Origin of the sequence: Microcella alkaliphila (genome assembly GCF_004216855.1) — a bacterium.
Lineage (GTDB): Bacteria > Actinomycetota > Actinomycetes > Actinomycetales > Microbacteriaceae > Microcella > Microcella alkaliphila.
The window spans coordinates 56829-114499 of the sequence record NZ_SGXT01000014.1 but is presented as its reverse complement, the minus strand read 5'-3'; the positions used below and the strand labels follow the sequence as shown (position 1 = coordinate 114499).

Annotated in this window: 48 protein-coding genes, 1 tRNA gene and 1 other RNA gene (2 of these 50 cut by a window edge); 32 read left to right on the top strand and 18 right to left on the bottom strand. The window is 68.1% G+C overall.

Going from position 1 to position 57671, the window contains the following annotated elements:
• A protein-coding gene (locus EV140_RS06235; RefSeq protein WP_130282155.1) for an ABC transporter ATP-binding protein crosses the window boundary here: on the top strand, nt 1–1029 show its 3' portion. The gene continues 774 nt to the left of window position 1, outside the view; the window shows 1029 of its 1803 coding nt (coding positions 775–1803); the start codon falls outside the window, past its left edge; the stop codon is at nt 1027–1029.
• 22 nt (nt 1030–1051) lie between these two features.
• On the opposite strand, the gene EV140_RS06230 is transcribed toward EV140_RS06235, so the two are convergent.
• From EV140_RS06230 to EV140_RS06205, 6 genes are all read right to left on the bottom strand, one after another.
• Nucleotides 1052–2206, bottom strand: a complete 1155-nt coding sequence (locus EV140_RS06230) for a hypothetical protein (protein WP_130282153.1) — start codon at nt 2204–2206, stop codon at nt 1052–1054.
• Nucleotides 2184–3053: a beta-galactosidase gene (locus tag EV140_RS06225; RefSeq protein WP_157985619.1), complete on the bottom strand. Its 870-nt coding sequence runs from the start codon at nt 3051–3053 to the stop codon at nt 2184–2186. The genes EV140_RS06230 and EV140_RS06225 overlap by 23 nt, the downstream gene beginning before the upstream one ends.
• 41 nt (nt 3054–3094) lie before the next feature.
• Nucleotides 3095–4609 (bottom strand): arabinosylfuranosidase ArfA, encoded by a 1515-nt coding sequence (gene arfA / locus EV140_RS06220; RefSeq protein ID WP_130282149.1) that lies wholly within the window; start codon nt 4607–4609, stop codon nt 3095–3097.
• 73 nt (nt 4610–4682) lie between these two features.
• The gene (locus EV140_RS06215; RefSeq protein WP_130282147.1) at nt 4683–5561 is read right to left on the bottom strand and encodes a sugar phosphate isomerase/epimerase family protein; all 879 of its coding nucleotides are present in this window, start codon (nt 5559–5561) and stop codon (nt 4683–4685) included.
• On the bottom strand, nt 5558–6769 hold the full coding sequence (locus tag EV140_RS06210) for a dihydrodipicolinate synthase family protein (RefSeq protein WP_130282145.1): 1212 nt from the start codon (nt 6767–6769) through the stop codon (nt 5558–5560). The genes EV140_RS06215 and EV140_RS06210 overlap by 4 nt, the downstream gene beginning before the upstream one ends.
• A gap of 9 nt (nt 6770–6778) precedes the next feature.
• Nucleotides 6779–7918 (bottom strand): Gfo/Idh/MocA family protein, encoded by a 1140-nt coding sequence (locus tag EV140_RS06205; RefSeq protein ID WP_130282481.1) that lies wholly within the window; start codon nt 7916–7918, stop codon nt 6779–6781.
• 360 nt (nt 7919–8278) lie between these two features.
• On the opposite strand from EV140_RS06205, the gene EV140_RS06200 reads away from it, so the two are divergent.
• Nucleotides 8279–12577, top strand: coding sequence for a rhamnogalacturonan lyase family protein (locus tag EV140_RS06200; RefSeq protein ID WP_130282143.1), 4299 nt, complete (start codon nt 8279–8281; stop codon nt 12575–12577).
• A gap of 99 nt (nt 12578–12676) precedes the next feature.
• Here the strand turns inward: EV140_RS06200 and EV140_RS06195 are convergent, their stop codons facing one another.
• Nucleotides 12677–13720 (bottom strand): LacI family DNA-binding transcriptional regulator, encoded by a 1044-nt coding sequence (locus EV140_RS06195; protein WP_130282141.1) that lies wholly within the window; start codon nt 13718–13720, stop codon nt 12677–12679.
• Between the two features lie 96 nt (nt 13721–13816).
• Here EV140_RS06195 and EV140_RS06190 point away from each other — a divergent pair, with 96 nt between their 5' ends.
• From EV140_RS06190 to EV140_RS06135, 12 genes are all read left to right on the top strand, one after another.
• Entirely contained in the window at nt 13817–14962 is a 1146-nt protein-coding gene (locus EV140_RS06190) for a Gfo/Idh/MocA family protein (protein ID WP_241971326.1), read from the top strand.
• Entirely contained in the window at nt 14959–15903 is a 945-nt protein-coding gene (locus EV140_RS06185) for a DUF6807 domain-containing protein (protein WP_130282139.1), read from the top strand. The genes EV140_RS06190 and EV140_RS06185 overlap by 4 nt, the downstream gene beginning before the upstream one ends.
• Nucleotides 15900–16619 carry a cupin domain-containing protein gene (locus EV140_RS06180; RefSeq protein WP_130282137.1) on the top strand — a complete coding sequence of 240 codons (720 nt, stop codon included), beginning with the start codon at nt 15900–15902 and terminating at the stop codon, nt 16617–16619. Before EV140_RS06185 ends, EV140_RS06180 begins: the two co-directional genes overlap by 4 nt.
• Nucleotides 16616–17548 (top strand): glycoside hydrolase family protein, encoded by a 933-nt coding sequence (locus EV140_RS06175; protein WP_130282135.1) that lies wholly within the window; start codon nt 16616–16618, stop codon nt 17546–17548. Before EV140_RS06180 ends, EV140_RS06175 begins: the two co-directional genes overlap by 4 nt.
• Nucleotides 17549–17857: 309 nt before the next feature.
• A complete protein-coding gene (locus EV140_RS06170) occupies nt 17858–19165 on the top strand; it encodes an ABC transporter substrate-binding protein (protein WP_130282133.1) in 1308 nt (435 codons plus the stop codon).
• Nucleotides 19166–19337: 172 nt separating this feature from the next.
• Nucleotides 19338–20228, top strand: a complete 891-nt coding sequence (locus tag EV140_RS06165; RefSeq protein WP_130282131.1) for a carbohydrate ABC transporter permease — start codon at nt 19338–19340, stop codon at nt 20226–20228.
• Complete coding sequence (locus tag EV140_RS06160; protein WP_130282129.1) at nt 20225–21151, top strand: carbohydrate ABC transporter permease; 927 nt, start codon at nt 20225–20227, stop codon at nt 21149–21151. The genes EV140_RS06165 and EV140_RS06160 overlap by 4 nt, the downstream gene beginning before the upstream one ends.
• A 9-nt stretch (nt 21152–21160) precedes the next feature.
• A complete protein-coding gene (locus EV140_RS06155; protein ID WP_130282127.1) occupies nt 21161–21820 on the top strand; it encodes a hypothetical protein in 660 nt (219 codons plus the stop codon).
• A gap of 12 nt (nt 21821–21832) precedes the next feature.
• Nucleotides 21833–23827 carry a beta-galactosidase gene (locus EV140_RS06150; protein ID WP_130282125.1) on the top strand — a complete coding sequence of 665 codons (1995 nt, stop codon included), beginning with the start codon at nt 21833–21835 and terminating at the stop codon, nt 23825–23827.
• Between the two features lie 166 nt (nt 23828–23993).
• Nucleotides 23994–25091 carry a glycerate kinase gene (locus EV140_RS06145; protein ID WP_130282123.1) on the top strand — a complete coding sequence of 366 codons (1098 nt, stop codon included), beginning with the start codon at nt 23994–23996 and terminating at the stop codon, nt 25089–25091.
• An 85-nt stretch (nt 25092–25176) separates the two neighbouring features.
• Nucleotides 25177–25812 (top strand): FMN reductase, encoded by a 636-nt coding sequence (gene msuE / locus EV140_RS06140; RefSeq protein WP_096423077.1) that lies wholly within the window; start codon nt 25177–25179, stop codon nt 25810–25812.
• 13 nt (nt 25813–25825) lie between these two features.
• Complete coding sequence (locus EV140_RS06135; RefSeq protein WP_157985617.1) at nt 25826–26191, top strand: winged helix-turn-helix domain-containing protein; 366 nt, start codon at nt 25826–25828, stop codon at nt 26189–26191.
• 16 nt (nt 26192–26207) lie between these two features.
• On the opposite strand, the gene EV140_RS06130 is transcribed toward EV140_RS06135, so the two are convergent.
• The 7 genes from EV140_RS06130 to EV140_RS06100 form a co-directional block, all read right to left on the bottom strand.
• Nucleotides 26208–27578, bottom strand: coding sequence for an NtaA/DmoA family FMN-dependent monooxygenase (locus EV140_RS06130; RefSeq protein WP_130282119.1), 1371 nt, complete (start codon nt 27576–27578; stop codon nt 26208–26210).
• Nucleotides 27579–27629: 51 nt separating this feature from the next.
• Entirely contained in the window at nt 27630–28802 is a 1173-nt protein-coding gene (locus EV140_RS06125; RefSeq protein WP_130282117.1) for an acyl-CoA dehydrogenase family protein, read from the bottom strand.
• Nucleotides 28799–29809 carry an aldo/keto reductase gene (locus EV140_RS06120; RefSeq protein WP_130282115.1) on the bottom strand — a complete coding sequence of 337 codons (1011 nt, stop codon included), beginning with the start codon at nt 29807–29809 and terminating at the stop codon, nt 28799–28801. Before EV140_RS06120 ends, EV140_RS06125 begins: the two co-directional genes overlap by 4 nt.
• Nucleotides 29806–30957, bottom strand: coding sequence for an acyl-CoA dehydrogenase family protein (locus EV140_RS06115; protein ID WP_130282113.1), 1152 nt, complete (start codon nt 30955–30957; stop codon nt 29806–29808). Before EV140_RS06115 ends, EV140_RS06120 begins: the two co-directional genes overlap by 4 nt.
• A complete protein-coding gene (locus EV140_RS06110; protein ID WP_130282111.1) occupies nt 30954–31619 on the bottom strand; it encodes a methionine ABC transporter permease in 666 nt (221 codons plus the stop codon). The genes EV140_RS06115 and EV140_RS06110 overlap by 4 nt, the downstream gene beginning before the upstream one ends.
• Complete coding sequence (locus EV140_RS06105) at nt 31612–32640, bottom strand: methionine ABC transporter ATP-binding protein (protein WP_130282109.1); 1029 nt, start codon at nt 32638–32640, stop codon at nt 31612–31614. Before EV140_RS06105 ends, EV140_RS06110 begins: the two co-directional genes overlap by 8 nt.
• Nucleotides 32641–32731: 91 nt before the next feature.
• Entirely contained in the window at nt 32732–33733 is a 1002-nt protein-coding gene (locus tag EV140_RS06100) for a MetQ/NlpA family ABC transporter substrate-binding protein (RefSeq protein WP_130282107.1), read from the bottom strand.
• Nucleotides 33734–33900: 167 nt separating this feature from the next.
• Here EV140_RS06100 and EV140_RS06095 point away from each other — a divergent pair, with 167 nt between their 5' ends.
• Both EV140_RS06095 and EV140_RS06090 read left to right on the top strand, forming a co-directional pair.
• Nucleotides 33901–35316 carry a sodium/glutamate symporter gene (locus EV140_RS06095; RefSeq protein ID WP_130282105.1) on the top strand — a complete coding sequence of 472 codons (1416 nt, stop codon included), beginning with the start codon at nt 33901–33903 and terminating at the stop codon, nt 35314–35316.
• A 9-nt stretch (nt 35317–35325) separates the two neighbouring features.
• Nucleotides 35326–36327 carry an arsenic resistance protein gene (locus EV140_RS06090; RefSeq protein ID WP_130282103.1) on the top strand — a complete coding sequence of 334 codons (1002 nt, stop codon included), beginning with the start codon at nt 35326–35328 and terminating at the stop codon, nt 36325–36327.
• A 102-nt stretch (nt 36328–36429) separates the two neighbouring features.
• Here EV140_RS06090 and EV140_RS06085 read toward each other — a convergent pair whose 3' ends face one another.
• Both EV140_RS06085 and EV140_RS06080 read right to left on the bottom strand, forming a co-directional pair.
• Nucleotides 36430–37527, bottom strand: coding sequence for an AI-2E family transporter (locus EV140_RS06085; RefSeq protein ID WP_241971325.1), 1098 nt, complete (start codon nt 37525–37527; stop codon nt 36430–36432).
• Nucleotides 37528–37568: 41 nt separating this feature from the next.
• Nucleotides 37569–37656, bottom strand: a tRNA-Ser gene (locus EV140_RS06080).
• A gap of 74 nt (nt 37657–37730) precedes the next feature.
• On the opposite strand from EV140_RS06080, the gene ffs reads away from it, so the two are divergent.
• From ffs to EV140_RS06065, 3 genes are all read left to right on the top strand, one after another.
• An RNA gene (ffs, locus tag EV140_RS06075) (signal recognition particle sRNA small type) lies at nt 37731–37827 on the top strand.
• A 66-nt stretch (nt 37828–37893) separates the two neighbouring features.
• Nucleotides 37894–40155 carry a phosphate acetyltransferase gene (gene pta / locus EV140_RS06070; RefSeq protein WP_130282101.1) on the top strand — a complete coding sequence of 754 codons (2262 nt, stop codon included), beginning with the start codon at nt 37894–37896 and terminating at the stop codon, nt 40153–40155.
• The gene (locus EV140_RS06065) at nt 40152–41279 is read left to right on the top strand and encodes an acetate/propionate family kinase (protein WP_130282099.1); all 1128 of its coding nucleotides are present in this window, start codon (nt 40152–40154) and stop codon (nt 41277–41279) included. Before pta ends, EV140_RS06065 begins: the two co-directional genes overlap by 4 nt.
• Before the next feature lie 273 nt (nt 41280–41552).
• On the opposite strand, the gene EV140_RS06060 is transcribed toward EV140_RS06065, so the two are convergent.
• A complete protein-coding gene (locus EV140_RS06060; RefSeq protein WP_130282097.1) occupies nt 41553–42200 on the bottom strand; it encodes an SDR family oxidoreductase in 648 nt (215 codons plus the stop codon).
• A gap of 101 nt (nt 42201–42301) precedes the next feature.
• Nucleotides 42302–42649, bottom strand: a complete 348-nt coding sequence (locus EV140_RS06055) for a histone-like nucleoid-structuring protein Lsr2 (RefSeq protein ID WP_130282095.1) — start codon at nt 42647–42649, stop codon at nt 42302–42304.
• Between the two features lie 164 nt (nt 42650–42813).
• Between EV140_RS06055 and galE the strand changes: the two genes are divergently transcribed.
• The 13 genes from galE to EV140_RS05990 form a co-directional block, all read left to right on the top strand.
• Nucleotides 42814–43794 (top strand): UDP-glucose 4-epimerase GalE, encoded by a 981-nt coding sequence (galE, locus tag EV140_RS06050; RefSeq protein ID WP_130282093.1) that lies wholly within the window; start codon nt 42814–42816, stop codon nt 43792–43794.
• An 85-nt stretch (nt 43795–43879) separates the two neighbouring features.
• A complete protein-coding gene (locus EV140_RS06045; RefSeq protein WP_130282091.1) occupies nt 43880–44155 on the top strand; it encodes a type II toxin-antitoxin system prevent-host-death family antitoxin in 276 nt (91 codons plus the stop codon).
• On the top strand, nt 44142–44876 hold the full coding sequence (locus EV140_RS06040) for a hypothetical protein (protein WP_130282089.1): 735 nt from the start codon (nt 44142–44144) through the stop codon (nt 44874–44876). The genes EV140_RS06045 and EV140_RS06040 overlap by 14 nt, the downstream gene beginning before the upstream one ends.
• A 66-nt stretch (nt 44877–44942) precedes the next feature.
• Nucleotides 44943–47099: a DNA polymerase III subunit gamma and tau gene (locus EV140_RS06035; RefSeq protein WP_130282087.1), complete on the top strand. Its 2157-nt coding sequence runs from the start codon at nt 44943–44945 to the stop codon at nt 47097–47099.
• A gap of 3 nt (nt 47100–47102) precedes the next feature.
• Nucleotides 47103–47702, top strand: a complete 600-nt coding sequence (recR, locus tag EV140_RS06030; RefSeq protein WP_130282085.1) for a recombination mediator RecR — start codon at nt 47103–47105, stop codon at nt 47700–47702.
• Between the two features lie 92 nt (nt 47703–47794).
• A complete protein-coding gene (locus EV140_RS06025; RefSeq protein WP_338418540.1) occupies nt 47795–49990 on the top strand; it encodes an alpha-galactosidase in 2196 nt (731 codons plus the stop codon).
• A 273-nt stretch (nt 49991–50263) separates the two neighbouring features.
• Nucleotides 50264–51058, top strand: a complete 795-nt coding sequence (locus tag EV140_RS06020; RefSeq protein ID WP_241971324.1) for a zinc-dependent alcohol dehydrogenase — start codon at nt 50264–50266, stop codon at nt 51056–51058.
• Nucleotides 51058–52065: a Gfo/Idh/MocA family protein gene (locus tag EV140_RS06015; protein WP_130282081.1), complete on the top strand. Its 1008-nt coding sequence runs from the start codon at nt 51058–51060 to the stop codon at nt 52063–52065. Before EV140_RS06020 ends, EV140_RS06015 begins: the two co-directional genes overlap by 1 nt.
• Nucleotides 52066–52259: 194 nt before the next feature.
• The gene (locus EV140_RS06010; RefSeq protein WP_130282079.1) at nt 52260–53285 is read left to right on the top strand and encodes an ROK family protein; all 1026 of its coding nucleotides are present in this window, start codon (nt 52260–52262) and stop codon (nt 53283–53285) included.
• A gap of 216 nt (nt 53286–53501) precedes the next feature.
• Nucleotides 53502–54800, top strand: a complete 1299-nt coding sequence (locus tag EV140_RS06005; protein ID WP_130282077.1) for an ABC transporter substrate-binding protein — start codon at nt 53502–53504, stop codon at nt 54798–54800.
• A complete protein-coding gene (locus EV140_RS06000; RefSeq protein WP_157985616.1) occupies nt 54797–55804 on the top strand; it encodes a carbohydrate ABC transporter permease in 1008 nt (335 codons plus the stop codon). The genes EV140_RS06005 and EV140_RS06000 overlap by 4 nt, the downstream gene beginning before the upstream one ends.
• Nucleotides 55801–56652 carry a carbohydrate ABC transporter permease gene (locus tag EV140_RS05995; protein ID WP_130282073.1) on the top strand — a complete coding sequence of 284 codons (852 nt, stop codon included), beginning with the start codon at nt 55801–55803 and terminating at the stop codon, nt 56650–56652. Before EV140_RS06000 ends, EV140_RS05995 begins: the two co-directional genes overlap by 4 nt.
• Before the next feature lie 56 nt (nt 56653–56708).
• Nucleotides 56709–57671, top strand: partial view of an ADP-ribosylglycohydrolase family protein gene (locus tag EV140_RS05990; protein WP_130282071.1) — the 5' portion only. It continues 330 nt past the right edge of the window; only the first 963 of its 1293 coding nucleotides appear in the window; it begins with the start codon at nt 56709–56711; its stop codon lies beyond the right edge, outside the window.

Below are 57671 nucleotides of genomic sequence, written 5' to 3'. Positions count from 1 at the left end.
CGCTTCGCCTCCCTGTCGTGGGTGACGCTGCAGCTTCTCGGCGTTGCGTGTCTCGTGCTCGCCGCCTACTTCGCGATCTCGGGGCTGCTGCCGATCTCGCCCGGCCAGGTGGTGCTGTTGAGCTCCTACTTCGCGCTGCTGACCACGGCGGCGACCGGCCTGCTCATGCTGCTGCCGATCATCGCCCGGGGCACCGAGTCGGTGCGCTCGATCGCCGAGGTTTTGCAGGACCCCGACATCGAGCACAACGCCGGTCGGGCCGTCGCCGCTCGCCCGAGCGGCGCGATCGCCCTCGACGCGGTCACCTTCCGCTACCCCGACGCGGATGCACCAGGCGACCCGCCGACATCGGCCCCCGCCCTCGACGGGCTCACCCTCTCGATCGCCCCGGGCGAGACGGTTGCCTTCGTCGGACCATCGGGCTCGGGTAAGTCCACCCTGCTGAACCTCGTGCTGGGTTTCGTGCGACCCACCGACGGCCGCGTGCTCATCGACGGCGTTGACGCGTCGACGCTCGACCTGCGCGCCGTGCGGCGACACGTGTCGGTCGTGCCGCAAGAGTCGGTGCTGTTCGAAGGATCGATCCGCGACAACATCACGTACGGCCTCGGCGACGTTCACGACGCGACGGTCGAACAAGCCCTGCGCGACGCGAACGCGCTCGACATCGTGACGGCGCTGCCCGAGGGCTGGCACACGCGGGTCGGCGAGCGGGGGGCGCGGCTCTCGGGAGGGCAGCGGCAGCGCCTGTCGATCGCACGGGCGCTCGTGCGCGACCCGAGCATCCTGCTGCTCGATGAGGCGACGAGCGCGCTCGACAGCGAGTCGGAGGCCGTGATCGCCGACGCGCTGTCGCGGCTCATGCGCGGCCGCACGACCCTCGTGGTCGCCCACCGCCTGTCGACGATCCGCAGCGCCGACCGCATCGTGGTGCTCGAGCGCGGCCGCATCGTCGAGCAGGGCAGCCACGACGAGCTGCTCGCCGCCGACGGCCGCTACGCGCAACTGCACCGGGTGCAGGCCGGTTGACGACCGGCTGACGGTCTACTGACTACTGCGTCTTGACCGCGACACCGAGGGTTGCGCACGTGACGGCATCCAGCGCCACGAGCGGCTCGCTGCCCGCAGCTGACCGGCGCGCGGCCGCATCGCGGGGGAGATGCACGGCCGCCTCGGCGTGCAGTGGAACCACGCGCACCTCGAGCGCCGACCCCGGCCGCCACCCGTGGTCGCGTAGCCGGACAATCCACGGCGAGCCGTCCCAGAAGCGGTCGAGCACCACGCGGCCATCGATTGCCAGCTCGGCGACGTCACCCGCCCAGTCGACGGTGAGCACGGGATCATCGTCGGGCCCGAGCGCGTCGAGCCCGCTCAGTGACCACCGGTGGGCATGCCGTTCTCGCTCGTCGGCGGAGGGCGCCGCCGCCCGACGCTCGCGTGCGCCGTACCCCGCGGGCACGGGGGTGCCGGCCGTGGTGGCGATCGCCGACACGGCGACGGAGTGCCCGGTCTCGCCGCTCAGCGGCAGGTCGACCCACGCACCCGCCCGCGTGTCGAACCGTCGCGCTGAGGGCGTGCCGCCGAGTGAGCGCACGACGATCCGGCCCGCGGCGTCGACCCAGACATCGTCGGTGCTGACGACGAGCTCGCGGCCGCGCTGGGTGGTGAGCACCCATGCCGCGGACGCATCGTCGGTGCTGAGCACGAGCATCCGAGCCGCCGCATCGCCGTCGACAAGTTCGATGACGCGCGGTGCGCTCGCATCGACCCGCCAGACACCCGGATGCCCGCCCACCGCCTCGACGCCGTCTCCGGTCACGACGGCGCTCGCAGCCACGCTGAGCAGCACGGGCACGGCGTCGTGCGCGGCGAGGACCGTGACGGGTGTGGGGCCGGGAAGTTCGGTGATGAGCGACGCCGACGCGGAGCCCAGCGTGAGCGCGCCGATCGGCCACCGCACCGGCCAGTGGGCGAGCGTGCCCGCTGGCAGGTCGACCGGCAGGGCGGGCACGGCCTCGACACAGCGGTGGCCGCCGTCGCCGACCGGCACGTCCAGCTGCACGTCGTGCAGCGTCGGCAGGGGCCGGTGCGGTTGGTGCCACGACACGACGGCAAGTGCGGCGCGTCCGTCGGTGCGGGCCGCCCAGCGCACGGTGGTCGTATCGTCGAGCCCGCGGGGCAGCTCAGCGGGCAGCCTCGAGGGCATCCGGCCGCGGGCGTCGGTGGTAGGCGGTCGCCATGCCCCCGCCGAGCTCGCACGTCGCAACGGGGTAGTGGGCGCCGGGGACGGGCACGTCCGCGGGCGGCGCGGGGCGTGCATCCCGTGCGGTGACGTCGGCACCGATGCCGGGGTCGTCCCAGACGTGGCTGAAGAAGAAGTGCTCGCGGAAAGTGTCGTGCCATGGCGCGTCGTGGTCGACCCAGAAGCCGTCGCTGTAGCCGCCGTAGAGCGGCATGACGTCGTCGATCGGCAGCCGCGCTCCCATCCACGCGGTGGCGGTCGTGATGGCGGCACTCAGGCCGAGGCGGCGGGCAAGCGCGGCGAGGGTGGCGATGTGGGCGGGGTCGTCGACGAGTTCGTTCTCGATCTGGATGCCCACCACGGGTCCGTCGGGGCCGAGAACCGCGTCGAGGTGGCCGGCCAGTGCTCGCCACCAGGCCTCGACCTGAGCGAGGTAGCGCGGGTCGTCGGTGCGAACGGGGTGCGCCGCGGTCGCGACCTCATCGGGCAGCCCGCCGTACCGTGCCTCGCCGTGGCACCACGGCCCGATGCGCAGGATCACGAACAGCCCGGCGTCGGCGGCAGCGCACACGAACGCGGCGACGTCGAGCCGGTCGTTGAAGTCGGGCTCCGCATCGAGCCGCGGCTGATGGTGATTCCAGAACACGTAGCTCGACACGACCGTGACGCCGCCCGACCGCAGCAGGCGCAGTCGTTCCTCCCACCGTTCGCGGGGCACCCGACTGTAGTGCAGCTCACCCGAAACGGGCACGGTGGGGGTGTCGTCGACGAGCACGGCCTCCCGGGTCAGCGTGACGCGGGAGTGCGTCACCCCGTGGCGAGCCTGCGGCGTCGGCGTGGCCGCCGCGCGGGTCATGCGGATGCGCGGGCGGCGATCCGCAGGAAGCTCCAGCTTTCCGCTGGCACCGTCAGCGTCGTTGCAGCGTCTCGGACGCTCACCCCGTCGAGCGGCTGCGGCTCAGCGGCGCGCGCCGACTCAGCGGTGTGGCGGGGCCCCTCGTGGTCGGCGACGATGGCGCGCGCGTCGGAGAGTGACGCGTCGACGAATCCCACGTGATCGATCGTGACCTCGACCGGCTCGGTCGAGCGGTTGGTGAGACCGACGACGAGTTCACCGGCGTCGGCATTCCAGGTGACCACGGTCGAGACCGCGTCGACCTCACCGTGCTTGGCGGTGACGAGTCTCGGCGAGTCGCTGCGAGCATCCAGGGCCACGCCGCTTGCGTGCTGCGCGAGCAGCGCGATCGGGTAGAACGTCGTCTGGCGCCAGGCCTCGCCGCCCGGCTCGGTCATGATCGGGGCGATCACATTGACGAGCTGGGCGAGGCAGGCGATCGCCACGCGGTCGGCGTTGCGCAGCAGCGTGCCGAGCAGGTCGCCGACGACGACGGCGTCGATCGTCGAATACACGTCTTCGATCAGGCGGGGCTGCTCGAGCAGCTCGAGGTTGTCCTCGCCGGCGAAGTTGTCGATGTACCAGACGTTCCATTCGTCGACGGACAGGCGGATGCGCTTGTCCGAGTGACGACGGGCGGCCACGGCGTCGGCCGTCGCGATGACCTCGTGCATGAACGCCTCGAAACTGGCGCCGCTCGCGAGGAAGCTCTGCCGGTCGCCGTCGCGCTCCTGGTAGTAGGCGTGCACCGAGATGTAGTCGACGTCGTCGAAGGTGTGCTCGAGCACGACGCGCTCCCACTCGCCGAACGTGTCCATCTCGCGCGACGAGCTGCCGCACGCGACGAACTCGATCGTGGGGTCGACGCGGCGCATCGCCTGGGCGGCTTGGCTCGCGATCTTGCCGTAGTCGTCGGCCGTCTTGTGGCCGATCTGCCACGGCCCGTCCATTTCGTTGCCGAGGCACCACAGGCGAATAGCGTGCGGTTCGTCGTAGCCGTTGCGGCGGCGCAGCTCCGACCACGTGGTGCCGCCCGAAGTGTTGCAGTACTCGACGAGCGCGGCCGCTTCGGCCGCGCCGCGGGTACCCAGGTTCACGGCCATCATCGGCTCGGTGCCGGTCTTCTTCGTCCACGCGACGAACTCGTCGGTGCCGATCTCGTTCGGCTCGATCGTGCGCCAGGCGAGGTCGATGCGGCTCGGGCGGTCGTCCCGCGGCCCGACGCCGTCCTCCCAGATGTAGTTGCTGACGAAGTTGCCGCCGGGGTAGCGCACGACGGTCGTGCCGAGTTCGCGCGTCAGTTCAGCGACGTCCCCGCGGAAGCCGTCGGCATCGGCGGTGGGGTGGCCGGGCTCGTAGATGCCGGTGTAGACGGCGCGACCGAGGTGTTCCACGAACGAGCCGAAGATGCGTCGGTCGATGTGTCCCCGCACGAAGGAGGGGTGGACGGTGATGCGGGCGGTGGAGGTCATGAAGGCTTCCCTGTCGGCGGTGACGGGGCAGGGGCGCGAGCGGCGACCGTGACGGTCGCCGAGCATCCGCCTGCTATTTTGCGGTTGTAGACAACATATAGGGCGTGACGGCGTCGGCGAAGCTCTCGCGGGTGCGTCGAGCGACCTCGGCGAACGGCCTCGCCCAGATGTCGGCGTTGAAGAGTTCGACCTCGATATCGCCGCGGTAGCCGGCCTGTTCGACCTCGCGTGTCATGCTGCCGAAGTCAATCACCCCGTCGCCCGGGTAGTGGCGGGCGAGCAGGGCGTCGGCGGGCAGCGGCGTCGCCCAGTCGCACACCTGGTAGCTGGCGATCCGACGGCCGCGCCCAGCCCGACGAATCTGCTGCAGGAGCTGCGGGTCCCAGAACACGTGGAAGCTGTCGATCACGACGCCGACGACGTCCGGATCGAACGCTTCGGCGAGGTCGAGGGCCTGCCCGAGCGTCGAGACGACGGCGCGGTCAGAGACATACATCGGGTGCAGCGCCTCGATCGCGAGCTGAACACCGGATGCACGTGCATGCGGCGCGACGGCGGCGATCGCCTCCGAGACGCGCGCCCGGGCGCCCGCCAGGTCGCGCGACCCCTCGGGCAGGCCGCCCGCGACGATCACGAGCACGGGTGCCGAGCCCTCGGCCCCCGCAGCATGCAGGGCCGCCGTCTCGTCGATCGCGCGCCGCACCTCGTCGAGGGCGTCACGCCGGGACGGCTCCTTCTCGACGGTGAAGAAGCCGCCCCGACACAGGGAGGAGAATCGCAGACCCGAATCGGCGAGCATGCGGCAGGCCACCTCGAGACCGACCTCGGCGACCGGTTCGCGCCACAGGCCGATGCTCTCGATGCCGGCCTCGCGCGTGACGCTCAGCGCGGTTTCCAAATCGGCGTGCTTGATGGTCGCCTGGTTCAGCGACAGGCGCGCGGTCGCGCTCACGCGACGACCTCGCTGAGGGTGGATGCGCGTGGTGCGATCGTGGCGCGCGACGCGTCGACGCCGTTCACCGACAGCAGGGCGTGCCAGCGTGCGGCCGCGAGCTCGGGGTCGGTGAGGGCTCCCGCGGCGTTCGCGAGTTCGACCGTGCGCGACAGGTGCGGCAGGCTGCGCGCCGCGTGGAGGCCGCCGACCATTCGGAAGGCGCTCTGGTGACCATTCAGCCACGACATGAACGCGATCCCCGTCTTGTAGTAGAAGGTGGGGGCCGCGAAGATGTGCCGGGATAGCTCTTCGGTCGGCCCGAGCACGCGGCGATACGCGGCCGTGTCGCCGGCGTCGAGCGCCTGGATGGCGGTGGAGGCCAAGGGCGCGAGGGCAGCGAAGGCGCCGAGCAGAGCATCCGAGTAGCCGTGCTCGTCGCCCTCGATGAGCGACACGTAATTGAAGTCGTCGCCGGTGAACATGCGGGCGCTGTCGGGCAGGCGGCGGCGTACCGCGATCTCGGCGTCGGCGTCGAGCAAGCTCATCTTGACGCCGGCCACCACGTCGACGTTGTCGGCGATGATCGCGAGCATTGTGCCCGCCGCCTCGGCCTGGTCGTTCGAGCCGAAATAGCCCGCCAAGTGCGGATCGAAGGCGGTGCCCAGCCAGTGCAGCACCACGGGCGTGGTGGCCGAACCGAGCACGGCGTTGTAGACGCGTCGGTAGTCGTCGGGCCCGTCGGCGACGCGCGCGAGGTGCCGACTCGCCATGAGCACCGCACCCGCCCCGGTCTGCTCGACGAACGCGAGCTGCTCGCGATACGCGTCGATCACGGCGGGCAGAGAAATCACCTCGTCGCCGATGTGGTCGGTGTTGACACCAACGACGAGGGAACCGTTCACCGAGGCTGCCTCGGTGGCACTGCGGCCGATCAGCTCGCGGGTGGCCGCAGCGTCAAGGCCCATGTTGCGCTGAGCTGTGTCCATGGCGTCGGCGACGCCGAGACCCCACGACCACACCTCGTGCCGGAAGGCGAGCGTCGCGTCCCAGTCGATGTCGGCGGGATGCCCCGGCACGGTTTCCGATGCGGTCTTCGGAACGACGTGGGCGGCCGCGTAGGCGACGCGCGAGCGGAGCGGCGCCGAGGGCCGCGCCGTGGCGACGGTCTCGCGCAACTCGGTCGTGCGCGTCGATCCGTCGGCGGCCAGAAGGGTGAGGTGGGACATCGGCGATACCTAGACGCGTGCGCCCGAGACGCTGATGATGGGCAGGTCGATGCGACGACCCGAGCGCGACGACTCGAGGCCTTTCTCGGCCAGCAGCATGCCGCGCGCACCGGCGAGGAAGTCATAGTGGTGGGGAGCGTCGTCGACGACGTGGCGGATGAAGTCTTCCCACTGCGTCTTAAAGCCGTTTTCGAACACCTCGTTCGTTGGCACGTCGAGCCAGGTCGAGGCGTAGTCGATCTCGTCGACGAGGTCGGGGTTCCATACCGGCTTCGGCGTCGCGTTTCGCGGTTGGATCTTGCAGCCGAAGAGACCGACGACCGCGGAGCCGTGCGTGCCGTCGACCTGGAATTCGACGAGCTCGTCGCGGTTGACCCGCACGGCCCAACTCGAGTTGAGTTGCGCGACGATGCCGCCCTCCAACTCGAAGATCGCGTACGCCGCGTCGTCGGCGGTGGCCGGGTACGGGCGACCCTCTTCATCGACGCGTGCCTGGATGTGCGTGACGGCGCGGGCATAGACGGACTCGACGCGACCGAAGATGTTCTCGAGTACGTAGCTCCAGTGCGGGAACATGTCGACCGTAATGCCGCCGCCGTCCTCAGCGCGGTAATTCCAGCTCGGCCGCTGCGCGGGGTGCCAGTCGCCCTCGAAAACCCAGTAGCCGAATTCACCCCGCACGCTGAGGATCTGGCCGAAGAAGCCGGAGTCGACCAGGCGCTTCAACTTCTGCAGACCGGGAAGGTACAGCTTGTCGTGCACGACGCCGTTCTTCACGCCCGCTTCGGAGGCGAGTCGGGCGAGCTCGAGCGCGTCGTCGTAGTTCTCGGCGGTCGGCTTCTCGGTGTAGATCGCCTTGCCCGCGGCGATGGCCTTCTTGATGGCAGCTGCGCGGGCCTTGGTCACGAGAAAGTCGCCGTAGATCTGCCACGTCGGGTCGGCGAGAGCGCCATCGAGATCGGTGGTGTAGTCGGGAATGTCGTGACGTTTCGCCAGCTCGGCGAGCTTGTCTTCACTGCGGCCCACCAGGAGAGGGCGCACGTGCACGCGGCGCCCATCGGCGAGTTCGACTCCGCCCTGCTCGCGGATCGCGAGGATCGAGCGCACCAGGTGCTGGCGGTACCCCATGCGCCCGCTGGCGCCGTTCATGATGATTCCGATTGTCGACTCTGACACGTGTGGCTCTTTCTGGTGCGGCCGGGAGGGTGTGAACACCGCCCGGATGGGAAAGCGTTTACCGCAGTGTAGGGCAGGTGCGCGGCGTGCGCAACACCCCGGCGTGGCGGGCTCGCCTCCGCCACGCGACTCGGCCCAGCGCAGGGGCGGGAGGGCGCGTGGGGTTGCGCAATCGCGCCGCGGGTGTAACGATCGTTCCGTAGTGGAATGCGTTTTCCCACTCTGTCACGGTTCCGGCCCGACATCGACGGCGGCTGGCGCGGCAGAGTGTCGACGGGGAACGCGGATCCCGCCACGCCGTCCTTAGTCAACGACGTCTCAAGGAGTTTTTTCGTGGATTCCCCCGTTTCCCGCCCCCCGCGTGGCACCGCCCTTCGCGCCCGATTCCGGCGAACAGCCGGTCTCGCGACCGCGGTCGTGGTCGCCGCCTCCCTCGCCATCGCGGCTCCCGCGTCGGCAACCGATCCCGAGCTTCCGACCATCCGGCTCGATGCCGGCCCCAGTAATCAAGCCGTCGCACCCGGCTTCCAGCCGCTCGATCGCACGATGGCGTACACCGCCGAGCGCGGCTATGGATTCGTGACGACCAGCGGCCTCGACGACCGCAATCGCGGTGTACAGCCGGGCGAACTCGGTGCCATGACCGGTGACTTCGTCATTTCGGGCGCGCCCTTCGAGGTTCGCATTGACCTTCCCGACGGTTCCTACGACCTGCGCACCTGGAGCGGTGACACCATCGCCTCGAGTAACACGAGCTTCGCCATCGACGGCGTCGACCTCGGTGGCGGACAGGTTTCATCCGGCCTCGTGGCCGAGGTCAACCGGGGCTCGATCGTGGCGGAGGGCGGGCACGTCATCGTGCGCATCTCGGGCAACTCGATTCGCCTGAACGGCCTCGAATTCGCCCCGACGGCTCCGCCCGTCGAGGACGACGGCGAGTTCGGCGGGCTGCTGCTCGACGCGGGCCCGGTGGGTGCCCCGGTGGCGCCCGGCTGGACGGCGCTTGATCGCTCGATGACGTACTCCGCCGAGCGCGGATTTGGCTTCGCCAACGTCTCGGGCCTGAACGACCGCCTCCGCGGCGCCGAACCCGGCGAGCTGGGCGACATGATCCGCGACTTCATCATCTCGGGTGCCGCTTTCGAGCTTCTCGTTGACGTGCCGAACGGCACCTACGACGTGCGCACTTGGAGCGGCGACACGATCGCCTCCAGTCAGACGACCTTCGCCTTCGAGGGCCAGCAGAGCAGCAACGGCAACGCGGCCTCCGGCTTCGTGACCGAAGTCGACCACGGCTCGGTGACGGTGACCGACGGTCAACTCAACGTGCTCATCGGCGGCAACTCGTCACGCTTCAACGGCATCTCGATCATTCCGACCCTGCTGGCCCCCACGGGCCTCGCGGTCACGAGCATCGACCTCAGCACTGACCCCTCGAGCGTCACGCTCGGCTGGGACGCCGCTGACGACGTGACGTACCGCGTGCTGCGCACCGGCGAGGGCGACGCCCGCGCCACGGTGCTCGGCGAGACGGCCGAGCCGAGCTTCACCGACTCGACCGCGCGCCTTGGCCGCGACTACCGCTACGCCGTCGTCGCGCTGTCGGAGGACGGCCGCCAGTCGGTTCCGTCGGAGGAACTGCTCGTCGGCCTCATCGACCCCGATACGGATGCGCCCGCCGCCCCCAGTGGGCTGGCCGTCACCGACATCGACAAGAACCTCGTCGAGCTGTCGTGGGCGCCGGTCGAGGGTGCGCGCTACTACCTCGTGCAGCGCGCGCCGCGCGCGGACGCGCCGTTCCTCACGATCGGTGAGAGTGCATCCGCCTCGTATTCCGACACCGACATCTTGACGACGCTGTCGTTCTTCTACCGCGTGATCGCGGTCAACGAGGGCGGATCGTCCGAGGCGTCCGCGGTGCTGCAGTCAGAGGCGGCAACGGTGCTTCAGCGCCAGACCGAGTACCTCGATCGCTCGCCGGCGGCCCTGCCCGTGGACGAGGGCGTCCTCGTCTCGTGGCGACTGCTCGGCACCGACGATCCTGATCTCGGCTTCCACGTCTACCGAGACGGCGTGAAGATCACGGATGCGCCGATCACCGACTCGACGAACCTGCTGGACCCAGACGGCGCGGCCGATTCCACGTACCTCGTCACGAGCATCCGCGGCGACCGCGAGGTCACGGAGACGGACGCCTTCGGGGTGTGGGACGAGACGTACTTCCCCATTCCGCTGAACAAGCCTGAGGGCGGAACGGTGCCCGGCGGGCAGCAATTCACGTACTCGGCCGGTGACGCCACCGTCGCCGACCTGACGGGTGACGGAAAGTACGAGTTCATCCTCATGTGGGCGCCGTCGAACGAGCGCGACAACTCGCAGAGCGGGTACACGGGCAACGTGCTCATCGACGCCTACACGATGGAGGGCGAGCAGCTGTGGCGCATCGACATGGGCCGCAACATCCGGGCCGGTGCGCATTACACGATGCTGCAGGCCTTCGACTACGACGGCGACGGCAAGGCCGAACTCGTGCTGAAGACCGCTGACGCGACCGTCGACGGGCAGGGTGTCGTCATCGGCAACCCCGACGCCGACTTCCGCAACAGCGGTGGGTACATCCTGAGCGGCCCCGAGTTCCTCACCCTGTTCGACGGTGAGACCGGTGGCGCGCTGCACACGATCGACTACACGCCGCCGCGCGGCAACGTCGGCTCGTGGGGTGACACCTACGGTAACCGGGTCGACCGGTTCCTTGCCGGAACCGCGTACCTCGACGGAGAGACGCCCAGCGTCATCTTCAGCCGCGGCTACTACACGCGCACGGTGCTTGCCGCCTACGACGTGGTCGACAAGCAGCTCGTCGAGCGCTGGGTGATCGACTCGGACACGACGCCGGGGGCTGCCGCGCTGTACGGCCAGGGCAACCACCAGCTGTCGATCGCCGATGTCGATGGCGACGGCCGGGACGAGATCATCTTCGGCCAGGCGACGGTCAACCACGACGGCACCCTGCTCTACAGCACGGGGCTCGGGCACGGTGATGCCCTGCACGTGGGCAACCTGATTCCCGACCGCGAGGGCCTCGAGGTCTTCGGTGCGCACGAGAGCATGGGCGAGTCGGGCAACCGCGGCGCCACGATGCGCGACGCTGCGACCGGCGAGATCATTTGGGCGATCCCGGCGACCCGCGACACGGGTCGCGCGGCCGCGGCCGACATCGACCCGCGGTTCCCCGGAGCCGAGGGCTGGGCGATCGGCGGCGACGGCTCGTTCAACACGACGGTCGGGCAGCTGCGCGCGTCGGATGGCTCGCTCATCTCGAACACCATCCCGGCGGCGAACTTCGTCGCGTGGTGGACGGGGGACACCCTGCGCGAGATCGTCGACCACGACTGGGATGCCGCGAGCCGCACCGGCGTGCCCGTCATCTCGAAGTGGAACTGGGAGACCGAACAGGTTGACGAGGTCTTCCGCGCCGAGGGCACGTTCGCGAACAACGGTACGAAGGGCACCCCGGTGATCCAGGCCGACCTGTTCGGCGACTGGCGTGAAGAGATCGTGTGGCGCGATGAAGACAGCACCGAGCTGCGCATCTACGCGACGCCGTACGTGACCGACACGCGCATCCACACCCTCATGCACGACTCGCAGTACCGTCTGGCGGTGGCCTGGCAGAACGTCAGCTACAACCAGCCGCCGCACCCGAGCTTCTTCATCGGGCACGACATGGAGCGCCCGGCGATGCCGCCGGTCGCGATTGTGGGCGGGCCGACGGCGGAGGCCGATGAGTCGGCGCCGGTCATCACGGGCGTGCAGGATGCTCTGCTCGCGGAGTCGGCGACGCTCGATCTCGACGTGGTCGCCACCGACCCGGAGTCGGGCGTGCGGACCGTCGAGGTGACCTTCGACGGCGAGCGTGTCGCTGCCGATGCGAGCATTGCGCTGGACGGCCTCGTCGGCGAGCGCGAGCTGGTGGTCACTGCGGTGAACAACCAGGGGCTCACGTCGACCGTGTCGGCGACGATCACGGTCTTCGCCGACGAGGGCGCGACGGTCGCCCCGGCGCGCGGAAACCTGTCGACGACGAGCGGCTGGGACTACGGCCTCGCTGACGGTCACTTCGCCGTGATGATGAATCTGTGGTGGGGCGAGAACGGCAGCGTGTATCGCCTCTATCAGGATGGCGAGCTCATCGATCAGCAACTGCTGACGCCGAATTCGCCGAACGCGCAGCTCGCGTCGACCCGCATCAGCGGATTGCCGAACGGGCGCTACGTGTTCACGGGCGAGCTGATCAACGCCGCGGGGGTGACGGCCACCACCTCGGTCACCGTCGTCGTTCGTGACGCTGCGCCGGGCGTGCCCGTCGTCAGTCACACGAACCACAACGGCAAGGCCTCGACGTACACGGTGACGACGAACCTGTGGTGGGGAACCAACGCGACGTCGTACCGGCTGCTCGAGAACGGCGATGTCGTCGACGAGCAGGAGCTTGTCGCGCAGACGCCGCTCGCGCAGAGCGTCTCGTTCGTCGCGGAGGATCGCGCGCCCGGCACGTACACATACGTCGCCGAGTTCGTGAACGCGGCGGGGGTCACCGAGAGCCGACCGGTCACCGTGCGCGTCCGGTAGCCATCGACTCGGGATGCGCGGGGCGCGGTCGTTTTCGAACGGTCGCGCCCCGTTCGCTGCCGCCCCCGCATCGCGGCGGCGTGCACCGCGTGTCGGCCGCTACGCGCGGCGCGGCGTGGAGGCGCGCAGGACGACGTCGCCACCGATCGTGACGGTGGCGACGCTCGTGCGCTGGTCGGCGGTCAGCGCCAGGTGGATCGCTTCTGCTCCGACGTCGGCGAGCGGTAGGCGCACCGTCGTGAGCGCGGGGGTGACGTCGCGTGCGGTGTCGATGTCATCAAAACCCGCGATGGCGATGTCGTCGGGGACGCTCACCCCTCGATCGCGCAGGCGCGAGAGGGCGCCGATCGCCATCACGTCGTTGACGGCGAAGACGCAGTCGATGTCATCGATTCCGTCGTCGAGCATGGCGTCGACGGCGGCGATTCCGCCGTCGCGGGTGAAGTCGGTGCGGTAGACGCGGTCGTCATCGAGCGCGAGCCCGAACTCGCCGAGCCCGTCGCGAAAGCCCTGCAGGCGGTCGCTCGACGTCAGCAGCGAGCTGACGCCGGTGAAGGCCGCGAACCGGCGGTATCCCTGGTCGACGAGGGCGCGGGCGAGGTCCCGAGCGCCCGCAAGGTTGTCGATCTGTACCGTGTCGAAGGGCAGCGAGCGCTGCGACACGATGACGACCGTGCCGCCGGTTTCTTCGTAGGCGGTGAGTTCTTTGACGAGGGAGGCTTCCAGTTCGGTGCCGGCGAATCGTGAGCCGGTCAGCACGAGCACCCGCGGGCGTCCGCCGCGCAGGGCGCGGACGAGCTCGAGTTCGCGCTCGGCGCTGCGCTCGGTCATCGCCATCGTGACCAGCAGTCGTGCCTCTTCGGCACCGCGAATGACGCCGGAGGCCATGGTTGAGAAGTAGGGGTCGGCGATGTCGCTGACCACGAGGGCGACGGTTGACGCGCTGCCCTTCGCGATGGCCTGCGCCGACTGGTTCGCGACGTAGCCGAGCTTGTCGGCGGCCAGCAGGACGCGCTGGCGCAGTTCCTCGTTGACCTTGCGCGTACTGCCGTTGATCGAGCGCGAGGCGGTGGCGAGCGACACCCCTGCCTCGCGCGCGACATCGTGCAGTGTCGCGGCACTGGTGCGCGTCGCCTCGGTCACGGGGTGCCCTCTCGTTCGGGAAAAGTTTTCCCGTCGGGGCAGACTTTACACAGCCGGTGGCGGGCAGGCGGGCCAGGCTTGCCTTGACGGAGCGTCTTGGATAACGTTTTCCCAGCGCGCCAGGCGAGCGCCGACACCCCCAACGACGAGAGTGAACGAATGCGATACCGCACGACGATCATCGGCACTGGCGCGATCGCCCACGCCCACGCCGACGCGGTGGCGGCCCATGCCGAGCGATTCGAGCTGGTCGCCGTGTGCGACCTCGACGCCGAGCGCGGGCGAGAATTCGCCGACCGGCACCGCGCATCCGCCGTCTTCGACGACGCCGAGCGGATGATCGCGGAGACGCGCCCCGATTTCGTGCAGATCTGCACGCCCCCCGGCTCGCACGTGCCGCTCATGATCGCGGCGCTACGGGCCGGCGCGGTGCCGATCGTCGAGAAGCCGCCGGCACTCAGCCTCGCCGAGCTCGACGAGGTCATCGCGGTCGAGCGGGAGACCGGGCTGGCCGCGATCGGCGTCTTCCAGCAGCGCTTCGGGTCGGGCGCCGACACGCTCGCGGCGATGATGGCCGAAGGTGTGCTGGGTCGGCCGCTCGTCGCCACCTGCGAAACCCTCTGGTATCGAGACGCTGACTACTTCGCCGTGCCCTGGCGCGGTACCTGGCAGAGCGAGGGCGGCGGGCCGACGATGGGGCACGGTATCCACCAGCTGTCGACCCTGCTGGGGCTGCTCGGCCCCTGGAGCGACGTGCGGGCGGTGGCCCGGCGGCAGTCGCGCCCGACCGAGACCGAAGACGTGTCGGCGGCGCTCGTCACGTTCGCGTCGGGAGCCGTCGCGACGGTGGTCAACTCGCTCATCTCTCCCCGGGAAACCAGCAGGGTGCGCATCGACTTTGAGCACGCGACCGCCGAACTCGAGCACCTCTACGGGTACACGCGTGACGCGTGGCGTTTCACCCCGGCGCCGGACTCGCCGCACCTCGCCGAGCGGTGGGCCGCCGACACCACGCACCACGAGAGCAGCCACACGGCGCAATTCGCCGACGTGCTCGACGCCCTCGACGCCGGTCGGCCCGCGCCGGTCACGATGGCCGACGCGCGCGAGCTGCTCGACCTCGCGGCGGCGACGTACAAGTCGGCCTTCACCGGAGCGACCGTCGCGGCCGGCGAGATCGGCCCCGGCGACCCGTTCTACACGTCGATGCGCGGAACCGGCGCTCCGTGGGAGACCCCGTGAGCTTTACCCTCGCCTCCACCGCCGGAGCGCTGACGATCACGCACTCGGCGGCGCCCGCGCCGCTGGCCACCTACGTGTACGCGCCCACGACACCGGCCCTCGAGTCGCCGAAGCCATACCTGCATCCGTTGCGCACCCTCGCCGGACGGGAGGTCACCCTCTTTCGCCCGCACGACCATGTCTGGCACAAAGGCATCGCATGGGCGCTGCCGAACGTCGGCGAGCTGAACTTCTGGGGCGGGCCCACCTACGTGCACGGCCGCGGCTACGTGCAGCTCGACAACAACGGTCGGGCCGAGCACGCCGGGTTCCACTCGGCGGCCGTCTCGCCGTCGCGCGACGGAATCGACATCGACGAATCGCTGCACTGGTCGGCGCCCTCCGGTGTGCCCGTCATCGACGAGCGGCGCCGTCTGCGGGCCGCCCTCGGCGACGACTGCTGGATGCTCGTCATCGACACCGAGATGACGAACGTCTCAGACGCCCCACTCGCCTTCGGCTCGCCGACGACGAAGGGGCGCGAGAACGCCGGCTACGGCGGCCTGTTCTGGCGCGGGCCGCGCTCGTTCACCGACGGTGTGGTGCGCTCGGCGGCGGGCGACGGTGGTGACGAGGTGCGCGGCAGCCGCCACCCCTGGCTCGGCTTCACGGGTCGATTCGACGAGGTCGACGCCTCCGCCACCGTTCTGATCGTCGACGACCGCGACAACCCGCGCCACCCGCCCCAGTGGTTCGCGCGGTCCGAGCAGTTCGCGTGCCTCAACCCCGCGCCCTTCTTCAGCGACGAATTCGAACTGCCCGCGGGCGGGGCGGTGCGTTTTTGGTACGCGGTCGTGATCGCGGACGGTCATGAGCATCCCGAGGGGGCGGCGCAGCTCGCCGATCAGGCGACGCGCCTTCTCGATCGGCTGCGCCGCGACGACGCGGGAGGTGCCGCGTGACGGTGCCGTTCCCGGGGGGCACCGCTGTCAGTCGCCTCCGCGTCTACGATTCGCCGGCCGCCGCCGACGGCGTGCGCGGTGGTACGCCCCACCTGCATCTCGTGTCGACCGAGGCGTACCTCGTGACGGCGGGCACGGGGCGCCTCGAGACGATCACGCGCGAGGGCTTCGCCTCCACGGCGCTCTCGCCGGGAAAGGTGGTGTGGTTCGCGCCCGGCACCGTGCATCGCGCCGTGACCGATGGTGACCTCGAGCTGTTCGTGCTCATGGCGAACGCCGGACTGCCCGAGGCCGGCGACGCCGTCATCAGCTTTCCCATTGACGTGCTGGACGACGCGGACGCGTACGACCGCGCGTCCGCGCTTCCCTCGACAGATGCCCGCGACGCCCACTCGGTGCGGGCCGCCGCCGCACGCCGCGATCGGGCCGTCGACGGATTTCTCGCGCTGCGCCGGGCGGCGGAAGCGGGTCAGGGCGAGCTCTTGGAGCGGACGTACCGCGCCGCGGCGCGGCTGTGCCAGGGGCGCACCGCGCAATGGCGTGAACTGCTCGACGAACGGGTGCTGGCCGAAGCTCACCGCGTCGAGCGCCTGCGTTCCGCCATCGCATCGGGAGTCGTCGACCAACTCGGCAATGCCGCCCCCACCGTCGGAGACACGCTCGCCTCAGAGCGGCTGGGGATGTGCGGCGTTCTGCAGAGCTACGCACAGCGATGACGCGCGCGCAGCCGCTGCCCTACCGCGATCCGGTGTTCGACGGCCCGACCGACCCGGTCGTCGTGCGCGAGCGCGATGGCGCGCTCGTCATGCTGTATACGCAGCGCCGCGCCACGGTTCCCGGGCCGGGGGTCGCGTGGGTGCACGGCTCCCACGTTGGCCGTGCCGTGTCGTTTGACGACGGCGCGACGTGGGCGTACGACGGGGTGCTCGAGGGGCTGCGTCTGGCGGGCGACGATCCCGAGATGACCTTCTGGGCCCCCGCCGTGGTGCGCATGGCGGGGCGCTGGCGCCTCTTCGTCTCCGTCATCCGGGGGATCCCCGACCGGTGGGAGGGGCACGAGCGGGTCATCCGCGACTATGCGACCGATGACCTTCGCCGCGGCAGTCTCACGGGGGGCGGCGAGCTCGTACTGTCATCACGCGCCGTGATCGACGCCGCCGTCGCGCGGTGCCCCGACGGGCTGTGGCGCCTCTGGTACAAGGACGAGGTGCATGACTCGACGACCTGGGTCGCCGAGAGCGTCGACGGTTCGTCGTGGCGGGTCGCCGGCTGCGCGATTCCGGGTCGCCCGCACGAGGGCCCCAGCGTCTTCCCTCTCGGCGGCTGGTGGTGGATGCTCGTCGACGAGTGGCGCGGAATGGGCGTCTATCGGTCGACCGATGGTGTGGCGTGGACGCGGCAGGGCGATGAGGGCGCGGTGATCCTCGCGGAGCCGGGCGCGCATCCGCTCGACCGCACGGTCGGGCGGCACGGCGAGGTGCTGGTCGAGGGTGATTCGGCGCGTCTGTTCTACTTCACTCACCCCTTCTGGGACGGCTCGGAGGTCGCGGACGCTGCGGCGCGGGATGCGCGCATCAGCGCCGTCCACGAGGCCCGACTCGAGGTGGTTGGCGACCGCCTGCTGTGCCACCGCGCGCCGCGATGAGCAGCGTCGGGTACGCTCGCAATTGAATCGTTAGAATGCTCGGCCGCCCGCGGGTTTCGCCCTCATTCGTGCCTCGCCGCGAGACCGTGGCGTGCCAGTGGAGAGGGCTTTGACCAGGGATTTCTCTAGGAGAGATAGCGATCGAGGGGGGTCGGATGGTTGCGCGTGACACCTGCCACGAGGGCGCCCGCCACGCCGGGAAACGTATTCCCACTTGACCGCCCCCAGGCCGTCGGCTACTCTCTGGGAAACGCTTTCCCAAAGCGAACCCCGCACCAGGAACACAACGACGTTTCCGAAAGGACAAAGATGTTCACCACCCGCAAGCGCTCCGTCTTCGGCGGAGCAGCGATCATTGCGAGCGCGGCGCTCGTGCTCGGCGCGTGCGCCTCGGGCGACAACGGCGCCACTCCCGGCGAGCCGGTCGACCCGACGGTCGAAGAGGTCACCCTCAACTTCGCCTTCTGGGGCAACGATGTGCGTGCCGGCTTCTACAACGAGGCTCTCGACGCGTTCATGGACGAGTACCCGAACATCACGGTCAACTCGACCTTCCTCGGCTTCCCCGAGTTCTGGGAGGCTCGCCAGATCGAGGCCGCCGGCGGTGGCCTGCCCGACGTGATGCAGTTCGACTACTCGTACATGCGGCAATACTCCGAGAACGGCCTGCTGCTCGACCTCGGCCCCTACCTCGGCGACATCATCGACACCTCGGGCATCAGTGACGAGATCCTGTCGATCGGTGTCGTCGGTGGCGTGACCACCGGCATCGCCACCTCCACCAACGCGTGGGGCATGTACACGAACCCGATCCTTGCCGAGCAGCTGGGTGTCGAGTCGTACCCGGGCGGCGGCAGCTGGGACGACTACAACGACTGGATCAACGAGGTCTCGGGCCAGCTCGACGGCCACTGGGGCGGCACCGACTGGACGGGCCGTATCCAGAACTTCGAGATTCAGCTGCGCGCAGAAGGCGGCAACCTCTTCACCGAAGACGGTCAGCCCGGCTTCGACGAGGCTCGCCTCCTCGAGTTCTGGCAGCAGGGCGAGGCCATTCGCAACGGGGGCGCAATCCCCGGCCAGCGCCTGGAAGAAATCGCCCCGGTTTCGGGCTTCGACGCGGCCCTCACGCTCACCGAGCTCACATGGGACAACTTCGGCGCCGGGTACCTCGGCAACCTCGGCGAGCCTTACACCTCGTTGGGTCTGGTCGAACCGCCCGTCCACGTCGAGGGCGCGCGCGACCTCTACCTGAAGCCCTCGATGCTGCACACCATCTCGGCGGGCACCGACCACCCCGAGGCGGCCGCGCTGCTCGTGAACTTCCTCGTCAACAGCCCTGAGGTGGGGTCGATCTTCGGCACCAACCGTGGACTGCCCGCCTCGCAGACGCAGCTTGCGGGCGCCAACCTCGGTGAGCTCGACGCACAAATCCGCGACTACGAGGCGTCGATCGCCGACCGCCTCGGCGACGCGCCCCCGGTGCCGATCGTCGGCTACGGTTCGATCGAAGAGACGTTCCGCCAGATCGGCGCAGAGCTCGGGCTCGGAACCATCACGCCTGAGCAGGCGGTCGAGCGGTTCTTCACCGAGATGAACGTCATCCTCAACAACTAAGACGACTCGTCGTCATCCACCGGTTCGACTCGATACACGCAACGGAGAGATCGTGACTTCAACGATTCCGCAGGCGACCGAAACGTCGCACGCTGCAGGTCTCGCGTCGTCCGCCGCCCGCTCGGCGAAAAGCCGGGCGGGCGGCCCCGGTGGGCCTCGCAAACGCCACCGCATGGCGGCCCGGGAAAACCGAGCCGGCTACGCCTTCCTCGCACCCTGGCTAATCGGCTTCTTCGCCCTCACCATCGGGCCGATGGCGTACTCGTTGTACCTCTCGTTCACGCGTTACAACATCTTCTCCGACCCACAGTGGATCGGATTCGACAACTACATTCGCCTCTTCACGCAAGACTCGGTCTACCTGCAGTCGGTGCAGGTCACCGCGATCTACGTCTTCGTCGGCGTCCCCATCAAGCTCATGGCCGCGCTGGGCATCGCCATGCTGCTCAACTACACAACGTGGGCGACCGGCTTCTTCCGCTCGTCGTTCTACGCTCCGTCGCTCATCGGCGCCAGTGTCTCCGTCGCGATCGTCTGGCGGGCCATGTTCATGACCGATGGCCCCGTTGACTCGGGGCTCTCGTTCCTCGGCATCAACATCGGCGGCTGGGTCGGCAACGTCGCCCTCGTGCTACCCATGATGATTCTCTTGGCGGTGTGGCAGTTCGGCGCCCCGATGGTGATCTTCCTCGCCGGCCTCAAGCAGGTGCCGCGCGAGCTCTATGAGGCTGCCGAGGTCGACGGCGCCGGCCCCTGGCGCAAGTTCCGCAGCGTCACGTTGCCGATGCTCTCGCCGGTCATCTTCTTCAACCTGCTGCTCGAGACCATCAACGCCTTCCAGGTGTTCGCCTCGGCGTTCATCATCTCGAACGGCTCGGGCGGCCCCGCCGGTCAGACGAACTTCTACACGCTGTACCTCTACCAGCGCGCGTTCCGCGACCTGCAGCTCGGGTACGCCTCCGCGATGGCGTGGGTTCTGCTCGTCGTCGTCGCCATCATCGCCTTCATCCTCTTCCGCTCGCAGAAGAAGTGGGTGCACTACGCAGGAGACGACAACCGATGACCGCCGTCATGCGCGAGCCGCTCGACACGACCTCGCTGCGCACCGCTACCGGGCCGAACTTGAACATCGAGCGCGGCAACCACCGCCTGCGCCGACGCATCGTGCGCATCATCTGGGGCGTCGTGCTCGTCGTCCTGACCGCGATCATCCTGTACCCGCTCGTCTGGTTGTTCGTGTCGACGTTCAAGCCGTCGAGCGAGTTTGGCCAGAACCCGGGCCTGATTCCGAACAATCCCACGATCGACAACTACATCAAGGTCGTTGACGGCATCGCGGGCGTGCCGCTGTGGCGGTTCTTCGCGAACTCGATCTTCATCGCGGTCATGGCTGTCATCGGCACGCTGTTCTCATCGGCGCTCGCGGCGTACGCGTTCGCCCGCATCCGCTTCAAGTTCGTCGGAGTCTTCTTCGCCGCGATGATCGGAACGCTGCTCTTGCCGTTCCACGTCATCATCATTCCGCAGTACATCATCTTCCAGCGGCTCGACCTCATCGACACCTACGTGCCTCTTCTCATCGGCAAGTTCCTCGCGACCGAGGCGTTCTTCGTCTTCCTGATCGTGCAGTTCATCCGCGGCATTCCTCGCGAAATGGATGAGGCCGCTCGCATCGACGGTGCCGGCCACGCGCGCACCTTCGTGTCGATCATCCTGCCGCTCATCAAGCCGGCCTTGATCACGAGCGCGATCTTCTCGTTCATCTGGACATGGAATGACTTCCTGGGCCCGCTGCTGTACGTGAACTCGCCCGAGAAGTATCCGCTGCCCGTCGCGCTGCGGCTCTACAACGACACCACGAGCACCTCCGACTACGGCGCCACGGTGGCCGTCTCGTTCCTCGCGCTCGTGCCGATCCTGCTGTTCTTCATCGTCTTCCAGCGCTTCCTGGTCGACGGTGTCGCAACACAGGGCCTCAAGGGGTAGCGTCCCGGCATGGTTTCCCGCGACGACGCAGCGCGCCGCCGCCGCGCAGAACGCGCCGAACGCTCGGGCAGCGGTCCGGCCCGCGAGGGCTGGCAACCGCCCGCCTGGCCGGGGGCGTCTCAGGGGTTCGCGCTGTTCGGCGAGGTCATGCTGATGGGCATTCTCGTGACGCTGCTCGCGCTGCCCGTCGTGACCTTTCCGGCGGCGCTCGCCGCGAGCATCCGCCACATGCGTCGCTTTCTTGCCGCGCGCGAATCGGGGCTGGCGTCATTCTGGCGTGACGTGTGGGCGGGGCTCGGCGGCAGCGCCCTCCTCGCGCTCGGTGCGAGCGTCATCGTCGTCGTCCTGCTGATCGACATCGACCTGGCTCGCTCGGGCTTCCTGCCCGGCGGCTTCCTCATCGAGGCGGTCGGCTGGGCCGGCTTCGCGGCCCTCGCCATCGGGATGCTCAGCGCGGCTCGCGCGTGGACCCCCGAGATCGGCTGGCGCGGCGCCCTTCGCGCGGTGCCGGCTGACGTCCGCGGAGACCCGGTCGGGGCCGTGTACCTGCTCGTGATTGCGGCCTTCGCGGCGATCGTCACGTGGCAGCTGCTGCCGCTCGTCATTCCGGCGCTGGGATGCGTCGTGTTCGCCACCGTGGCCGCCCCCGAGCGGCCGCGCCGACGCTGAAAGGCGCCCCTCGTGCACTACGGAGCCGACTACAACCCCGAGCAGTGGCCAGAAGAGATCTGGCCCGAGGACGTCGCGCGCATGCGCGAGGCGGGCGTGACGATGGTGAGCGTCGGCATCTTCTCGTGGGCGCGCATCCAGCCTGCCGAGGGTGTGTTCGATTTCGAGTGGCTCGATCGCGTCATCGGCCTGCTGCACGACGCCGGTATCCGCGTCGACCTCGCGACCGCGACAGCGTCACCCCCGCCGTGGGCGGGTCTCGCGTACCCGGGGCTGCTGGCCGCCGACGAGGACGGCGCGCCGTACTGGCACGGCAGCCGACAGCACTACGCGCCCTCCTCGCCCGACTACCGGCGACTGGCAGGCGAACTCGTCCGACGCCTCGCAGAACGTTACGCCGAGCATCCGGCGATCGAACTGTGGCACGTCAATAACGAGTACGGCTGCCACCTGCCGGTCGACTACTCCGACGCCGCGCGTGACGCGTTTCGACGCTGGCTGCGCGGGCGCTACGACGACATCGACGCGCTGAACGCTGCGTGGGGAACGATGTTCTGGGCGCAGGCCTACGCCTCGTTCGACGAGGTCATGCCGCCGAAGAAGGCGCCGTATAGCCACAACCCCGGTCAGCTGCTCGACTACCAGCGCTTCACGAGCGACATGTGGCTTGAGTGCTACCTGATGGAGCGCGACATCATTCGCGCCGCCGGCGCCACCCAGCCGATCACGACGAACTTCATGGGCCCGTTCAAGCCCGCCAACTACGCACAGTGGGCACCGCACCTCGACGTCATCAGCGACGACAGCTACCCCGACCCGAACGACCCCGACAGCTTCCGCGACGCCGCCTTCCAGCGTGATCTCGTGCGCTCGCTGAAGCCCGATGTGCCGTGGATCCTCATGGAGCAGGCCACGAACGCGGTCAACTGGCGCCCGTCAAACGCCCCGAAGCAGCCCGGTCAGATGGCCGCCCTCAGCTGGCAGTGCGTCGGCCGCGGGGCCGACGGCGTGATGTTCTTCCAGTGGCGTCAGTCTCGCGCCGGCGCCGAGAAGTTTCACGCGGCGATGCTGCCGCAGGCCGGCACCGACACGCGGGTCTGGCGAGAGGTCACCGCCCTCGGCGAGGCGTTCGCGCAGCTTCCTGCGCTGTCGGCCGGCCCCACGGATGCACGGGTCGCGCTCGTCATGGACTGGGAGAACTGGTGGGCGCTCGAGGCCCCCGACCACCCGGTCGCCCTCGAGTACCTGCCGGTGCTGCACCGGTCGCACGCGGCCCTGCACCGTCGCCACGTGCAGGTCGACGTCGTGCCGCCGTCGGGCGTGCGCGACCATCACGCGCTCGCGATCGCCCCGCTGCTGTACCTGTTGCGCGACGACGATGCGACCCACCTCGCCGGCTGGGTCGAGCGCGGAGGCCACCTGCTCACGGGCCCCTTCACCGACGTGGTCGATGAGCACGACCGCTTCCGCCCCGGCGGGTTCACCACTCAGTGGCGCGACATGCTCGGCGCTGAGGTGCTCGAGTTCAATGCCCTCGTCGATCCCGGGGCCGCCGAGGGCGAGCCGGGCGCGCGCGAGGCCCGCTTTGCCGGGGTCGACGCGCTGACTCTCGCCGGCGCCGGCCACTATTTCGCCGAAGAGCTGCGCGTGCACGACGCGACCGTCGAGGCACACTTCACCGACGGGCATGTCGCCGGAGGGCCGGCGCTCACGGCGCGGCAGCACGGTGCCGGGGTCGCGCGCTACCTCGCGACCGTGCCCGACGAGGCGGGAGTGCGCGCGGTCGTCGACCACGTCCTCGCGGAGGCGGGCGTGCATCCCGTCGTTGCGGGCCTGCCCGACTATGTCGAGGTGATGCGCCGCGGCGACCTTGTGACGGTGATCAACCAGTCGTCGATCGGGGTCGCCGTCGAGCTGCCCGGCCGCGACTTTCTCACCGACGAGCCGGTGGGTGCCGTCGAGCTGCCCGGCTTCGGCGTGCAGCTGCTGCGCCACCCCGCGCGGTGAGGCCTGCTGCGCCACCCCGCCGCGCGCTGGCCGGGCGTGAGTTGCGTGTTGTGGTTGCCTCAGTCGCCGCGACACCGCCACAACGCGCAACTCACCACTGCGCGGCGCCGCCGCACGCTCGTAGGGGCGGGTCGACGGGGGCGCGGCGGGCGGAGGTGGTGACGCGATGACCCGCATCGTCATCGCGCCCGACTCGTTCAAGGGCACGATCGACGCGGCGGACGTGGCCGCGGCGCTCGCCGCCGGCTGGCGCAGCGTGCGCGCCGACGACACCGTGGTCGCGGCGCCGATGGCGGACGGCGGTGAGGGCACCCTCGACGCGATCGCGGCCGCAACGCCCGGGGCGAGGCGCGTGCCCGTGACGGTCACCGGCCCCGACGACCGGCCCGTCGACACGCACTGGTTGCTGCTGCCCGACGGCACGGGCGTCGTCGAGCTCGCGCTTACGTCGGGCATCACCCTGCTCGACGAGCTCGCGCCGCGCACCGCCCACACGCTCGGCGTTGGCGAGGCGATCGCCGCCGCGCTCGACCACGGCGTCACGCGCATGCTGGTCGCGATCGGCGGAAGCGCGTCCACCGACGGCGGCGCCGGGATGCTCGCCGCGCTCGGCGCCCGCTTCGCACCCGTCGAAGGCGGTCACCCCCGCGGCCCCGCCGACGTTTCTCTCATCGAGGGCGTTGACCCCTCTGAGCTGCGGGCGCTGCCACCTGGCGGGGTCGTCGCGCTGACCGACGTCGACTCGCCGCTCACGGGCGAGCGCGGCGCGGCTGCGGTGTTCGGCCCGCAGAAGGGGCTCGCCCCCGTCGACGTGTCGTGGGTCGACGCGGCGCTCGCACGATTTGCCGGGCTGCTCGGCGCCGACCCGGCCACGCCGGGTGCGGGGGCCGCCGGCGGCACCGGGTTCGCCCTGGTCGCCTGGGGCGCATCCCTGCAGTCGGGTGCCGTTGCCGTCGCCGATGCGATCGGGCTCGGTGCGGCGCTCGCCGGCGCCGACCTGGTCATCACGGGCGAGGGCCGCTTCGACGGCCAGACGGCGGCGGGCAAGGTCGCCCACGAGGTGGCGCGCCGCGCCGACACGGTCGGCACGCCCCGCGCCCTCGTCGCGGGGGCGATCGCGGCCGAGCCGCGCGGCTTCGCCGCCGCGGTGTCGCTGACCGACCTGGCCGGCGCCGCGCAGGCGGCGATGGCCGACCCGGCCCGCTGGCTGCACGCGGCCGGCGCCCAGCTCGCTCAGAGTGTCACGCCGCATGACGCTCGGTAACGGCTCGTGTCACGACGTGTCGTATCTGGTCGCGGTGTGACAGGCCCGGTGGCGGTAGCGAGCGGAGTCCCCAAAAACTGGTCTCATGACTATCAGCTCACCGCACACCGTGATCGCGTCCACCGCCAACCCCGCCGCGGCCCGAGCCCCTCGCATCGTTGGCGTGAGCGGCAGCCCGACCAGCCCGTCGCGCACGACAGCGCTGGTCGACCACGTGGCGAGGGTCTTGGCCGACACCGTCGGCGGTGAGGTTGAGGTCATCGCGCTTGGTCCACTACTCGGAGAGCTCGGCGAGCACCCATACCGCGACGGACTCGGAGTAAATGCTCGGGCTGCCCTAGACACCGTTGAGGCAGCCGACATTCTCATCGTCGGCTCACCGGCCTACCGCGCTACTTTTACCGGCTTGTTCAAGCTTTTCTTTGATCACGTCGCTCAGTACGCGCTCGTGGACACGCCGGTCGTCCTCACCGCCACGGGAGGAAGCGAACGTCACGCTCTGCTCGTCGAACACCAGATGCGCCCGCTATTCGGGTTCTTTCAGGCGCTCACTCTTCCCCTGGGCATCTACGCGAGCGAGGCCGACTTCACCGACTATCGGGTCAGCTCACACGAACTCGATGAACGCATCGAGATGGCCGTCCGCCGAGCAACGCCCCTCTTGCGCTCGCAACTCGGACTCGAGGTTTCCCGCGATGTCTCTCGGCCCGCCTGGGCGTAGTACGCAACCCCGCGTGCGCGAGGGCTTCGACTCAGCGGCCACGATCACGTTGTCGGCGGTCGAGCCGCCGACGCCCGTTCGACTCGATCTCAGTCGACACGCCGTCGTGCGGGGCCACACGGTGATCCCGTTGTCGGTTCGTGAGGTCGAAGCGCTGGCTTTGCTCGCCGCGGAGCCTGGTCGGGTCGTCCGACGGTCAGAACTGACCACCACAATTTGGGGTGATGATCCGCCTTCCGGTGCCCGTGCCCTCGACATGGTGATTCGCCGCATTCGCGAGAAGCTCGGGCCCGGGGGCGATGCCATCCGTTCTGTTCGTGGCGCCGGCTTTGTTCTCGTCTCTCACCCTTCGCTCGAGGTGACGACGCGTCCGGCCTAACGGCGACACGCGAATGTCAGAGGTTCGCACCGCCTCGGTACCGCGCGGCAGTATGCGCCTCGGGAATGCGGTCCCCAGCGCCGAACAACACGTCGCGAAGGCTGCGCGGCTCAGCGGGTCGCTCGAGGATCCGCCCACGCTTTCTCAGTTCGGGCACCACGAGCTCGGCGAAATCTCGCGCCGTATCGAAGGAGTGGTACTGCCGGAGGTTGATTCCGTCGACGCCGTCCTCATCGAGCCAGCGCTCGATCTCGTCCGCGACGACGGACGGCGTTCCTGCCACAAAGAAGCGCCCTTCGCGGCCACCGCGGAGGGCGTCGAGCGCCTCGCCGACCGTGCTCTTCGGGTTCGCGTACGGGATGGTGGTCGACGGCACACCCGCGGCTGCCGCGGCACGCTCCACCGTCCACTCGCGTGGGTAGGCGGTGAGGTCGATCGGCGAACTCGCGTGCGCCAGTATGCCTCGCACACTCGTCCGTTCCTGGTAGAGCCGCCATTTGTCCGACGCCTCTTCTTCCGTCCGGCCAACGACGACGCCCGCCTGAACGAGGAATCGAACGGCGTCCTCGCCCCGTCCTTCAGTGTGCGCGGCCTCGCGAATGGCGCCAGCCGTGCGTCGGAAGTCATCGGCGGTGCGGCCGCCAGTGAAGACCACCTCGGCATGCTTTCCCGCAAACGCGACGCCGGCGGGCGATCCGGTCGCCTGATAGAGAACAGGAGTGCGCTGTCGGGACGGTGCAGCGAGGTGCGGCCCGGCGACGCTGTGGCGCGGCCCCTCGTGGTTGATGTAGCGAACCTTCGTGGGGTCGGCGAATACGCCGGTATCGCGGTCGGCGACGATCGCGTCGTCGTCCCACGAACCCTCCCAGAGCTTGTAGACGACGTCGAGGAATTCGTGGGCGATCGCGTACCGCTCGTCGTGCGGAATCTCGTCGCGAAGGCCGAAGTTGCGAGCCGCGTTAGGCAGGTATGAGGTGACGATGTTCCACCCGATTCGCCCATTCGTGAGGTGGTCGAGAGTCGACATCCGGCGGGCAAAGGGGAACGGGGGCTCGTAGGTCGTGGCGAAGGTGACCCCGAACCCGAGGTGGCGAGTCGCCGCGGCCATCACCGGTACGACGAGAAGAGGGTCGTTTGACGGCAGCTGGAGGCCCTCCTCTGCCGCCGCACTGAAGTCGCCGCCGAAAACGTCGTACGCGCCGATCACGTCGGCTAGGAACACACCGTCGAACCCGCCGTCTTCCAGAAGCTCAGCCAATTCAGTCCAATACCCAATGTCGGCGTACCGTTCGCGATTGTTGCCCGGCAGTGCCCACAGCCCGTGGGTGATGTGGCTCACCGTATTCATCTCGAAGAGGTTGAGGATGAGCTTCTTGCGTTCGGTCATGACTGCTTTCCGGTGAGGGTGTCGGGTAGGGCCTTCGTCGACGAGCCGCGGCTACGCATCGCCGCTCGTCCACCATCCGACCAGATCGGATCCGGTGAGGAGGTGAGCGCCGAGAGCGCGCGCCTTGTAGCGTGCGGGATTGTGGGAGGCGAGTGTGCGCGCGTTCCGCCAGTGTCGATCGAGGCCACGGTCACGATCGAGGGCGGATGCCCCTCCCACCTCGAACAGGCGGCTTGCAGCATCGAGAACCGCGGGGACGATCACGAGTTGCGCCTTCGTGACATGCGTCTCAGAGGCGCAGATGGCCGCGTCGCGGTCGGCCTCGCCTGAGTCACTCGACAACGATGATGCGCTCGTCTCGAGGACGCTCGCCGCGAGGGTGAGCGCCGCGTCCGCGCGGTAGGCGAGCGCCGATAGCTCGCCGATCACCTCCTGCACGAGCGGATCGTCGGCGGCGCGCGGGGCGCTCGCGTGACTGTAGGTGCGGGTGCGAGCGGTGACGTAGGCAACGGCGTCGTCAACGACGGCTCGCCCGATTCCGACCAGCGTTGCGAGAAGAACGAGTTGAACGAACGCCGGCCCGTCGGTGGGCGCCTCCCTCACCCCGCTGACCCGCTCTGGCTCGACGACCACGTCGGTGAACACAGTCGTTCCGCTGCCCGTCACGCGTTGACCGAAGCCGTTCCAGTCGTCGACACGCTCGACGCCCGATCGCGTGGTCGGCACGAGCACGCTCACCGGCTGCCCGTCACGTTCGGCCAGCACCGAAACGAGATCGGCGAAGAGTGTGCCCGTGCTGTAGAACTTGCGCCCCGACAGTCGCGGGCCAGCCGCGGTATCGCTAAGCGTCGTCTTCTCGGCATCCGGCCCGCCACGGTCGAAGGTGGCATTGCCGTGGATCGCCCCGTCGGCGACGAGACGAAGTCGCTCGGTCTTGGTCGCGCCGTCGGGCATCAGCAGGGTGCGGTCGATAAACGAAAAGTGGGAACGGAACAGCTGTGCGAGATTCGAGTCGCTGCGCGCCAGCTCGGCGAGTGTCTCGAACAGCTCACTTCTGCTCGCTCCGCGACCGCCGTACTCTCTCGGCAGGGTGAGGCGTGTGAAGCCGGCGTCGCGCAGCGCGTCGACCTCCGCGAAGGGCAGGATGCGATCCCGATCCCGGCGCGCGGCGTCTCGTCCGATCGCATCGAACACGTCGCGCAGAGCGGGTGATACGACGCTCATGGGTGACCGCCGACCCGCTCGCGGCCCTGCGAAATGGCCGAGGCATCGCGCGCGCGATCGCCCAGCGATCGCTCCGCCAGGGCGTCGAGGCTCGCGCGCACGGTGGGCGGAATCGCGACCGTGAGGCTGTCCAGATTCTCTCGCAGCCGGCGGCTTCGGCGCGTGCCCGGGATCGGCGTGACGGGAATCGCGAGCTCTCGCGCGCGCTCGCGCACCCAGGCCAGTGCGAGTTGACTCGGAGTGACCGACAGTCGCGCGGCAAGCTCGGCCACCGTTCGCGCGAGGCCCTGGTTGGTGGGTAGCGCGTCGTCATCGAAGCGCGGGAATGCTCGTCGTAGGTCATCGTCAGGAATGTCGACGTCAGCGTTCGCGAGGAGTCCGCGACCGAGCGGTGCGTAGGCGACGAAGCCGACGCCGAGCTCTCGGGCGGTGGGGATCACCTGTGCCTCGACATCTCGGCTGATCAGCGACCACTCGCTCTGTACGGCGGCGATGGGATGCACGGTGTGCGCTCGGCGCAGCTCTTCGCCCGTGACCTCACTAACCCCAAGGTGTCGCACGAGCCCCTGTCGCACTAGCTCGGCCATGGCGCCGATCGTGTCCTCAATCGGCACCGTGGGGTCAAGCCGGTGGTAGTAGTACAGGTCGATGTGATCGACGCCGAGTCGCCCGAGGCTCGCGCGCGCCGCAGTGGCGACGTACTCCGGGTCTCCGATGAATCGTCGCTCGTCGACGGAGCCGGGCGGCGCGAAACCGAACTTCGTCGCCAGCTCGACCTCGTGGTGGCGCCTGCGCACGGTGCGCCCGACGAGCAATTCGTTGTGGCCGGCTCCGTACACATCCGCCGTGTCGATGAGGCGCACGCCCGCATCGATCGCCGCGTCGAGAACGTGTTCCGATTCCTCGTCGTCTGCCGGGCCGTAGGTGCCCGACAGCGACATACATCCGAATCCGAGCGCGGAGGTGATGAGGCCATCGCCGAGGGCGACCATGGGCACTGTGCTCATCGGCCGGGTGTCTTCCAGTCGGGGCGGGTGCCCGTCAGTTCCCACTGCCCGATTGCCCGGGTTCGCTGCGCCACCGGATTGTGCGACGCGATGGTGCGCACGTTTCGCCAGTGCCGGTCGAGGGCGTGCCGCACGCTGACCGCGGAGGCCCCGCCCACTTCGAAGAGCCGCGTTGTCGCATCCAAGACAATGTCGGGAACGACGCGTTGCAGACGGTAGACGTCCCACTGCAGCTCTTGGAGCCCGTCACGGTCGTATCCCGCATCGATGATCTCGTCGAGGTCACCGACGGCCGACAGCACGAGGCGCCGCGCGGCGCTGGCGGCGCCGCTCACCTCACCCACCACGTGCTGCACGAGTGGGTCTTCCCGCGGGAGGGTCTCGCCGGCGAAGCCGAAGGTTCGGCGACGGGGCACGACGTACGCGACGAGGTCATCGTGCGCGCGTTGAGCGATCCCCGCGATCGTCGCCAGCAGTGAGAGCTGAAACACGCTGCCGAGAAGCGGCCAGAGTGCCGCGTCGTCGTCTTCCCGATTCACCTCGGCGTGGTCAACGTCGGCGTTGGCGAAGCGGGTCGTCCCGCTGCCTGTCAACAACTGACCGAAACCGTCCCAGTCGTCGACAGACTCGACGCCGTCTTGGGCTGTGGCGACGGTCACCGCGACGCGTTCATCACCGTCGAGAGCCGCAAGGTGAATCCAGTCGGCGTAGATGCTCCCCGTCGTGTAGTACTTCGTTCCCGTCAGGGTGAGGGTCGAGCCCTGTCGGGTGAGCACCGTATCGAGCCGTGCCGTGTCATGGCGCTCGGACTGGGCGTTGCCGATCACATCACCCGCGACGAGGCGCGGGTACCAGCGGGCGGCGTCGACGCCGCGATACCGAAGCTTCTCGACGAAGGCGATGTGCCCCCGCCACAGGTGCCCGAGGCTAGCGTCGGCACGAGCGATGTCGATCTGGTGCGCGATCACCTGGCGAAGGCTGGACCCCGCGCCGCCGAACTCGGTGGGTACACGGAGACTGCCGAACCCTGCATCGGCGAGCGCCCGAACTTCGTGGTGGAGAAGGCGGCGTTCGCGTTCGCGTTCGGCCTGTCCGTCGCGCAGTGCCGCGAGTGTCGCCGCCAGGTCGGTGGTCGTGGTGCTGGTCATGCGTGCATCACCCGGCGCGAGATCCAATTTCCGAGCAACTGCGCCGACTGCACGAGCACGATCAGGATGAGCACGATGACCCCGACGACGAACCAGTCGAAACGCTGATAGCCGTAGGTGATGGCGAGGTGTCCCAGACCGCCGCCTCCAACGACGCCCGCAACGGCGGTCGCATCGACGAGCGCGACGAAGATATAGGTCAGCCCGAGCACGAGTGGGCCAAGCGCCTCGGGAATGACGATGGTGAAGAGCACCCGCGCGGGGCTTGCACCCATGGCCGCCCCCGCTTCGACCGCGCCCGGATCGACCGCAACGAGATTCGACTCCGAGATGCGCGCGATCGCCACACTGGCGACGAGAACGAGCGGCACGGTCGCTGCGAGCGGCCCGATGCTTGTTCCCACGATGAGTCGGGTGAACGGGATGATCGACACCGCCACGATCAGGAACGGCACCGGTCGGATGATGTTGATGACGGCATTCAGGACGCCGAACACGACCCGATTCTCCAGCAGGTTGCCAGGCCTCGACGCGTAGAGGAGCAGGCCCAGCCCGACGCCGAGGATTCCAGCCAGCAGGAAGGACACACTGACCATCAACCCGGTCTCGGCGAGCGCCTGCCAGATGCGGGGGATAAGTGCGGTGAAGTAGGCCTCATCCATGCGGCACCTCCGTCACGGACACCGTGCGCGCGAGGTCCCGAATCGCTGCATCCACGGCACGGTCGTCGCCCGAAAGCTCGACGATCAGGCTTCCGAACAGTTTCGCCGCGATCTCACTGACTCCGCCGAACACAACAGTTGCGTCGACGCCGTGCTCGCGTGAGATGCGTGAGAGGTAGGGGTCGCTCGCGTCGGGGTTGTCAATGGCAATCTGCACGAGACGGCCGGAGTGGGTGCGGCGTATCCGGTCGAGGGTTTCGTCACTCGGCACGTGTTGAAGCACGGACGAGACGAACCGGCGCGTCGTCGGATGCTCGGGCCGGGAGAAGACGCGATACGCCGTTCCATGCTCCACAACTTCACCGCGTTCCATGACGGCGACGCGGTCGGCGATGGACCGCACGACGTCGATCTCGTGGGTGACGAGCGCGATGGTGATGCCGTATTCGGCGTTCGTTCGCTTCAAGAGCTCGAGCACCTCCGCGGTGGTGTCGGGGTCGAGAGCGCTCGTCGCTTCATCGGAGATGAGAACGTCCGGCCGATTTGCCAGTGCGCGGGCGATTCCGACCCGCTGCTTCTGGCCGCCAGACAGGCGCGACGGATAGGCGAAAGCTTTGTCCGAGAGACCGACGAACTCGAGCAGTTCCTCCACGCGGTCGACGACCTCGGGTTTGGCGACGCCGGCGAGCGCGAGCGGGTACGCGATGTTCGCGAAGACGGTGCGGGACTGTAGGAGGTTGAACTGCTGGAAGATCATTCCGATGCGCTGGCGGGCCTGGTAGAGCGCGCGGCCGCGCAGGGCAGAGATCTCGTGGCCGTTCACGAACACGCTTCCCGAGGTGGGACGTTCGAGGGCGTTGACGGTGCGCAGAAGGGTGGACTTGCCGGCTCCCGAGTAGCCCACGATTCCGAAGATGTCGCCGCGGGGAATGCTCAGCGACACATTCGTCAGTGCGGAGAACGACGTACGACGGGTCACGAAGGTTTTCGACACGTCGCGGAATTCGATTGCTGTGGTCACGGGAGGCGCCTTCACGGTGGCCGTGGCCGGGAGACCTGAGGTCTCCCGGCCACGGATGAGGATGCTCGTCATCGGTACGCGGATCCTGCCGTTACAGGTTCGCGCGGGCGAGCTCTTCGAGGTCCGCGAGCTTCGAGCGCAGGGTTTCTGTGGACACCTGGACGAGCGTCGTTGCCCCGGCACTCTCGATCTGTAGCGCCTCGGCGACCCGCGGATCGGCGTACGCGTCGCGGAGGATCTCCCAGGCCGGGTCATCCTTGTTCTCGTCACGCGTGGCGATCACGTTGATGTACGGCAAGTTCGCCTCGTCGAGCGAGTTGTCGAGGTAGAGCGCGTCGTCGCTCGTGATGTTCTGCGACGGGTCGAAGTACGCGGTTCCGACGACGACGGCCGACAGGCTCGGGTCGTCAAACTGCTGCGGGATCGTCGTCGCCTGAATGGCCACGAGCTCGAGGTTCAGCGGGTTGCTCGTGACGTCGTCGAGCGTCGGGAACTCTCCCGAGTCATCGGCGATTTCAAGAAGACCGGCGGCCTCGAGGATGAACAGGGCACGACCGCCGTTCGACGGGTCGTCGGGAATCGCGATGCGTGCCCCGGCTTCCAGCTCGTCGAGGCTGTCGAGCGTGGCCGAGAAGATTCCCCACTGTGTGATGACGGTCGAGAAGACCGGCGTGAGGTTTTCCTCGTTCTGCACGTTGAAGTTGCTGAGGTACAGAATGTGTTGGAAGGCGTTCGCGTCAACCGAGCCGGCCGCCAGCTCGGTGTTGGGCAGCACCCAGTCCGAGAGGTTCACCCACTCGACGATCAGACCCTTCTCGCGGGCGACCTGCGCGATCGCCGTCTGGAAGTCGGAGTCTTGGCTCGTGGCGATGCGCACCGAGAGGGGCTCGCTGGGCGCGTCAGCGGGCGTTGCTGCTTCGCCGGCTCCGGCGGTGTTTCCACCGAGGGCCGACGCCGCGAACACGACTCCCGCGGCGAGGAGTCCTGCCGCGGCAAGTCCGCCGGCAATGAAGCCGAATCGGCGACGGCCAGCTGAGCGCTCGTCGAGCGTCGCTCTGAGGTCGCTCTGCTGTGGTGTGTCTGGGGTGGACATGATGGTTCCTTTCGGGGTGAAGCGGTGGCTGTGTCCGTCAGTTATGGCAGGCCGGAATCGATTCCCCAAGCGGCGATGTCACGGGTGGAAACGGCGGTTCATGGGCCGTAGCGTGCGGTGACTGAACGTCACGGAGGGCAACATGAAGGTTTGATTGACTAGAGGCCATGAGCTTCGACCTGAGCGACGCGCAGTGGGCCGGCTTCTCGATCGTGGTGCTCGGCATCGTGCTGTTGCTGGCGACCGTCGTCAGACGCTACGTTCCGCTGTTCGCGTCCCTGTTCATCCCGACGTCGGTGATCGCGGGCTTCGTGATTCTGCTGATCGGGCCGCAGCTGCTCGGGGTGTGGACGGACACTGACGGAGCGATCCCGGGCGAGGTGCTGGCGATCTGGGCAACGCTGCCCGGGCTCTTGATCAACGTCGTGTTCGCGGCGGTGATGCTCGGCAAGAAGCTGCCGAAGCCCGCGCAGATCTGGAGAGCCTCGGCGCCGCACGTGATCTTCGGTAGCGCGCTGTCTTTCGGCCAGTTCGCGCTCGGGGCGCTTGCGGTCGCGCTCATCTTGACACCCTTCTTCGGCGTGACCGACCTCGCCGGATCAATCATCGAGTTGTCGTTCGCGGGCGGCCACGGCACGATCGCGGGCATGGGTCCGCTGCTCGCAGAGGCTGGCGCGAGCGAGCTTATCGACCTGGGGCTGGGCCTTGCGACCATCTCGATGGTGACGGGCATCGTCGGCGGCTCGCTGCTCGTGCGCTGGGCGGTGAAGAACCCGAGAATTCAGCTCGCCCGCACGACCCCGTTGACGGGTAAAGAGGCGCACGACCTGAACAACGCGGGCGTCGACCCGAGTGAGCGCGACGCAGAGCCCGACAACCGTGGCATGGGCCCGGTGACGGTCGCCCTCATGTGTATCGCGCTCGCCATCGCCGCCGCGATCGGCCTGTTGGAGGCATTCCGCTTCGTTGCGAACCTGTTCGGGTCGGACGTGTTTGACAGTTTCCCGCTCTTCCCGTTCGCGGTGATCGGTGGCTACCTCGTGCAGCTTGCCGCGACCGCGATCAAGCAAGACCACTTCATTGAGAAGCGCAGCGTCAATGGCATTTCGGCGATCAGCCTCGACGTTCTCATCGCGACCGCGATCGGCACCATGGGCCTCGCGACCCTCGGAGCGAACGTGCCGGTGCTGGTCGTGTTCACGATCCTCGCCGTCGCCTGGAGCGTCATCGCCCTGATCGTCTTCGGTCCGCGCATTCACGGCCGCGACTGGTTCGAGCACGCGATCGCCGATTTCGGGCAGTCGCAGGGCAACGTCGCCACGGGGTTCGTGCTGGCCGACATGGTCGACCCCCAGCGTCGCACGAACGCTGCCAACGCCTACGGCTACAAGCAGCTCGGCTACGAGCCCTTCCTCGGTGGAGGCCTCATCACGGCGTTCTCGGTGCCGCTCATCATCGCGTGGGGGTCGCTGACCTTCGGCCTCGTATCGCTTGGCCTCGCGGTCGGGTTCCTCGCGTGTGGCATGTGGCGGCGCCGGGCGCTCGACCGGGCGGCGTCGCCGCAGGCGGCAGCCCGCGCGTAGGCTCAGCCCATGACAGGCGTGGGCCGGCTCGAGCGCCCGCAGGCCCTCGTCTACCTGGCGGCGATCGCGGCAGGCCTCGCCGTCGGTAGCCTCGCCCCCGCCGCGGGTGCGGCGCTGGGGGTGGCGGTTTCGCCGGCGCTCGCCGTGTTGTTGTTCGTAACGTTTCTGCTGGTGCCGCTCGCGAGCATCCCGGTCGCGTTTCGGGATGCGCGATTTCTGCTGACAGCGTTCGTCGCGAATTTCGTGCTGGTTCCGCTGCTCGTGGCGGGACTGGTGCTGCTCGTGCCCGCCGAGGTGGCCGGGGTGGACGGCGCCCTGGTGGTGCTCGGCATAGTGCTGGTGCTGGTCGTGCCGTGCACGGACTGGTTTCTCACGTTCACGCAGCTGGCGGGCGGCGATACGGCGCGAGCGGTGGCGTTCGCCCCGGTGTCGCTGATCGTGCAGTTGGGGCTGCTGCCGGTGTACGTGTGGCTGATCGCGGGTGGTGCGGGCGGAGCCGATGTGGGCGCGCTTCTCGACGTCGAGCAGGTCGTTGTCACGGTGGTCTTGGTTCTGTTGCTTCCGCTTGTGCTGGCGGCAGTGGTGCAACATCTTCTGGCGCGGCGCAACGCGAGATCGGTTGCGACGACTGCCCGCTTGCCGGTGCCCCTGCTCGCGGTCGTGCTGCTGCTGGTCGCGGCGTCGGAGGTGCCCGCGGTGCTCGATGCGGCCCCGGTGCTGCCCCTGCTCGTCGGAGTGTTCCTCCTTTATCTGCTCGCGGCGGAGGTGCTGGGGGTGGCCGCGGCGCGCGTGGCGCGGCTGCCGCACACCGTCGGCCGCACGCTCGTAATGAGCCTCGCGACCCGCAACTCGTTCGTCGTGTTGCCGATCGCGCTCGCCGTGCCCGAGGGCGGCGGAGTGGTCGCGGTCGTGGTAGTGACGCAGACCTTGGTCGAGCTCGCCGGTGTCGCCGTGTTGGTGCGCGTGCTGCCGAGATTCCTGCCCGCCCCACCATCGACTACTCCGCTGTAGGAATTCCTACACCGAAGCAGTCGCGGCAAAGGATGCGCACTTCCCGCGGCCGTGGCGCGGGTAGCGCCTCACCAGGCGCCCTCCTCACGAGCGATCCCCTTCTCACCGCAGGTTCTGCCGCGGCACGATCACCTTCTTGAGGATCAGCAGGATCGACGCGACGAGCGGCGCCGCGACCAGCGCGCCGAGCAGCCCCAAGAGCGTGGCGCCGATGAATGCGGCGATCAGGACGAGCGCCGACGGAATGCTGATCGCCTTGCCGATGATGCGCGGCGTCAGCACGTACGACTCGACCTGCATGTAGACAATCATCACGACGGCGACGATGAGCGCGCTGACCGGCGACTCGAACAACACGACCACGGTCATCAGGGTCGTGCTGATGACGGGCCCGATGATCGGGATCAGCGTGATGAACAGTGCGAGGAACGCCAAGACGACCGCGTACCGCACGCCGAGAATCGTCAGCAGAATGAACGAGAACGTCGCGTTCAACACGGCGAGCACGATCTGCCCGATGAGGTACTTGCCGATCGAGTCGAAGATTTCCTCCGCCAGCTCGCGGAAGCCGCGGCGCTGCGAGGCCGGCACTAGTTCGTACAGGGCGCCCTTCATCTGGTCGAGCGAGGCCACGAAGTAGAGGGTCATGACGACGACGAAGATGATGCCGAACACCCCGTTGACGATCGACGCCCCGATGGCGAGCGCGCCTCCACCGACGACGAGCCACGTGTTCGGGTCGGCGACCGCGTCGGTCACGAGTGCGAGCAGCGTGGTCAGCGCCCCGCCGAAGTCGGTGTCGAGGTTCACGAACCACGCCTGGTTCTCGATGTCGGTCAGGTACTGCGGCACCGTGGTGATCAGCTCGGTGGCCTGCTCGATCACGATGGGGGTGATGAGCAGCACCATGGTGACGACGATGCCGATGAACCCGGCGAGCACGATGAGGATCGCGCCCGTCTTCGACACCCCGCGGTTCTGCAGCCGGGTCACCACCGGGTAAAGCCCGAGGCTGATGAAGATGGCGAGGAAGATCAGCGTGATCGCGTAGCTGAGCGAGACGACGGCGGCGCCGAGCAGCAGGGCGAGCAGCACGCCGAGGGTGGTGACGAAGCCGAACCGGAACGGTCCGCTGGACAGAATTCCGGTCATCCATTTCGGACGCGGATCGTTCAATGCGGATGCTCGGTCATCGCTCACGAGCATCATTCTGTCGTGCGCGCTGCCGTTTCACGAGGCTTTGGCGGAGGATAGGGGATTCGAACCCCTGAGGGCTTGCACCCAACACGCTTTCCAAGCGTGCGCCATAGGCCACTAGGCGAATCCTCCAGGTGCCGCGCCCGCACATCACACTCGGAATGAGCGCGCGAACCCGACCCGGCGATACTACCGGTAAAGTGGGGGGCGGCTCCTCGCGTGGCGCCATCCAGGCCAACTCCCCCAGGGCGGAAACGCAGCAAGGGTAACCGGGCTCTGGCGGGTGCGCGGGGGGTCCTTTTTGTGCGCGGGCACCCGAGCCATCCGCCCCTAGGTTCTGCCCAGGCCCCTTCCGTAGGCTGGGAGTCAATGGCACGCAACCTGTACATCACGTCCGCCGAGGGCAACTCGGGCAAGTCGACCGTGGCGCTCGGCGTGCTGAACGCGCTGTCGAGCCGCGTGCAGCGAGTCGGGGTGTTCCGGCCCATCGCGCGGGTCAGCGCAGAGAGGGCGGCGGCGACTGCGTCGGGCGTGATCGGCGCCGACTCGGCGGCCAACCGCGACTACGTGCTCGAGACCCTGCTCGCCCACGACGGCGTCGACCTCGACTACGACGAGTGCATCGGCGTGAGCTACGACGAGGTGCACGCCGACCCCGACGCGGCGCTCGCGACGATCGTCGAACGCTACCGCGCCGTCGAGCGTCAGTGCGACGCCGTCGTCATCGTCGGCTCCGACTACACCGATATTTCGACGCCGACCGAGTTCACGGTGAACGCCCGCATCGCCGCGAACCTGGGCGCCCCGGTGGTCTTGGTGATCGGCGGCCGCGCATCCGGCGCCAGCGGCGGGCGGGGCCTCGCCGAGTCGGGCCCGCGCACCCCCGACGAGGTGCGCCGCGCCGCCGAGGCGGCCGTCGCCGAGCTGGCCCACGAGCACGCCACCCTGCTCGCCGTGGTCGCGAACCGCGCCGACGCCGACCGTCTCGACGAGATCAGCGCCGAGCTCGCCACCCTCGCCCCCAACGCCGTGGTCGGCGCGATTCCCGAAGACCGCTACCTGATCGCCCCGACGGTCGCCGCCGTCATGGCCTCCTGCGATGGCGAGCTCGAGCGCGGCGAGGAGGCGCTGCTCCAGCGCGAGGTGTTGGGCGCCGTCGTCGCCGGCATGAGCATGGAGAACGTGCTGCCCCGCCTCACCGAGGGCGCGGTGGTGCTCGTTCCGGGTGACCGCAGCGAGGTGCTGCTGGCGGTGCTGATGGCGCACGCGAGCGAGACGTTCCCGAGTATTGCGGCGATCATCCTGTACGGCGGTTTTGAGACGCCCGACAGCGTGCAGTCGCTGATTGACGGGCTCGACCCGACGCTGCCGATCATCCGCACGCCGTATGGCACCTACGACACGGTGCTGCGCATCACCGAGAGTCGGGGGCGGCTGGCGGCCGACTCGCAGCGCAAGTACGACACGGCGCTGGCGCTGTTCGAGAAGCACTTCGACTCTGACGCGCTGCTCGACCGCGCCGACGTGAGCCGCAGCGACGTGGTGACGCCGCTGATGTTCGAGTACGACCTGCTCGAGCGCGCCCGCAGCGAGCGCAAGCGCATCGTGCTGCCCGAGGGCAACGACGACCGTGTGCTGCGCGCGGCCGCGACGCTGCTGAAGCGCTCGGTCTGCGACATCACGATTCTGGGCGACGAGGTGGATGTTCGGGCGCGCGCTGCCGAGCTCGGCCTCGATCTCGAGGCGGCCGAGATTCTGAGCCCGTACGACACGGAGCTGCGCGAACAGTTCGCGATCGAGTACGCGCGGCTGCGCGCCCACAAGGGCGTCACGGTCGAGTTCGCCCGCGACGTCGTGACCGACGTCAGCTACTTCGGCACGATGATGGTGCACGTCGGGCTCGCCGACGGCATGGTGAGCGGGGCCGCCCACACGACGGCGCACACGATTCGCCCGAGCTTCGAGATCATCAAGACCGACCCGGGCGTGAGCGTCGTGTCGAGTGTGTTCCTGATGTGCCTGGCCGACCGCGTGCTCGTCTACGGCGACTGCGCGGTGGTTCCCGACCCGACGGCCGAGCAACTTGCCGACATCGCGATCTCCAGTGCAGCGACGGCCCAGCAGTTCGCGATCGAGCCGCGCGTGGCGATGCTGTCGTATTCGACGGGGGAGTCGGGCTCGGGCGACGACGTTGAGAAGGTGCGCACGGCGACCGCGTTTGTGCGCGAGCGCCAGCCGCAGCTGCTGGTGGAGGGACCGATTCAGTACGACGCGGCGGCAGAGCCGAGCGTCGCGGCGACGAAGATGCCCGATTCGCCGGTCGCCGGGCGCGCGACGGTGTTCGTCTTCCCCGACCTGAACACCGGCAACAACACCTACAAGGCGGTGCAGCGCTCGGCGGGCGCTGTGGCCATCGGGCCGGTACTGCAGGGCCTGCGCAAGCCGGTCAACGACCTGTCGCGCGGCGCGCTCGTGCAGGACATCGTGAACACGGTCGCGATCACGGCGATTCAGGCGCAGCGCACGCCGCCGCCGGCGACGACGGCGATTCCGGTGATCAGCCGTGACGACGCGGCGGCGGCCGCAGAGGCGGGCGTCACGGGCGAGTCGGCGAACGGAAGCGAGGCCTGATGCGCGTCTTCGTCGTCAACTCGGGCTCGAGCTCGATCAAGTACCAACTGATCGACACGGCATCCGGCGAGCGCGTGCTCGCCGGCACGCTCGAGCGCATCGGCGAGGAGGGCGGCGACGCCCCCGACCACACGAGCGGCATGCGCCAGGTGCTGGATGCTCTCGGTCACGACGCGCAGATCGCTGCGGTCGGTCACCGGGTCGTGCACGGCGGCGCGCGTTTCACGGCGCCGACGCTGATCGACGACGCGGTGGTGGCGGCGATCGACGAGTTGAGCGCGCTGGCGCCGCTGCACAATCCGGCGAACCTGGCGGGCGTGATTGCGGCGCGCACCGTGCTGCCCGATGTGCCGCACGTGGCCGTGTTCGACACGGCGTTTCACCAGTCGATGCCACCGGAGGCGTACACGTACGCGATCGATCGCGCGCTCGCTGAGCGCTACGGGGTGCGCAAGTATGGCTTCCACGGCACGAGTCACCAGTTCGTGGCCGGCCAGGCCGCAGCGGTGTTGGGCCGCCCGCTGGAGGAGCTGAAGCTGATCGTCCTACACCTCGGCAACGGCGCGAGCGTCACGGCGGTCGACGGCGGCCGTTCGATCGACACGTCGATGGGGTTGACCCCCCTGCAGGGCCTGGTGATGGGCACGCGCTCGGGTGACCTCGACCCGGCGGTGCTCGTGCACCTGCACCGCGTGGCGGGCTTGAGCGTCGACGAGATCGATGCGCTGCTGAACAAGCGCAGCGGCCTGCTGGGGCTCACGGGCCGCAGCGACATGCGCGACGTCACGGATGCGGCTGCCGCCGGCGACGAGCTCGCCGAGGCGGCGCTCGCCGTGTGGGCGCACCGCATTCGTCACTATGTGGGCGCGTACCTGGCCCAGTTGGGCGGCCTCGACGCCGTGGTGTTCACGGCGGGGGTGGGCGAAAACGCGCCGGCCCTGCGCGCCCGCGCCCTCGCGGGGCTCGACCACCTGGGTATTCGGGTCGACCGCTTCCTCAACGAGCGCCCCGCGAAGGGTGCCCGCATCATCTCGCCGGCCCTGGAGGGCCCGAAGGTGCTCGTGGTGCCCACCAACGAAGAGTTGGCGATCGCGCGCCAGGCCGCGCAGCTTGTCGCCGGTTGAGCGGCCGGCTTTGTGCTCAACTTCTGCAAGCAACGTCTTGCGTCGCACTTGTGGCTTCCCCCGTGCCGTGAACCGCGTGCCGTGAGCCGCGCTGCTCGCTGAGCCACGCCGAAAGCCTGACCCCTTCCCGGCGACTACTCCGGTGTAGGAGTTCCTACACCGAAGTAGTCACGTGCGGGTCGTGGTGGGTTTCCGGCGAGGTGGCTCAGCCAGCCGAGTCCAGTCGTGTGATCCCATCTGTAAACCCGCCTGCAACCCCGCCTGCAACCCCGCCTACAGCCCGGCGACGACCTCCGCGATCGGCGCGTCTCCCGACACCAACTCGAACTGCGCCCCCACCCCGCGGCCGGTCACGAGCAGCGCGTACAGCACGGCCGCCACGTCGGCCCGCGGGATCGTGCCCGACACGTCGTCGCCGACCTGCACCCGCCCGGTGCCCTCGTCGTCGGTCAGCCCTCCCGGGCGCACGATGGTCCAGTCGAGGTCGTCATGCGCGCGCACGGCGGCATCCGCCTCGCTCTTGGCCCGCAGGTACACCTGGAACACGTCGTCTGAGTCGGGGTCAAACGTGTCTGCTCGCCGGGCCGACACCATCACGTAGCGCCGCACGCCCGCCTGCACGGCGGCGTCGGCCAGCAGGATGGCCCCGCCGCGGTCGAGGGTCAGCTTGCGCGCGGCGCCGCTGCCCTCGCCGGCTCCGGCGGCGAACACGACGGCGTCGGCCCCGGTGATGGCTTCGGCGACGGCGTCATCCCCGTCGTGCTCGAGGTCAACGATGATGGCCCGTGCCCCGTCGCTTTCGACGTCGGCGGCGTGGTCAGCGTTTCGAATGAGTGCCCACGGCTCGTGGCCGTTCGTGCTCAGCAGGCGCGACAGGTGACGCGCGATTTTTCCGTGTCCTCCGGCGATGGCGATTTTCATGCGACCAGACAAACAGTCGGGGCTGGGTGCCGCCTCCACGAGACGGGCCCAGCCCCGATCATCCGAATAGGGATTAATGCGAGCGGATGCTCGCGGTGCGACTACTTTCCGGTGGCCGCTTCGTACGCTTCGACAATATGCGCAGGAATTCGGCCGCGGTCTCCGACGGGGTGGCCGTTGGCGTTCGCCCATTCGCGAATTGCGGAGGTGTTACTTTTCGCTGCACCACCGCGCCTTTTCGTGCCCGCGGAACGCCCCGATGCCCCGCCAGCGCTGGCTCGCCGACCGGCAGCGATGAACGGAGCAAGCGCGTCGGCCAGCTTCTGCTGGTTCGATTCGTTCAAATCGATTTCGTAGTGAGCGCCGTTCAACGAAAAGCGCGTGGTGACGGCGTTATCGCCGAGTTCGGTACCGTCGAGGTCGTCGACGAGAACAATCTTGTGTGCCATGGCGCACACACTAGCGAATGTGAACTATGCGCTGCGCGAAAAGTTTCCTCGTGTGAATAGTCTCGGCGAAATTTAAGTAATTCGCACACCCGCCAGGGTTTCATCACCCTCAATATCGCGCCCCGCTATCCGTACACGGCGGCACTGTCCGGCAGGATTGACCCGTGCGTATTTTGGTGACGGGCGGCTCGGGGTACATCGGCGCGCACGTGTGCCGGCTGTTGCGCGATCGGGGCGACCACGTGGTGGTCGTCGACGACTTTGTGACGGGCATCCGTGATCGGGTGGCCGAGTTTGCGCAACTCGAGCTGTCGCTCGCTGAACCCGGGGCTGCTGACGCGGTCGCCGCGTTTGCCCGCGAGCACGCCGTCGATGCGGTGATTCATTTCGCGGGGCGCAAGCAGGTCGCTGAGTCGGTTGAGCATCCGCTGATGTATTGGCACGACAACGTTGCGGGGCTTGCGGCGGTGCTGGAGGCGTGCGCCGCATCCGGTGTAGAGGCGTTTCTGTTTTCGAGTTCGGCGGCCGTGTACGGGGATGCGTTGGGTCACGTCGCGGAGGGCGCGCCCTGTACCCCGGTGAACCCGTACGGCGCGTCGAAGCTGGCGGGGGAGTGGCTGACGGCTGACGTGGCGCGCGCGAGTGGGCTCAGGGCGACGAGTTTGCGCTACTTCAACGTGGCGGGTGCGGGCTGGCCGGAGCTGGCCGACACGGCCGTGTTGAACCTGGTGCCGATGGTGATGGAGCGGCTCGCGGCAGGTGAGGCTCCGCGCATCTTTGGTGACGACTACGCGACGGTCGACGGCACGTGCGTGCGCGACTTCGTGCACGTGCTCGACCTGGCTGAGGCGCACCTGGCGGCTCTCGACGCGCTTGCGGGCGCTCCCTCCTCGACCCACCACGTGTTCAACGTCGGCACGGGCACGGGCAGCAGCGTGCGCCAGGTGGTCGAGGGTGTGCGCGCTCGCTGGCCGAATTCGGCCCCCGACTCGCCGCCCGTTCCGGCTGCGGTGGTCGAGCCGCGCCGCCCGGGCGACCCGGCCGAGGTGGTCGCCGACCCCTCCCGCATCGCCGAGGCGCTCGGCTGGCGCGCCCGCCGCACCCTCGACGACATCCTCGACTCGGTGGTCGGTGCTTGCGACTAAACGAACGAGCGGCACGAGGGGCGATCTTGCTGCACCACGGTGCACAAAAATGTACATTTCTATGTACTTTGAGTAGTCTTGTGTCATGACCTCAACTGAGCCTCTCACCATCTCCTCGACCGTCGCCGCGCGACGCGGGGTGGGCTTCATCACCACGCAGGCGCAAGAGCGCCCCGTGACGCTGACCAGTCATGGCAAACCTGTTGCCGTGGTGATGTCGGCGGCCGAGCGCGATGAGCAGCGGCGACTTCTGCGTGAGTTGGAGATCACGGTGCTGAGCGCCGCGGCGAATTTGGTGGCTGACCGCTCGACGATGCTGTCCGCCCAGGAGGCGAGAGAACGGCTTCGTGCCTCCCGTTGACTCGTTACCCGACGAGCAGGCCGAGGTCGTCTTCACCGAGCAGAGCATCGATTGGCTGATTGAGAACGTCACTGAGGCCGAGCGTGACGACGTCTCCGACACGATCGTGGGTCTCTTTCGCGCACCACGCGGTAAGCACCCGCTCTCGAACCAGAACGCTACGAACCTTGTCGGGTTCAACACGGTCGAGGCAGCGCGACGCGAGTTCAGAATCATCTACCGGGTGACGGTGACCGACGGCGTCGGTCTCATCGAGATCATCGCGATCGGCCAGCGGCGCGATGGCGAGGTCTATTCCGCCGCCGACGATCTGGTGCGTTCCGGCAAGCTCACCGAGTCAGAGCAAACGCAGATCTGGGATGCGCTGACTCTGCTTGACGAGACAAAGACCCGCCTCGGCCTCGAGCAGTGGGATTACGCGGAAGAGCCTGCCCCGGAAGGCCTCGTGAAGGCGGCGAGCGCCGCCGGCATCGACGAGGAGTTCGCGAGGCTCTTATCGAAAGATGAAATCGTTGCTGCGATGGCCGCCGCATGGGAGGGCGGAACGCTCGACCCGCAAGCTGGCATCGCCGCCGCACTGCGACGGATTGCCACCAGCACAACCCCGGATCGCATTCTGGCTTCTCGCCGCACAGAACGCTGCGGCGTGATGATGCCGAAGCTGGGCAAGCCGTGCGTTCGCGTGAAGGGCCACGCCGGCGCCCACCGCGGCAGCCGCTGACCGCGACCCTCACCCTCGACTGTCATCCTCGACTCGGTGGTCGGTGCTCGCGACTACGCTTGAGCCGTGTCCACCGCCCTGTATCGCCGCTACCGACCCGAGTCGTTCGCCGAGCTGATCGGGCAGGCGCACGTCACCGATCCGCTGATGGCGGCGCTGCGCGGCGACCGGGTCAACCACGCCTACCTGTTCAGCGGCCCGCGCGGCTGCGGCAAGACGACGAGCGCCCGCATTTTGGCGCGCTGTCTGAACTGCGCCGAGGGCCCCACCGACACCCCGTGCGGCACGTGCCCGAGCTGTGTTGAGCTGAGCCGGCAGGGCGGCGGCTCGCTCGACGTGGTCGAGATCGACGCGGCCAGCCACAACGGTGTCGACGACGCCCGCGACCTGCGCGAGCGCGCCGTGTTCGCCCCGGCCCGCGACCGTTTCAAGATCTTCATCCTCGACGAGGCGCACATGGTGACCCCGCAGGGCTTCAACGCGCTGCTGAAGATCGTCGAAGAGCCGCCGCCGCACGTGAAGTTCATTTTCGCGACGACTGAGCCCGAGAAGGTCATCGGCACGATCCGCTCGCGCACGCACCACTACCCGTTCCGCCTGGTGCCGCCCGCGCAGTTGCTCGAGTACGTCGAGCAGCTGGCGGCGAGCGAAAACGTCACCATCGAGGCCGGCGTCATGCCGCTCGTGGTGCGCGCCGGCGGAGGCTCGGTGCGCGACACCCTGTCGCTGCTCGACCAGCTGATCGCCGGCAGCGACGCCGACACGGTTACCTACGAGCGCGCGGTCGCCCTGCTCGGCTACACCCACGGAGCCCTCCTCGACGATGTGGTCACCGCTCTCGCGATGCAGGATGCTGCGGCCGCGTTCCAAGCGGTCGACCGCGTCATCCAGACGGGGCAGGACCCGCGGCGCTTCGTCGACGACCTGCTCGAGCGCTTGCGCGACCTGATCGTCGTGCAGGCCACGAGCGACGGGGCGTCGAGTGTGCTGCGCGGCATCCCGCAAGACGACCTCGAGCGCATGCACACCCAGGCCGCCCACTTCGGCCCGGCACAGCTGAGCCGCGCGGCCGACATCGTCAACCGCGCCCTCACCGAGATGACGGGCGCGACGTCGCCGCGGCTGCACCTCGAGTTGATGACGGCACGCCTGCTGGTGCCCGCCGCCGACGAGCCGGCCCGCGGCGCGCTCGCCCGCGTCGAGGTGCTTGAGCGGCGCGTGGGCGTCGACGGCCCCGTGCCGACGGCGCAGCCTGCGGCCCCGGCAGCAACCCCGGCCACGGCAGCGACCCCGGCCCCGGCAGCGAACCCGGCCCCGGCAGTGGATCAGGCCCCGCAGGCTGCAGCCCCGGCGCCTGCGGCCACCCCCGTCGCCCCGGTGCCCGCTCCCGCGCAGGCCTCCGAGCCGGCCGCCGCGGATGCCGACGCGACGCCCGCGCCCGACAACACCCCCGCGCCGGTCGCGGCCCCGGTCGACATCGAGCGCATGCGGCAGTCGTGGCCGGCCATCCTCGACCGCATCCAGAAGCTCAAGATGTCGTCGTGGACGGTCATCTACACGGCGCTTCCGGCGGAGCTCAATGACGATGTGCTGACGCTGGTGTTCACGAACGAGTCGGATGCGGCGGCGTTCAAGCAGCGCGGCAATCCGGCCGACACGGTGAGCGAGCACGTGCGGCAGGCGATCCTCGGCGAGCTTGGCCTGAAGGTGAAGTTCCTCGTGCGGGTCGATGCGGCACGCGCCCCGCGCTCAGAGACCCCGGCCGCGGCACCGGCCGAGCCGGCTGCCGACCCGGAGCCCTCCCCAGCCCCGCGGCCCGAACCCGACCCGCAGCCGACGCACGCGCCCGAGCCGTCCGCGCGGTCTGCCGAGCCGACCCGTCCCGCTGAGCCGGCGCGCGCCCCTCAGGCGTCCGCGCCGGCGGCCTCGGTGACCGAGTGGGCGGTCGCCGCGATTCCGGGCGCGAGCGCCCCGGCATCGGCCGACGCGCCTCCGCTTGATGACGAGCCCCCGCCTGCCGACGACGATCTCGAGCCCGAACCCGAGAGGGCGCCAGCCGCGCCGCCGCCCCCGTCGGTTCCGCACCCCGCCGAGGCGTCTGGCCGCCAGCGCTACGGCGAGGCCGTCGTGCGCGAGTTGCTCGGCGCACGGTTCATCGCCGAAGAGCCCATCGCCCCCGTCGTCGTCCCGCAGGAGACGCCGCCCGACCCTGAAGGGCTCTGACGCATGTACGACGGCATCATCCAAGACCTGATCGACGAGTTCGGCCGGCTGCCCGGCATCGGCCCGAAGTCGGCCCAGCGCATCGCCTTCCACATCCTTCAGACCGAGTCGTTCGACGTGGCCCGCCTCGCGCAGCTGCTCACCGAGATTCGCGAGAAGGTGCGCTTCTGCGAGGTCTGCGGCAACGTGGCGGAGGAGGCGCAGTGCTCGATCTGTCGCGACCCGCGTCGTAGCCCGACGACCATCTGCGTGGTCGAGGAGGCGAAAGACGTGGTCGCGATCGAGCGCACCCGCGAGTTCCGCGGGCTCTATCACGTGCTCGGCGGCGCGATCAGCCCGATCGATGGCATCGGCCCCGACGATCTGCGCATCGCGCAGCTACTCAGCCGCCTCGGTGACGGCACCGTGACCGAGGTCATCATCGCCACCGACCCCAACCTCGAGGGTGAGGCCACCGCGACCTACCTCACGCGGTTGCTCGTGCAACCCAACCTCACGGTCTCGCGCCTGGCCAGCGGGCTCCCCGTCGGCGGGGACCTCGAATACGCCGACGAGGTCACGCTCGGGCGGGCCTTCGAAGGGCGACGCACGGTCGAGCGATAACGCTGGCCTCTTGGAGCACGCGCGGTATAGACGAGCGAGTGCTCCCCGGTGTGCCACTTGCGGCATTACTTTCAGAGCGCAAAGATAACGACGTGAGCGAACACAACTCCATCGTGCAGACGTCAGACCTTGGGGGCGGCCTCGTAGCGATGCACACGGATGCCGTGACCGTGATCGTGGAGGCCCTTCGCGGCGTTCCGCGGGTGCTGCACTGGGGTGCGAGGGTCGACGCCCTCGGTGACGAGGCGGACTACCTGCGAACACTGGCCAGCGCACAGCGTGGTGCAGACGCTCTCCGCGGCTCGGGGCCGCCCGCAGTGCTGCCCGAGCAAAGTGCTGGGTGGGTGGGCACTCCAGGGTTAGAAGGCCACCGAGACGGCCAGCACTTCTCGACACTATTCGAGGCCGTCGACCACACACTGAGCTTGAGCGCTGAGAGCGGTGCGCGGCTGACAGTGGTGGGCCGAGACAGCACAGCACAGTTGCGCCTCGACACCGTCCTCGAACTCACGGCATCGGGCATCCTGCGGGCGCGAGCCACCGTTACCAATGAGAGCGAGGCCGCTCCCTACACGGTGGACACGGTTCGCGTGACTCTGCCGGTGCCGGTCGAGGCTGACGAGATTCTGGACTTCGTCGGGCGCCACCTTCGTGAGCGCACACCCCAACGTCACCCCTTCGTGGTCGGCACACACAATCGGGAGGGCCGTCGGGGCCGCACGGGCTCGGACGCGGCAACAGTGCTCGCCGCCGGATCCGCGGGGTTCGACTTTGGGTCGGGGGAGGTCTGGGCCGTCCACACCGCGTGGAGCGGCAATCACGTGACGTTCGCCGAGCGGGGGCTCAGCAATAATTCGCGAGTCATCGGCGGTGGCGAGGTGCTTCTTCCAGGTGAGGTCATCCTCGCACCGGGCGAGCATTACGACTCGCCATGGGTCTACGCGGCCTACGGGCGCGGTCTCGATGAGATCGCCGCGAGCTTCCACCGCTACCTGCGCTCGCGCGCGAGCCACCCGACCTCGACTCGACCTGTCGTGCTCAACACTTGGGAGGCGGTCTACTTCCGTCACGACCTCGACGAACTCATCGAACTCGCCCGAGTGGGCGCCGCTGTCGGCGTTGAGCGCTTCGTCCTTGACGACGGTTGGTTCACCGGTCGCCGGGACGACACTCGTGGCTTGGGCGATTGGCAGATCGACACCGAGGTGTGGCCCGACGGGCTCGGCCCGCTCGTGAGCGCGGTGCGGTCGCTAGGCATGCAGTTCGGACTGTGGTTCGAGCCAGAAATGCTCAATGCTGATTCAACGATGGCGCGTGAGCACCCCGACTGGATCCTTGCCCCAGGGGATCGTCTCCCCATTAGCGGTCGAAACCAGCACGTTCTTAATCTGACGCGGCCTGACGCTTTTGCCTCAGTGCTCGAGAGCATGAGCGCAATCATTGATGAACACTCCATCGACTACATCAAGTGGGACCACAATCGCGATCTCGCTGAGCCCGGCGACCAGCACACCGGTCGCGCGGCAGTCCACGAGCAGACAGTGGCGGTCTACGCACTGATGGATGAACTAAAGCGTCGATTTCCCCAGGTCGAGATTGAGTCGTGCTCCTCGGGTGGCGGGCGCGTCGACTTCGAGGTTCTGGAGCGCACCGACCGTGTTTGGGCGAGCGACTGCATTGACCCGCTCGAGCGCCAACTCATTCAGCGCTGGACAGGGCTCCTACTGCCGGCCGAATTGGTCGGATCACACGTCGGCGCCCCCACAGCACACACCACTCGGCGCACTCACTCGCTGGCGTTCCGGTGCGCCACTGCGTTGTTCGGCCACATGGGGATCGAGTGGGACGTGCGGATGGCGTCCGAGGAAGAACGCGAGGAACTGGCCGCGTGGATCAGTTTGTATAAAGACGTGAGACACCTCGTGCACACCGGAACGGCCGTCCACGCTGACTACCCCGACGCGGCCTACTGGGCGCACGGTGTCGTCGCGCCCGACCAGGGCGAGGCGTTGTTCTCATTTGTCGCCATGGAGACAATGGTTGCGACCCAGCCGGGACGCATTCGACTACCCGGCTTGGACCCTGATTCGACGTACCGCATCGAACCGGTGCGGTTGTCGGAGGTGGCGCTCACCAGGACGGCTGATGGTCCACCCTCGTGGTGGTCGACGCCGACGACTGTGAGTGGCGCAACGCTGGCCGCCATCGGGCTGCAAGCACCCATGTTGTACCCGGAACAGGCGCTGGTTTTCCGGCTGGTGCGCGTTACCGCTGGCACCCTTACATAGGCATGACGAGAAAATAGGAGTAGTTCCTTGGGTCATCTGGTCCGTTTCACCTCACCCCGCCGGGCAGAGATTGTCGACTGGGAGGCGCCCGTTCCAGGGCCAGGCGAAGTTCGCATCACGACTCGCTACTCGGGCATCTCTGCTGGCACTGAGCTCACGGCTTATCGAGGCACAAACCCTTACATGAGTCATCGGTGGGATGTGGAGTCGCGACTGTTCGTCGAGGGCGAGCCGACGCACCGCTACCCGCTCGACGGCTGGGGATACGAGGAGGTGGGCGAGGTCACCGACATCGGCGAGGGTGTCGATGCTGCACTTCTCGGCCGCCGCGTTTGGGGCGCGTGGGGTCACCGCACGACGGCAGTTCGCCCGGCCGACTGGGCAAAGGCGCGCCTGATGCCCGATGCCAACGATGATGTTGTGGGCATCTTCGCGAAGATCGGTGCGATCGCCTTGAACGCGGTGCTCGATGCCGATCTGCATGTGGGGGAGACCGTAGCGGTCTTTGGCGCCGGGGTGCCCGGGCAGATTGTGGCTCAGCTGGCGCGGCTCAATGGCGCGCGCGTAGTCGTCGTTGACCTGGTAGAGCAGCGGCGTGACCTCGCACGAAGGTTGGGTGCCCACGAGACGCTCGATCCGCGGCAGACGGACGTCGCGACGAGGCTCAAGGAGCTGACGGATGGCCGTGGCGCTGACGTCGCGATCGAGATCAGTGGCAGTTACCAGGCGTTGCATGATGCGGTGCGCTCTGTCGCCTACAGCTCGCGCGTTGTCGCGGCTGGCTTTTATCAGGCGGGCGGCACGCCGATCAGGCTCGGCGAGGAGTTTCACCACAACCGCGTGGCCATCGTGGGTTCGCAAATTTCGGGCGTCGCTCCGGCATTGCAGCACCGCTGGGACGAGATTCGCATGTCGCAGACCGTCCTCGAGCTGGAGGCGGGCGGGTCGTTGCAGCTCGCTCCCTTAATTTCTCACACGGTGGCCGCTCGCGAGGCTGTGAGCGCGTTCGAGATGCTCGACGCCGCCGATAGCGACGTCCTGCAGGTCGTTCTCGACTATCGCGCGTGATGACGGACGGGCACAGGCGGACGGACACGCGCATCCGGTGGGGAATTCTGGCGACGGGCGGAATCGCCCGGCTCTTTACGCGTGATCTTCTCGCGCATGGGCACGTCGTTTCCGCCGTCGGATCGCGTTCCGATGCTTCTGCTCAGGCGTTCGCGGATGCGCACGACATCGGGCGGGCGCACGGGTCGTACGAGGCTCTCGCCGCGGACGAGCAAGTAGATGTCATCTATGTCGCTACGCCCCCGTCTGAGCATGAAGAGCACGCACTCCTGGCGCTGGCGCACGGCAAGCATGTTCTGCTCGAGAAGCCCTTTACGCTCAATGAGCTTCAAGCACAGAACGTCGTCGACACCGCCCAGCGTCGTGGTCTCACGGTCATGGAGGCGATGTGGACGAGATTCTTGCCCCATATGGCGTACGTGCGCGACCGCATCGCGCGGGGTGACATTGGCACGGTCGCCGCGGTGCACGCCGAACACGCGCAGTTGCTAGAGGTGCCGGATTCGCACCGACTGCGTGACCCGCACCTGGGCGGTGGCGCCTTGCTCGACCTGGGGGTCTACCCGATCTCACTCCTGCACGACATCGTGGGCGAGCCGGTAATGCTCAACAGTCACGCGCAGCTGACATCGACGGGGGTCGATGCAACGGTGGCGACGGTCTCCACTCACGTGGGTGGGGCTATCGGTACCACCCTGTCGTCGATGGTCGCCCCCGGTCGCAACGCTGCCTCGATCACCGGTCATCTGGCCCGCCTGGAGATCGCCGGCACCTGGTACGCGCCGACCACTGTCGAACTCGTCGACCGCAGGGGGCGCACCCTCGATCGGTTCGAGTCCCCGGTGACGGGCAGGGGCATGCAGTTTCAGGCCGTCGAGATGGAACGGTTGATCGAGGGTGGTGATACGTCAAGCGCGCTGATGCCTCCCCGCGACTCGATCGCCGTCATGCGTTCCATGGATCGCGTCCGAGCGTCTATCGGGCTCGTCTACCCGGGTGAGGGCTGACCGGAGAGGGCGTGGTGGTTCCGTGCCCTCGCGAGTTGAGCGATAGTCTCGCTGATGGCGCGGTGGGTTCCGCGGCACGGGAGGGGTGAGCGGTGCAGGTCGAAGCCGATCCGGCCCTGGCGGGGCTCTCCCGCGACGTCGCTATCGACATTCTCGTTCATGGTGCACAGACGCGCTCGAGCGTTGGACGTCGCATGGGAATTTCCGCCGCAACAGTCACCAGGCTTGTGCGCTCGCTTCTGGAGTCGGAGGTCCTCGTCGAAGCGGATGCGCTGCGTACGGCCAGTCGGGGGCGTACGGCGTTCACGCTCGACGTCGTTCCGGAGCGCTATCGGTTTATCGGGGTCAAGCTCACGGCCGATACCGCCTATGCCGTCGTGACGGACCTCCGGGCGACTGTCCTTGACCAGGAAGCCACGCCACTGGAATCGCTCGAGGTGACCGATGTCGTCGCCACCGTGGGTCGCCTGGTCGGCGAACTGAGGGCGCGGGATACGCACGCCGTAACAGCTGTTGGCGTCACGGTGGGTGGCCTTGTGGTGGATGGCGAGGTCGTCGCCGACTCGCCCTTCATGCACTGGCGTGATGTTCCCTTGCGGTCGATGCTGGCTGCCGAATTGGCCTTGCCCGTGCACCTCGACAACGACGTCGTCGGGCTGACGAAGGTGCAGCACTGGTTCGGTGAGGGCACGGGTCACGAAAGTTTTGCGCTCATCACTGTGGGCGCGGGTATCGGGTTTGGTTTGGTGATCAACCACCAGGAGATTCCGACTGGTGTCGCACCCATCAGTCACTACCCCGTGGATCCGGAGGGGCCCGCGTGCCCGTACGGGCACCGCGGGTGCATGACGGCCATGCTGGCGTCAGACTCCATCGCGTCGGCGGTGTCGGAGGCGATCGGGCGCGAGGTGGGTATCGACGAGGCGCTCACTCTCGCCCAGCAGGGCAATCCGGGCGCGCTGGCGGTCGCCAACAGCGCAGCACACGCTCTCGGACGAGCGGCGTCAGCGGTGAGCACGATGACGGGTGTTAGTCGCATCATCCTTTCCGGCGAGGGCGTCGAAATTGCTCACATTGGGGCTGATGGCCTTCGCGCTGGCGTGTCGGAGTACGACACTAGAGAGAGTGATCACCATGACTTGGTGGTCCGCCCGATGACATTCCACGAGTGGGCACGCGGCGCCGCGGTTGTCGCGATCCAGGCCTCCTTTCCTGCCTAGACCGGTTCCTGGCAGCACGCTCTCGCGCCCTTCGCGGGCGCTCGGTCTCATTTACCGAACGTTCACCGACGCATCCCGTCGCGGCCGTTGACATTAATCATTTCGCGGTGCAAAGATTACGGTGACTCGCAAAGGTGCAGGGCTTATTGACAGCGCATCATCCATCACCGCCGAGTCGATGCCCGCAAGAACATCCACGCGAGGAGACAACAGCACATGAAAATCTCAAAGATCGCTGCCCCGGCAGTGGCCGTGGGCCTCGTGCTCACGTTGATCGGTTGCACGGGACAGGTGGCCCCTGATGACACTCAGGCGCCCGACGACAACCAGAGCTCCGGCGACGTCACCATTCGGTACCTCGTCGAAGAACTGGAAGACGCTGAGGCAGAGGCGCGTTTGCGCGATCGCCTCGATGAGTTCGAAGCACAGAACCCCGGCATCGTTGTCGACCTGCAGACGCTTCCCTTCGACACGATGCGAACCATCCTGCAGACGCAGTTGCGTTCGGGTGACGCCCCCGACGTGATCAACTGGGGTTCGGGTCCGAGCTTCGGAGGCGCACTAGCCGATGCGGGGTTGCTCTACGACCTGACTGAAGCCTACGAGGAGCGCGGGTGGGAGGTCTACGACTTCGCCAAGGACCGCGCGACGACCGAAGCGGGCGTCGTCTATGGCATCCCCGGTGAGATGGAGACCCTGGGTGTCTTCTACAACCGGGATCTCTTTGAGGAGCTTGGGCTCGAGGAACCCCAAAGCATCGCTGACCTGGAGGAGATCGCTGAGGCCACGAAGGCCGCAGGCTACATTCCCTTCGCTATCAGCAACCAGGAAGGCTGGCAGGGTGGCCACCAGCTGAGCATGGCGCTCTCGAGCGCCGTCGGTTCGGCCGGCGTCAACGACCTCGTCGACGGCAACAGCGACTGGACCTCGTCAGATGTTGAAGACGCAGTGGCCCTCTGGGACCGCTTTGATGAGGCGGGTTACCTCACGCCGTTCCCGACCTCCGTCTCGTACGACTCGGGTAATGCCCTGTTCTTCACGGGTGAGGCCGCCATGCTTCCGATGGGCAGCTGGATCGTCGACGGTATCGTCGCCAACGCTGACTTCGAGGCGGGCTACTTCCCGTTCCCCGCGCCCGATGGCCAGGGCATCTTCGCCGCCGGTTTGGGTTCGGGGCCGATGATCACTGCTGAGACCCAGTACCCCGAAGAGGCGCTGAAGCTGATCGACTTCCTGGTCAGCCCGGAGCACGGTCGATGGATGGTCGAAAACTTGGACGTCATTCCTCCGTTCCCGGCCGACCTCACCGGTGTCGAGATCTCTCCGTTGCTGGCCCAGGTGCTCGCCGACGTCGAGCAGTTCGGTGCGGGCGAAGGCGACTTCGGCCTCAACATCGACGTGCTCATGACGGATGCCTTCAACGAGGCTATGTTCGACGGCATGCAGGCGATCTACTCCGATCAAGCAACGGCCGCCGAGGTCGCCGCCAGCCTCGAAGCAGCGTCGCAGCAGTGACCACGCGCGGCCCGCAGCAGACTGCTCGGGCCAACGGCTCGGGGGCTCCGGTGACGATCGCCACACAGGCGCTCCGCCGGGCCCCCCGGCCGAGCGCGCATCGCACCCCGCTCGTCACCCGTCGAGCGCAGATGCGTCTCGGCCTGCTGTTGGTGGCACCGGTCATGGTGATGGTGATTGTTTTCTTCATCACTCCGCTTGTCAACGCCCTGTACTACGCGTTCGTCGACTTTGATGGGCTGAACCCCAACCCGCCGTTCGTCGGGCTCGACAATTTCGTCGAGATGTTCACCGACGAGCGGGTGTGGGCGGCCCTGCAGAACAACGCGATCTGGATCGTCATTGGCACCATTGCCCCGCTGGTTATCGGTCTCGCACTCGCACTGCTCATGTGGAACGTACGCCGGGGCAGTTCCGTCTACCGTGTCGTGCTCTTTCTGCCGTACGTGTTGCCCCAGGTGGTGATCGGCGTGGTCTGGGGCTGGATCTATGACCCCATTCGTGGCTGGCTCAACAAGGCTCTCGAGCTCGTGGGCTTGGGCCAGTTGCAGACCGGCTGGCTCGGCAACGCCGACACGGCGCTGTACGCCGTGCTCGCCACCGCGATCTGGGCGACCTCAGGCTTTGTGTTTGTGATCTTCCTGTCTGCCCTCGGCAACGTCGACATGGAGCTCATTGACGCCTCCATGCTTGACGGTACGAATACTCTGCAGCGGCTCTGGTACGTGATCTTGCCGCAGATCATGCCGGTGTTCTTGATGGTCACCACCATCACGCTCATCGGGGGTTTCAGCGTCTTTGACATCATTTTCGTCATGACCGGTGGTGGGCCAGCCGGTGCTTCTGATGTGCTGGGTACCTACGCTTATAGCCAGGCGTTCCAACTCAACCGCATCAGCTACGGCACCACGCTCGCGCTCCTCATCACCGTTCTCGCGATTCCGTTCACGATCGCGCTCAACCGGCTTCAGCGGAGGCTCTCGATGCAAGGTACCGGAGCATGACCGGCACCACGCGTGCCCAGTCCCCTCGCAAGAGGTTGCTGCGCACTAACAAACAGATCTTGCTGGTGATCATCTCGGTGATCACTCTCTTTCCCGTGATCCTCACGGTGTCCACGGCGTTTAAGACCTCTCAGGATGCGCAGCGCAACCCGTTCGGACTGTTCTCGTCGTTCTCGACGGAAAATTTCGAGACCGCGTGGACTGTCGGGCGTTTCAACGAGTATCTGGTGAACAGCTTCCTCTTGAGCGTTCCCAGCACCGCACTGGTTGTCGTGCTCGCCACGATGGCGGGCTACACGTTCGCACGACTGCCCTTTCCTGGTCGAACCTTCGCGTTCTACCTGGTGGTGCTGGGGCTCCTCGTTCCCTTCTTCACGTTCATGATCCCCCTGTACTTCCAACTGCGCGGTTTTGGGCTTCTCGATACCCTGCTGGGCGTCAACCTGGTGCTCGCATCCACGGGCCTGGCGTTCGGAACGTTCTTCATGCGCGCCTTCTTCACTGACCTACCGACGGAACTTGAGGAAGCGGCGCGCATCGACGGCGCCTCAGAGTGGCAGATCTTCATCAAGGTGATGGTTCCGCTGGTGACCTCGGGTGCCGGCGCACTGGCTGTGTTCACCTTTTTGCAGAACTGGAACAACTTCCTCGTACCGCTGCTCTATCTCCCCAACGGGTCATTCCGACCGCTGACGACCGGGCTCTTCCTGTTCGTCGGTGGTCGGTCGGTCGACATAGGACCTCTTGCTGCTGGCGCCCTGATCACGATCGTGCCCGTTATCGTCCTGTTCGTCCTGTTGCAGAAGCAGGTCACGCAGGGCTTCTTGTCGGGTGCGATCAAGGGCTAGCGTCCCCACATCGCCTCGCGACGCCACCAACCAGTGTCTGACTAAGGGAGTTCGCCGTGCACGATGTCCTCGACCTTCGTGATCTCGTCGTCGACGAGGCCGAACAGCGGATCCTGAGCGGCTTCGAAATCGCCGACGTGGCCGTGCACGCCTTGGCCGCTGCGCGCGACAACGACACGGCAGCAATGGAGGTGCTCTACGCACGGCTCGACGCTTCGATCCGGAGCGACTCATGGAGCTTCGACGAGCCAGAGGCTGAAGCGTCGTTGACATCTCTGTCGGATCGTTCGCCAAGGCTACCTGTTGACGTATCGCGTCTGCCCGACAAGCTGCGTGGTGCATGGACCGGCCGGGCCGTCGGCAACACGATCGGCAAGCCGATCGAGGGGCTGAATCGCACCGAAGTGGGGATCTACCTTCGCGCTGCGGAGCAGTGGCCCGTGCGCGGCTATCTGCCCCTCGTGGATCCGCTGCCGGCAGGGGTGTCGGTCCTGCACCCCTCGGCGCCGGTCTCCACCGTCGGATCGTTCGATGCGGCCCCGCGGGACGACGACATCGACTGGACCATTGTGGCCCTGCATGTCATGGAGAAGTACGGGCGGCATTTTGATACTGCTGACGTGGCGAGGGAGTGGCTCGATCGAGTGCCCTTCACTCAGACCTATACGGCGGAGCGGGCGGCCTATCGCAATCTCATTCACGGGCTCGCCGCTCCTCTCACGGCGACCTACCGCAACCCGTATCGGGAGTGGATCGGCGCACTGATTCGGGGGGATGCCTTCGGGTACGTGAACCCAGGCGACCCCGGGGCCGCAGCCCAGCTGGCATTGAAGGATGCGCGCCTGAGCCACACCGGCAACGGCATCTACGGGGAGCTATGGGCGGCTGCTCTGACGGCGGCAGCGTTGGCAGAAGCCGACATGGCCGAAGCCTTCGAGAGCAGCCTGTCAGTGATCCCGCCGGGGTCGCGTCTCGCGGTCGCTTTGCGCTCCATTGCCAAGCTTCACCTGGAGGGACGT

What these genes read in the sequence shown, in the direction of transcription:
- EV140_RS06230 (WP_130282153.1), bottom strand. Translation starts at nt 2,206, where the DNA reads ATGCCCTCGAGGCTGCCCGCTGAGCTGCCCCGCGGGCTCGACGATACG.
- arfA (WP_130282149.1), bottom strand. Translation starts at nt 4,609, where the DNA reads ATGACCTCCACCGCCCGCATCACCGTCCACCCCTCCTTCGTGCGGGGA.
- EV140_RS06210 (WP_130282145.1), bottom strand. Translation starts at nt 6,769, where the DNA reads ATGTCCCACCTCACCCTTCTGGCCGCCGACGGATCGACGCGCACGACC.
- EV140_RS06205 (WP_130282481.1), bottom strand. Translation starts at nt 7,918, where the DNA reads ATGAACGGCGCCAGCGGGCGCATGGGGTACCGCCAGCACCTGGTGCGC.
- EV140_RS06175 (WP_130282135.1), top strand. Translation starts at nt 16,616, where the DNA reads ATGACGCGCGCGCAGCCGCTGCCCTACCGCGATCCGGTGTTCGACGGC.
- EV140_RS06170 (WP_130282133.1), top strand. Translation starts at nt 17,858, where the DNA reads ATGTTCACCACCCGCAAGCGCTCCGTCTTCGGCGGAGCAGCGATCATT.
- EV140_RS06165 (WP_130282131.1), top strand. Translation starts at nt 19,338, where the DNA reads ATGGCGGCCCGGGAAAACCGAGCCGGCTACGCCTTCCTCGCACCCTGG.
- EV140_RS06160 (WP_130282129.1), top strand. Translation starts at nt 20,225, where the DNA reads ATGACCGCCGTCATGCGCGAGCCGCTCGACACGACCTCGCTGCGCACC.
- EV140_RS06155 (WP_130282127.1), top strand. Translation starts at nt 21,161, where the DNA reads ATGGTTTCCCGCGACGACGCAGCGCGCCGCCGCCGCGCAGAACGCGCC.
- EV140_RS06145 (WP_130282123.1), top strand. Translation starts at nt 23,994, where the DNA reads ATGACCCGCATCGTCATCGCGCCCGACTCGTTCAAGGGCACGATCGAC.
- msuE (WP_096423077.1), top strand. Translation starts at nt 25,177, where the DNA reads ATGACTATCAGCTCACCGCACACCGTGATCGCGTCCACCGCCAACCCC.
- EV140_RS06130 (WP_130282119.1), bottom strand. Translation starts at nt 27,578, where the DNA reads ATGACCGAACGCAAGAAGCTCATCCTCAACCTCTTCGAGATGAATACG.
- EV140_RS06125 (WP_130282117.1), bottom strand. Translation starts at nt 28,802, where the DNA reads ATGAGCGTCGTATCACCCGCTCTGCGCGACGTGTTCGATGCGATCGGA.
- EV140_RS06120 (WP_130282115.1), bottom strand. Translation starts at nt 29,809, where the DNA reads ATGAGCACAGTGCCCATGGTCGCCCTCGGCGATGGCCTCATCACCTCC.
- EV140_RS06115 (WP_130282113.1), bottom strand. Translation starts at nt 30,957, where the DNA reads ATGACCAGCACCACGACCACCGACCTGGCGGCGACACTCGCGGCACTG.
- EV140_RS06110 (WP_130282111.1), bottom strand. Translation starts at nt 31,619, where the DNA reads ATGGATGAGGCCTACTTCACCGCACTTATCCCCCGCATCTGGCAGGCG.
- EV140_RS06100 (WP_130282107.1), bottom strand. Translation starts at nt 33,733, where the DNA reads ATGTCCACCCCAGACACACCACAGCAGAGCGACCTCAGAGCGACGCTC.
- EV140_RS06095 (WP_130282105.1), top strand. Translation starts at nt 33,901, where the DNA reads ATGAGCTTCGACCTGAGCGACGCGCAGTGGGCCGGCTTCTCGATCGTG.
- EV140_RS06090 (WP_130282103.1), top strand. Translation starts at nt 35,326, where the DNA reads ATGACAGGCGTGGGCCGGCTCGAGCGCCCGCAGGCCCTCGTCTACCTG.
- pta (WP_130282101.1), top strand. Translation starts at nt 37,894, where the DNA reads ATGGCACGCAACCTGTACATCACGTCCGCCGAGGGCAACTCGGGCAAG.
- EV140_RS06060 (WP_130282097.1), bottom strand. Translation starts at nt 42,200, where the DNA reads ATGAAAATCGCCATCGCCGGAGGACACGGAAAAATCGCGCGTCACCTG.
- EV140_RS06055 (WP_130282095.1), bottom strand. Translation starts at nt 42,649, where the DNA reads ATGGCACACAAGATTGTTCTCGTCGACGACCTCGACGGTACCGAACTC.
- EV140_RS06045 (WP_130282091.1), top strand. Translation starts at nt 43,880, where the DNA reads ATGACCTCAACTGAGCCTCTCACCATCTCCTCGACCGTCGCCGCGCGA.
- recR (WP_130282085.1), top strand. Translation starts at nt 47,103, where the DNA reads ATGTACGACGGCATCATCCAAGACCTGATCGACGAGTTCGGCCGGCTG.
- EV140_RS06015 (WP_130282081.1), top strand. Translation starts at nt 51,058, where the DNA reads ATGACGGACGGGCACAGGCGGACGGACACGCGCATCCGGTGGGGAATT.
- EV140_RS06010 (WP_130282079.1), top strand. Translation starts at nt 52,260, where the DNA reads ATGGGAATTTCCGCCGCAACAGTCACCAGGCTTGTGCGCTCGCTTCTG.
- EV140_RS06005 (WP_130282077.1), top strand. Translation starts at nt 53,502, where the DNA reads ATGAAAATCTCAAAGATCGCTGCCCCGGCAGTGGCCGTGGGCCTCGTG.
- EV140_RS05995 (WP_130282073.1), top strand. Translation starts at nt 55,801, where the DNA reads ATGACCGGCACCACGCGTGCCCAGTCCCCTCGCAAGAGGTTGCTGCGC.